Source organism: Deltaproteobacteria bacterium (genome assembly GCA_016210045.1).
GTDB lineage: Bacteria > UBA10199 > UBA10199.
On record JACQUX010000037.1, the window covers coordinates 1 to 47,748 of the forward strand.

Sequence of the window (47,748 nt, forward strand, 5' to 3'; positions counted from 1 at the left end):
CCATTGCAGTTGGGTGAGGGGGAGACCATCAGGACTCTCACTATCTTGTAATCCTCCCCCTCACCCTAGCCCTCTCCCCAAAGGGAGAGGGAAAAAAAGCGCGGCAAGCCGCGAGGAATTTCACCTAGGAAGATTAAAAGACCACTAACGAACATCCGCCGCCGCCGGTACTCACGCCACCACTGGACGAAGACGACGATGTCGATGATGTCGCTTCCGCCGCGCTGCCGGCGCCATCCTCGGTCGGATTGTCCGGCGTGCAACTGACGGCTGTGACGGCCCGCACTGCGGCGAGCGCATTCAATTTGCCATAGCCCCACGTGTTGTTCGGCGTGGTGCCGGTGAAACTGTCCGCGGACGTATTGCTGATCAGCTTACTCTTAATATCGCCCGGCGTCAGGCAGCCGTTGCGTTCCAACATCAGCGCCACCGTTCCCGCGACGTGCGGCGACGCCATCGAACTCCCTTCCAACTTGTGATGCGTACTGTCGCCCATGTTCGACGCGGAATCGGAACTGCTCGAGGCCATCGTCGAAATGATCGGCTCCCCCGGCGCGGACAGTTCCGGTTTGGTCCGCCCGTCCGGCGTTGGACCTAAGCTGGAGAACAGCGAGATGCCGCCCGCCGATCCGCCAGTGACTTGCGTTTGATCGCGACTCGTCCCGTTCATATCGGTCCAGGTCGCGACATGTTTGAACGCGCCCACCGCGATGACTTTATTGGCCGTGGACGGGATCGTCATGGTGCGATCGCTGTCGCCGTTGACGTACGTGTAATTGCCGACCGAATTCGTGGTCCCGCCTAACGTCTTGCGGAACGACACCGCGCTGGTGAGATCGGGATAGAGCCACGCATCGCCGGAACAGGTCCCACTCAGGATCAGGTCGAACGAGTAATTGGAAATGCTGGAGGCACTGGTCCCCGACAGCCGCGTGATCGTCGCCAGCGCGTGCCGCTTACTGTTGTTCGCATTCGCGCTGTCGGTGAAATCGAGACTGATCGAAAATTTTCCGTCGTTCGCCGAGCCGCTGCTGCCGGCGCTGACGGGGTCCATGTTGATCTTCTGCGTCGTCTTGTCGCTGGATCCGTACGCGTCTAACTGCATCGTGCAATCGCTCGTGCTGTTCAGCCAGACATCCACTTGCGCCCCACCGTAGACCGTGAACACCGTGCCACCATCGCGGATCAGGAAGTCGTAGGCCTTCGTCTCGCTCGTGTGGGAGATCGTCGCGTGGATCCCGCCGAAGGTCGACGACTGACTATCGAAGGAAGAGAAATTTTCATTGCCCGCTGCGTTGACGATCGCGCGACCTTGCTTGTCGGATCCGTTCGCGGTCAACAACGCGTCGAGACTCTGTTCGAACAACGACGTTCCGTCGTGCGCGCCCAGCGACGTGCCGAGCGACAAGTTCACTACCGCAGCCTTGTGTTGGCTCTGCGCCTTGCGGAAGATGTAATTCACCGCGTCGATCACAACCGTGGCAAACGTTCCATTGCTGGAGGCATCGGTCGCGTTGTGTTTGACGGCCACGATATTGGCGGCCGGCGCCGCGCCTTTGTACGTGGCGTGATTGCTCGCCATAATCCCGGCCACATGCGACCCATGGCCGTTTGAATCCCCGTCCGGCGAACTGGTGCACGACCCGCCACTGGCCAAATTGCTCCCCGTATACTCCCGACCACTCGAACTGGAAATTTCCGCGACGCCGGTCCCCGTGGCAGTCTGGTCCCAATACGCCAAGATCCGCGTGCTTCCACCCGAGTCTTGGTAATCGGCGTGACTACAATCAATCCCGGAATCGACCACCCCGACGATCACGCCGCTGCCGGTATACGCCTGCGGCAGTCCAGCCGTCGCGGCCTTGCTCGCCGTATTGACTTGATCGGCGAACACCGCCGGCATCGATTGATTCAGCAACGGACGCAATGGTTTCGCGGCTTCGACATATTCGATCCCCTCGGCCATTGCGAGTTCTTCCACGGCGCTGAGCGGCAGTTCCGCAGTGAGAATGGAACCCATCACCGACCGCACGGCTCCACCAAAGTCTTCGATTAAACGGCGCGCCATTTCGGGGTCGTCGGATTTCACGAAGATGTCGGCCAGCGGCGTGCCGTCGACCGCGGCCTTCACGCCCCATGGCCGGCCCAACGCGGCCGCCACCGCCGGTTGCTCCGCAGCCAGCCGCAACGCGGGATCCAACCGCGTCGGCAGTTCCGCCGCCTGCAACGAGGCCCCCAATAACATGCCCAACACCACGCCCACTTGCATGCGCCGCCATCCCTTCATTCTAAGTGCCCCCTTCCCTCGCCCTGTTGGGGAGAGGGTTGGGGTGAGGGGGAGAACCACCGCTGCGGCCTCCCCCTCACCCTATCCCTCCCCCCAAAGGGGGAGGGGACTCGCCCACGAATTCAGTGCCGACTATTTCCCCACATTCACCGGCGCGCCTTTCGGTCTTACCACCGCCGCGCCTTCGATCACTTGCACAAACGGCAGCCGCGCCACGCGCCACAAATCGGTCAACCGCAAATGCCCCGTCAACAGCGTCGCCGACTGCGTGCCGTGCTCCAACACGCTGCGCGACACAAAGCCGGCGTAGCGCAACTGCTGCGCATGCTCTTCCTCAAGCCGTCCGTCGATCTTCACCAGACATTCGACCCACTGCTGCCGCCGCACCCACCCGCGCGCCGCAGTCCATTGTGCATTCAACGTCGGCGCGATCTTGCCCGATACCGCCGTGTCCGCAACAGACGTGCGCTCCGCCGCTCCAGCGGATCCGCCCCACGATACGCACACCATGCCGATCCCCAACAGGAGCCCGTGCATCCACCACCGTGCCGACCGCTGTGCACATCGCATAGCCCGCCCGTTAGCGAATCACCTCACGGAACGCGAGGGAAAAATTCGAGTGTGGGTTCAGGAATCCCGACCAACAACCGTATTCCCACTTTGGAGAGAGCATGCCTTTCAAGCACCTGCTACTATCGGGGCTGTTGTCGATCGCGATGATCGGATGCGGACGCGTCGACGACCCGTCACTCGATCTTGCCGACGCGGACCCGGCCATAGATCCCGTACCGGCAACGTCCGATTTATCGACAGCAGAGGACCCGCCGCCCAGCACGCCGCACCAGACCAAAGTCAACACCGTGACGCTGCAAGCAATCCACGTCGTGATAGAAAACCTGACCACGACGCCGGATCGCGCGGCGCGGCTCGAGGGCGACCAATTCGTCGGCATCCTCCCCTCCACCAGTCGATTTAAGGATACCCGCGACGACACGATGACCATCCCGTGCAGTCATCATGAAGGGACCGTTCAACTCCACACCGCCGGCATCGTCGACGCGGACAGCGCCGACAGCGTCATCGAGGCCGAATACCAGGATTGTCGCACCGACATTCGCACCCGCACGATCGGCGCGCCCCGCTGCAGCTATCGCGCGCGCGTCACTGGAAAGATCACCTGCACCTTCCAAGGCGCCGCCACCGGCACCACGGAAGTCCATATCGCCGCCCAGTGCCAAACCGATACGCCCTGCGGCGGACTCACCGTGGTCGTGGACGACGTATCCCACACCTATGGCACCGACATGACCGCCATCTACACCAAGCGCGAAAACGCCCTCTTCCTTCACAACGCCTTCCCGCGCACCGGCCAAGCCTGCATCGACGACTTATCGCTCCCATTCCCGCAATGGGGCGAAGTCTCCAACCTCAACGCCGCAGTCGTCGGATGTGAGGCGGATACGGAAACGACGGACGGTTAGATCTCGAGAGGAAACTCGATGCCCCGGCGGATGCGGAAATCACGGCTTCGACTTCTGTTCCTCTGCCATCAAGGCGCGCAAGAACGCGACATCGGCTCGATCCGATGCGCGATAGGTATCTTTAGTATCGATCAGCACCGCTTTCGACGGGATGGGGATCTGGACTCCATCGACCTCCACGTGTTCCATGCCGACGCGTTGGACTTGCTGAAAATCGACCGCGCAGGCCTTGCCCAACAGGTCGATCAGGATCTCATCCCCGACTCGCACCACGCCGTAATTAAGGACATCGTCGTCCGCTACCAGTGCAATGGCATTGTCCGGCAAGTATTGTAACGCGCGCTTGATCCGCTGCATGTTTTCGACGGACGGATTAACGAGCAAATCGACATCTTTGGTAAAGCGGCCCAGCCCATATAAGATGACGGCGAAACCGCCAATGAGCACGTACTCCACATGTGCATCATTGAGCGCCCGGCACAGGGCTACGAGGTCTTCGACGTGCGGCGCACGCGCGTACGTACGATCATTCGAGTCATCCATGCGTCGGCTTCCTTATGTGTCTTGAAACGGTACACGCCGCGAGGGACCAGCGCGTGACGCAACAAGCGATCCCCGGTTCGCTGCAAGATCCTCGCATCGCGCACCGGATCCGCCTTCCCCGTCCGCCCCACCACCTTCATCGTCAATGGCTTGCGCATATTGGAGCAGCATAGAGAGGTCCCGCTGGTTCGTCAATCGGGGGGAACGTCGGGGCGCCGTCCTCCTGCTTTCCGAACAATGGAACACTGCGGTGCCTCGCGAGGCTGGAGACCGTGCGAAGACTGCGGATATCCCGCGAGGCAAGGCGCCGATATCATGGGGAGAAAACTTTTTCCACCGTCGCGCGACCATAATACGCCCCTCTGGCCCGCATCTTGCTCATCATAAAGGGCAACGATCCGCCGGGCCCTAAAAATAGGCACCCACGAGAATCGGACTTGACGAAAAAAAAAAAAACCGAGGTATCCACACGACCGGATAACCGACAACTAACCAGGAGGTTCTATGGGAACCACAAGTATCCGCGACGTCATCTGCGGCGGCCTCACCGAGATCGCCAACCTCATCGCCCCCGTCATCGCCGTGCCGAAGCAGGAGCTGGAACAATTCTGCACCGCACTGAAAGCGGCCGCCGCGAACGACCAAGTCGTCATCGAGCAGGGCTGGAGTAAAGGCGCGCTCGGACTCTCCTACACGAGTCGTTTCGGACCATCCCACCTGCTCATCAGCGACGACAAGTCCGGCCCGGTCGGTCAGGGTCATCTTGGGGGCAGAGCCGCCTACGAATTGGGGGCACTGGGTCGCATCCTGGTCGGCGGGCTCTTGGGCCTCCAGGGCCTCTCCGAGGAGGCCGCACAAGCCATCACGAGCAGTCCCACCCTACTCGGGGCGACCCAATACCTCGCCTGTCTCCAAACCCAGGGCCGTGCCGCGTGCGCACCGGCCGCCAATCTGTTGCAAGCCAAGGTAGATGTCGAGGCCCTCCGTAACGACCCCGGCGCAGAAGGCCGGCTCGCGAATGCCGTATTCGCTGAAGCCATCGCAATCTGGGCTAAGGTTGAAAACTTTTTGCGCGCCGGCCGCCAGGCGGATTCCGACGACAGCGATCTGGATAAACTGGACAAGATCCCCCTCAAGTACGCGGCGGCCAGACCCGTCATTCCACCGCGCACCCTCGCGGAGGCCCGAGGAATCAGCCGTGTGGCGCATGAAATGTTAACGGAATTTGAAACGAATGAGGCACTACGATCGTTCGTCTTCGATGAGGGGGCGTGTAAAAGTGAAGGATGTGGCGGAATGAGATCCTGCGTGTTCTCCAGCTATTTATTTAGCTACCATGTTGAATGCCGATCTAAGCAAGAGGATGTTTTCAAAGTTTTGGATAAGGATTGGGGAAAGCCGACAAAAGCCGAGCGCCAATAAGGGATCGCTACTACACACTCCAGGACATTGCCAACCCCGCTCCACACGGCCGTGGAGCGGGGGGCGTAACGATATTTCACACACCTCCCCTGCAACCAACGCAATTCGCGCTTGACAGGGCGATGAAAGCGTTCTCAATGTCGCTGGCGAGGAGGGATTATGGGCACTACCAGTATCTGCAACGTCGTCTGCGGTGGACTCACCGAGATCGCCGACATTCTCAATCCAGTCATTAACGTGCCGCGACATGAACTGCAGCGACTCTGTACGACCCTCGCCAATGCGAGTGCGCTCGACCAAGTGACGATCGAACCCATCAAGGAAGGCGAACGCGGCACCATGACCCTGGCCTTCGAAGGCCGCGCGGAAGCTGGGAGCATCCGGTTTCAAGACACGAAAAGCGGCAGCGCTAGCACGCTGCCCCCGAGCGAACCTGCCACGTTTCTGTTGGGCGGCCTGAGCGCCGTCCTCATCGGGGGGCTGTTGGGAAACTCCGCCCTCTCCCAGGAAGGCGAAGAGCAAATATTGGGCCACTGGGTCTTGGGCGACGCCGCGAATTATATGCACTGCCTCCAAACGCAGGATCACGAGACATGCGCCGAATACACGGACACATTGCGACGCAATATTGCGTTTTTGCAGGCGAGCCGCGACCCTGTTGTAGGGAACACACAAACGAACTTCCCCTTCACGGAAACGACTCGCCTCTGGACGAAGGCCGATAATTTTTTGCGAGCGGGGCGTGAGAAAGATTCTGACAACAACGACCTCGACACCCTGGACCAAGTCCTGGAGAAATACAAGGATCGCCGCCCTACCGGTACACTACCGCTCCCTGTTGCGGAGGTACGAGCGGCAAATTACTGGGCTCATGAGATGATGCGTGAATTCAACACGAGTGGTGCGCTGCGTGCCTTCGCTATCGATTACGGAACATGTACTGAAACGCGGACCTCGTGGAACGCCTGCCCAGCGACCATTGTCGAAACGATTGCACCCGGTACAGTCTGCACCTTCGCGGGATACGCGTTCCGCAAATAGGCTCGCGTCTCATCAACATAAAACCGCCCGTGTCATTTTCGTGACACGGGCGGGCTTCTCACAAACAACGCACTGCAAATTTACAACACCAACTGCACGGCCTTCGCGGCGGTCGGCGTAACGGCCGGGGTTTCCGGCGCCGGGGCCGGGGCCTCCGGGGTCACGGTCGGCGTTGCTGGTGCAACCGGCGCAGCGGGACCGGCCGGGGCCACGGTGGACGGCTCGTCCACGATAACCTCCGCTTCAGTCGATTCCGGAGCTGGCTCCGGCATCGTCACGGTCGCAGATTCTGCACCGTGCGAGACGTAAATGCCTTGATCGGTGGCGGCGGCATAGTGGACAGAGCCGTTGATCGACACCGCACCGAGGCTGTAGACCTTCGGGCGGGTGTCGCCGCTGCGCATCGATGCCGTAATATCGGCCGCAGTGGCGCCGCCGTCACGACTCAGATACGCGCCATCTTCCTGGCCGATCAACAGCGCACCGCTGGTGCTGTCGACGGCCAAGCTGTACACCGGCGTGCCGGTCGACGCGGTCTTCCAGGCCGAGGTCAGATCCATCGAACGCGACAGGATCTTGCCGCTCTTGGTCCCGGCATAGACGAGTTTGGTTTGCGGATCGACGGTCACGGTGTAGACGTCTTCGACTTGGCCGCTGAAATTCACCAAGTCATACGTCCCCATCTCACCGCCGTTGAAGTCTTCCCACGAATTCACTTCGCCACGTTGACGATTCACATACACGCCGCGTCCGGTGGCCGCAAACAGCAAGGCTTGGCCATCGATGTTCACCAGCTCGAGGTCATTCACCACCACACCGAACAACGTCTTGCCTGGCGTCAGCGTCGCGCCGGCGCGCATCACACCCTGCCAGCCGAATTCGACCTTGTCACGGTTTTGGCGATAGCGATCGAAGTCGTCCACATACACGACGCCGTGATCGGTCGCGGCCAGGACTCGCTCCGCGCCTTCACCGGCATAGTCGATCACTAAGTCACACACTTGTTGCACGTTCACGAACGGTCCTTGATCGCCGCTGACGCCGACTTGCTTCGCGCCTTTGCAGCCTTCATGCTCGGCGACCCGGCTGCCCAATGTCCCCTTGGCGTCGACGATCGCAAACGGCGCGCCGACTTCCCACCCCGCGCCACCGTTGGACGAGACCAAGATCGCCCCATCCACTGCGGCGTAGGCCCGCTTGCCGTCATCCTTCTTGCTGTCGAACGCGAACGCATGCACGGTGAACGGTGAACCGAACAGGGTAAATCCCGCCGGGTTCATCTTCACGGACCCGGTCGTCGCAATCTTCGCAAAGCCCTTGCCGAAATCGAAGTCAACGTTGAGCCAGCCGTCATCATCGGTATGCCGACCGATCGACAACGTCGTGTCGGCGGACTTCGCTTCGGCATCGTAACTAAACGCCTTCGAGGTCCCGGCCAATACGGTGTGGCTGGTCGGATCGATCCCGACGCCCACCCATGCCTTGCCTTTGCCGTAGCGCTCGCCCCAAGTCCGGACCTGCACGTTCACCGGATTGCTGATCGGCGCGGTCTGCCCGTCGGCAGTCACCGCCTCGACATAGTATCCACCGGCCATGGTCGGTTGGAAGTTCACGGTCGGTCCCGCGCTGCGGACCTCGGCAAACCCGCTCGGGCCCTTGACGATGATCTCTTTCGCATCGCCAGCCACGGTCAACGCGACTTGCTCGCCCGCAAACACATCAGTGCGATCAGCACTCACTTGGAGCGTCTGGACCACGCGCGCCTCGACCGTCACAGTGACTTGCGCGGATTGTTCCCCGCCAGTGCGTGGATCGGTCGCCTTCAACGAATAGGTCGTCGTGGCCGCAACATCGACTTCGCAACTCCCGATCCCGTCTTGCGTGCTCGCGGCCACATCACACGCTGCCGGCTCGAGCGTCAACGTCGCATCGGTCGGCTTCACGGTCCACGAGAGCTTCACCTTCCCGGCGCCCTGGATCGTGTCGCTGCTCTTGTCGTTCACGCGGAAATCCACAATCAACTCTTCGGCCACGGTAACAGTCGTCTCCTGCGTGGCGATGTTGCCGCGGCTGTCGGTCACATTCAAGATGTACGTATACTGTCCGGCCCCGAGCGTCTGCTCGACGGAACACGCGGCATAAATATCTGCTGCGTCGTAGCCGCTGGTCGTGGTCTCGGCCTCCGCCTCTGCATCTGCCTCGTCCGTGCCCGTTTCATCGCCCTCGGCGCCCGCCTCATCCGTCGGCGTCTCTTCCGGTGTCTCCGTCGGCGCAATCGGCTGTTCCGGTTGGATCACCGGCGGCTTCACCGGCGTCGCCGGCGCGGCGACCGGCATCGTTTCGGTGCTCGGCAGCGGCGCGGACAATGAGAGCTTCATCAACGACATCGCGGTCGGCGTCGTTTCGTCGATCACGACCGGCTCTTCCGTCACCGGCGTGAGCAACTCGTCACTATCGGCCAACGTTTCATCCGTCGGCACGGCCGGCTCCGTCGTCGCCAACTCGATCTTGCGACCCGTTTCCTTCTCGATAATTTCAACGACCGCATCGCGCGGGACGACTTGGAAACAGAGCTGCGTCGCTTCGCCGACTTTCACCAAATTGTTTTCGGCGGTCGATTTGAATTCCAAGATGGTCGCGACCGGGACTCGCTTCGCCACGGTGACTTGGACTTGTTTCGTCGTGGTCCCGTCTTTATTCGTCGCCGCGAGCGTGAATGTCACTAAGCCTTCGGTGTCGATCCGCTCGATCGTCTCGCTGCCGGTCGCCGGCACTTCGTGCGCCGCGATCACGTCGCTGCTGGCCGAGAGCTCGTTTTTGTCCGCTCCGGTCACTTCCCACGAGAGCGTCACGCCCGTGCCCGCCTCGATCGCAATCGCGTCGCCGACTTTGGTCGCATCGGCAACGCTTGCGACTTTGAACGAGACTGCCGGCGGATTCTTGCTCGTCTCCGGCGCTTTGATCTCCGGCGCCGCTCCGTCGGAGCAGGCACTCAAGACCGCCGTCAGCGCAACGCCAAGCGCAGCGGCAATGCGCGACTTCGTGAAGAACCAGGACGTAGACGTTTTCATAAGCACCTCATCTCCTTCTCATTGCATCGATGACCCACTGTCGTGCCTCATTAAAATTCGCCGGCATCTCGCCATGCACCCGGTTTCCGCACCGGATCGCTCCGCTGATCCCGCGTCGTACCGAAGCCGAGCTTCAGCAACCCACCAGCATAGAAGGTGTGCTTCATGCCCGCACCCTCCGTGTCATTCACGTACCGACGCACGCCTTCCCAACCGAGGTCGGCCGAGAATTCCAACGTGACTGCGGTGCTCAGTTCAATTTCTCCACCCACTTGGGCGGTGACACGATGGAGGTCAAAATTCGACGTAAGTGTGGTGGACGATCCCTCATCGAGAGCTTTGCACTGAGCAATTGGGATACCTTGGCAATCGACCGGATTGGTTGCATCCCCGGCCTGTAAGAGCGCGCCGGACCCTTGCAACCGCTTAAACGTGTAGCTCGGTCCGAAAGTGATCGGACCTGTTTTAAAATGGGCCGGGCGCAGTGTCAAAATGAGGACCGACAGCGGCTCATACCGATCTTGAAACACCACTTTAGCCATCGGGACCCAAAGATCGCCGACCTTGCCGGAAATTTTCCCACTAACTTGATGAATATTCCCTTCGGCATCGCCAGATTCATCGTCAGTGGATTCGATAAGATTTGCGTAGTTGACGACCACAGTGAGCGCACCACCGATAAAGCTTAGTTCAATGCCGGCATTGATAGACGCCCCGGTGTAGTCGATCTCGCCATTCACATCCTCTTCCGACAACTGATACGGGGCCCGCGCAAACAGCCCTTTGACCCCACCGGTAACCTTGAACCCAAACTCCTTTCCGGCGGTTTCATAACCCACATGGCCATTCAGAAAGATCCCAGCCCACGGGTATTCCTCGACGTCATCAAGGAAAAGCCCACCACCCGCAGTCAATCCGCCCAGCTGGCCCTTGTTGCCCCACAAACTGGCGCGTACCAACGCGGTCGAGAATTTGAAGTCTTGTCCGGGGTTCTGCGGTCCGACAAAAGTCCCGTAATCGGTCAATCCCATATTCTTACGGGCGTATGCCGTCGCAAGTGCGGCACCCACACCAAACATATCGTTGTACCGATAACTCAACGTGGCCTCGGCCTCGGCGGAAACCCCTCCGCCGTCCTTTATGCCCGTGCTGGTTGCGACACTCGTGGCACCCCCAACACAAATATCCCCATCTGTATCGCCGCACTTCCGCTGGCTGATCGTCACCGTGACGTCATCAACGCGCTCAAATCGCCGATCCCTAATCAGCGGCTCCACCTTATTCGCTGCGGCCCACTGCTTCAGCTTGACCGAGGTGTTGTGGAGGCGACTCAGATAGGCGACGGCTGCGGCTTCGGTCTTCACCGGATCGACATTACGACCCGCCATCACTTCAAACGACGCCCGCTCCCGCGACCGGAGGGAGGCGACCGTGTAGGCGTCGAACGACTTTGCATCGGCCTCTGAAAACACCGTCGGATCCTTCAAGATCTCGTCGGCCTTGGCCTCGATCTTGGCCTGGTCGGTTTCGTTCAATAACCGCTGGCTGGCCATCGAGATCGCGACATCGGCCATCCGTCGGGCGGCGCCGATCGCGAAATCGACGAGGTCGGGGAGATAAATGCCCGTCAGGGCCTTGTTCGTCCGCATCGCGGTGGCGCGGTACTCCAAACGCAATTTTCCTTTGGTGGCCGTTCGGAATTCTTTGAGGAATGCGGCTTTCGCCTTGGCGTCTCCCCGATTCAGCGCGGCCAACTTATCGACCAACCCCTTACGCTGGGACTCATTGAGAGCGGTATTTCTCGTCAGTAGGGTGTCGAGGAGCCGCTTGGCGTCCTCGGCGCCGGTGGCGGTATCGATCGCCTTTTGCAGCACCATCTCGAACAGTTCCCCACCCAACTTGTCGATCCTGTCCGCGAGGGTGCGGAATTCGCCGTACTGTTGGCCGGTAAATCGCACTTCCGGCTTTGTTCCCTTGGCCGCCTGAAACACGACCACGTTTTTTTCATTCAACTTGGCAAAGATCTCGGCATCGCTCAGCCCGAAGTCGTTCTTCAACGCCACGATCAGCGAGCCGCTGAAGGTCTTCGTGTCCGGATGGTAATTAATGATCGCCCGCGCGTATTGCAGATGGTGCAGGATCAATCCCTGTGCCGGTTCCGCTGGGGAAGTATCAGTCGGTGTCGTTCCCGCCGGTGGCGGTGCCTCCGGCGGCGGTGCCGCGGCAAGAATGCGAGTGAGGGGGAGGAGTGAATCGATACGAGGACCCATAGGGAACTCCTTTCTTCTTCTGCGACGAGTGCTAGATCAACTTTCTCTCTACGCCAGCCTCGCTATATAAAGGTAGGCGCTGCTTTGTCGACTGTACCAACCGCAGGGACTCTCCCTGCATGCTTTTGATCGGCATCCACGAATAAAAGTTGCGTACTATTTTTATTGGCGGTCCGACGACCAAACGAAAGTCGAATAATTATCGGCGGTTATCCGACTAAAAAAAATGCTATTTTTTCCGCACTTTGGCTGGTACAGCCCAACTCACTATGAACCTGGAACAAATTTTCTCCGACCACTTGGCGGAACAACACGACTTGTTCGCCAAGCACGTGAACGCGCAATTGGTGCGCGTATTACGCACCATCGGCTTCGACAAACAGTACGTCCGCGCCCAAGGCGCGTATCTGTACGACCAACACGGCGCGCAATATCTCGACTGCCTCGCGGGTTACGGCGTCTTCAACATGGGCCGCAATCATCCGACGATCAAAGCCGCACTGCACGACGCGCTCGATCGCGACTTGCCGAACATGGTGCAAATGGACGCGCCACTGCTCGCGGGCGTATTGGCCAAACGCCTGCTCGAAAAAATCGCCGTGCCGAACATCGACACCGTGTTTCTCACCAACTCCGGCACCGAGGCCGTCGAGGCCGCGCTGAAGTTCGTCCGCTGCGCCTCCGGCCGCGCACGGGTACTTTACTGTACGCAAGCGTTCCACGGTCTCTCGCACGGATCGCTGTCGTGCAACGGCGCCGCGGAGTTCCGCACCGGCTTCGAGCCGCTGCTCCCCGGCTGCGAGGCCGTCCGTTTCGGCGACTTGGCCGCATTGGAGGCCGCGCTCCGCGACGGCGATGTGGCGGCCTGGATCGTCGAACCGATCCAAGGCAAAGGCGTCCACTGCGCGCCGCCCGAGTACTTCAACGAAGCGATTCGTTTGTGCCATCGCTACGGCGCGTTGGTGATCGCCGACGAAGTGCAAACCGGTCTCGGCCGCACCGGCAAATGGTTCGCGTTCCAATACTGGAATGAAGTCCCCGACCTGGTCTGTGTCGCGAAGGCCCTCTCCGGCGGTTTCATCCCGGTCGGCGCGGCGTGCTGTCCGCGGCGCGTCTACGACCGCGTCTTTAGTTCGATGGATCGCTGCGTCGTCCACTCCAACACGTTCGGACGCAACACGCTCGCGATGGTCGCGGGTCTCGCAGCGCTCGAAGTGATCGAAGACGAAGGCCTGATCGCCAACGCCGCGCGGCGCGGCGAACAGATCCTGAACGGGCTACGGGAAATGGCCACGCGTTACGAAATGGTGAAAGAAGTGCGCGGCCAAGGGTTAATGATCGGGATCGAATTCGGCAAACCGAAATCGCTGAAACTCCGCACCGGCTGGGAATTGGTCCAGCGGCTGAACAAAGGCCTGTTCGGCCAACTGATCGTCGTGCCGTTGCTGAGCAAACACCGCATCCTGGCCCAAGTCGCCGGCCACAACACAATCATCAAACTCCTGCCGCCGCTCGTGTTGAGCGACGCCGATGTCGACTGGATCCTCACCGCGTTCGACGACGTGATCGCCGCCTGCCACCAATTCCCCGGCGCCGCCTGGGAAGTCGGCAAGGAATTGGCGAAGAAGGCCATCAATCAATCCCTTCCTTAATCTCCCTCTCCCTTTGGGGAGAGGGCAGGCCGCCCGTCGTGGACGGTCGGGGTGAGGGGGAGAATTGCGTAACCCTCTCCCCCTTGGGGAGAGGGTTAGGTGAGGGGGAGGAGTTCAATGCTCCGACCGCACAAAACCATACGGCGCAAACTTCGCTCCGCATCGACCCGACATGAACAGCAATTATGGAGTCAGTTACGAAGCCGACGCTTCAGCAAAGTGAAATTCCGCCGCCAACATGCAATCGGCCCGTATATTGTTGATTTCTTTTGTCCTGCATTGCAGTTAGTTATTGAACTGGATGGCGGGGGACACACAGAGACAACTCAGCAAGCACGAGACGAAACACGCGATACGTTTCTGACCAGTCACGGCTATCGCGTCGTGCGGATCTGGAATCGCCAGGTCGACGAGAATCTTGAAGGCGTCTTAACTGCTCTGCTGGAACTTGTTCACAACTCCCCCTCACCCTAGCCCTCTCCCCAAAGGGAGAGGGGAAATGCAACCCTCCCTATGCGCCACCGACTCTTCACACTGCTTGCCCGCCTCATCAGCCGCCATCCGTGGGGCGTGCTCGGCGTGGCGTTGGCATTCACGCTCGCAAGTGCATGGCTGGCCGGTACGCGGCTGCATACGAACGCGAATCAAGACGACCTCGTTTCGGAACAGTTGCCGTATCACCATCGCTACATGGAGTACTTGCGCGACTTCGGCGATCACGAATATCTCTTTATCGTGGTGGAGTCCGCAGGCAACCAAGAGCGAGCCCGCGCCTTTCTCGACGCGTTGGCGACTCGGCTCCGCGCGCTGCCGCAACTCGACGCCGTGATGGCGAAGTTCGACGACCCGCTCTTCACCCAAAGCGCGCTGCTCTTCCTCGACACGCCGCAACTGGAACAACTCGTCGGCTTCCTGACCGCGCCCGGCTTCAGTCCAACCGCACTCGCGCGCGTCCGCGGACTGGACGACCTGTTTGAACTGATCAACGGGAAACTCGATGCGCCTCCAACCAGCGCGGACCGCGCGGTGCTGGAACCGATGTTCCGCGGCCTCGCGGACTTGATCCACGGCATGGTCACCGCAGCCGATGGAACGGCCCCGTATCAGTCCCCGTTCGCCAAACTGCTGCATCCGGCGGGCCGCGGGATCGCTCCCGACGATGCCGGCTATTTCAGCGCCGACGGGAAACTCCTGTTTCTCTTCATCTTGCCGCGCAAGGACTATCGCACGCTCGAAGTGATCGCCGAACCGTTGCGCGCTATCCGCGCCGCGCTGGCGGGCACGCGCGCCGAGTTTCCGGACATCAACGCAGGCCTCACCGGCCGTCCGGTCCTCGCGGCCGATGAAATGACAATCACCAATCGCGATATGACCCGCTCCACGATCGTCGCACTGCTCGCGGTGTGGCTGCTGTTTGCGCTGTTTCTCCGCCGCTTCATGACGCCCGGATTCGCCGTACTCGCGCTGGCGTGCGGCATCACTTGGACATATGGCTTCGCCACACTCGCCATCGGCTCGCTCAATCTCCTCTCCATCATCTTCGCCGTCGTCTTAGTCGGCGCCGGGATCGAATTCGGACTCCATATCGTCTCGCGCTACGGCGAAGAACGCGCGCGTGGCGCCACGCCGGAAGCGGCCGTGACCACGATCCTAACCCATACGGGCCGTGGCAACTTGACGGCCTGCCTGACCACTGCCGCCGCGTTTTTCGCTGCGCTCGGCACCCAATTTCTCGCACTGCGCGAACTCGGCGCCATCGCCGGCGTCGGCATCCTGCTGTGCCTCAGCGCCATGTTCACCGTACTGCCGGCCTTATTACTGCTGTGGGATCGATGGCACTCGCGTCCCCAGCCACCAGCCACTAGTCACCAGTCACCAGCCACCAGTCACCAGTCACGCTTCGATCCGCTCGCGCCACTCGCCCGCCTTGCCGCGCACCCACGCTGGACGCTGCTCGCCGGGATCATTCTGTGCGCAGTCGCCACACCGTACTGTTTCCGCATCGACTTTGATCACAATCTCCTCAACCTCCAGGCAGCGGGATTGGAATCGGTCCGCTATGAACGCCTGATCACCGATCAAACCGAGGGCTCGACATGGGAAGCCGTCGTCTTACAGCGCGACCTCGACGCCGTGGCGACCCAAGCGGCCGCGTTCCGTGCACTGCCGAGCGTCGGCCAAGTCGAATCGATCCTCGATATCATCCCGACGGAGCAGGCCGCGAAGCTGGCGCTGTTGCAACGCGTTGCAGCGCCGTCCGCCGATTTCGTATTGCCATCCCCCCGCGCGCGCCTCCAAGTCCCGAGCTTGTTGGCAGCGCTCGCAACGTTCGAAAATGCGCTTGGCCCGCTCGCGGAAGCCGCGCTGCGCCAAGGCGAAGCGGAGGCAGTCGAGGCACTTGACGCGCTCGGCACCGAACTGGAGACGCTGCGCACACGGCTCCGCAGCGGCGGAACGCCCGTCATCACAGCACTGGAAACTTTCGAACGCGCGTTTCTGGCCGATTGGCAAGATGCCGTACGGTTCCTGTTACAGAACTTGCGTCCACAGCCGATCACGGCGGAGGGCCTTCCCACGATGTTGAAGTCGCGCTTCATCGGCGCCTCAGGCGCTTACGCGACCTACATCACACCGCAAGGAGATGTCTGGGATCCGACCGCGATGGCCACGTTCGTTGAAGCATTGCGTCGCGTGGCGCCCGACGTCACCGGCGTGCCGGTCGAGGTCTACGAATCGAGTCGACTGCTCGAACGAAGTTTCCGATACGTCGCACTGCTCGCACTCATCGCGATCCTCGGCATCGTCGGACTCGATTTCCGCCATTGGCGCATGGCCGTCTGCGCCGTGCTGCCGCTGGGCTTAGGGTTATGGTGGCTCGGCGGCCTGATGGGCGCAATCCACCTCCCGTTCAATCTCGCCAACTTCTTCGCCATCCCGATCCTGATCGGCGTCGGCGTCGACAACGGCGTCCAACTGATGCATCGCGTGCGACAAGAAAATGGCTTCACGCCCGCGCTGCTCCGCAGCAGCACGGGCACCGGCATCCTGCTCACGTCGCTCACGACGTTGGTGAGTTTCGGAACACTGTGCTTCGCCGAACATCGCGGCATCCGCAGTCTCGGGCTCCTGATGACACTCGGCACGCTCACCTGCATGGCCGGCGCCACCGTGATGCTGCCCGCGTGGTTGGCATGGCGCGCCAACAGGCCATGCCACCAGCAGGCCATGCTGAAAGTTGATAGACGAAGTGACGTACAATCAGGCAGTTAGCCGCTGGCGCCGCTTTTGAGCGTTGCGGCACAAAAACTATACTCGAAAGTCTTCTTTAAATACTTGACACAAGAGTAGAATATTTGGATTGAGGAGTAAGCGCGCCGGAACGATAGTGGAGGCCTGGCGCGCGGTAGGGATGATTGCGATGCGACCGAAGAGGGAGCGTCGCACACCACAGAGGGGATATGCAGATTACCGCCCAGGAAGAGTACGGATTGCGCTGTATTGTCCAGGTCGCGCGCCGGCAGAGCGATGCCCAGGTCACGATTGGTGCCATCGCCGAGGCCGAGGGGCTGTCAAAGCAATATGTGGCAAAGCTGCTCCACCGGCTCCATCAGGCGGGCCTGATCACGAGTAGTCGGGGACTGCGTGGGGGTTACCGACTCGGACGGCTCCCCCACCAAATCAGCATCGCCGAAGTCATGGACGCCATGGGCGGCATGGTCCAGAGCCGCCGCCGTCGCAAGGCCTTCTGCGAGACGTATGTCGGCAAGCGGCCCCAATGTGTCCACCTGAGCAATTGCAGTGTGCGTCCGATGTGGTTTGTGCTGATGCGCCACATCACAGAAATCTTGCACACGCTGACGCTCCACGACCTACTGAACGAAGAAACGTTAGCGACCCAAAAAATTGAACAATATTTCGGCCACATCGGGGAACCACCCCTCGAACGCGCCGCTGCTGGAGGAATGAACGTATGAGCACACCCTATTTCGTCATTGAAGATTTGCACGTGGCCGTGGACGGGAAGCCGATCCTCAAAGGCGTCGACTTGACCGTGAACCGCGGTGAAGTCCACGCACTGATGGGCCGCAACGGCGCGGGGAAATCCACACTGGTGCATGCCGTGATGGGGCATCCGAAATACACCATCACGCACGGCCGCATCCTCTTTGAAGGCAAGGACTTGGTCGGTCTCGCCCCCGACGAACGGGCGAAATGCGGACTGTTTCTCGCGTTCCAATATCCGACCGCCATCCCCGGCGTTTCGGTGGTCAATTTCTTGCGCGCGGCGATGAAGGCCCAACGCGGCGGCGAGGTCCCGATCAAGGAATTCCGGACTACGTTATTGGCACAAATGCAGCTGTTGAAGATCGACCAGAAATTCGTGTCCCGCTACGTGAACGACGGCTTCTCCGGCGGCGAAAAAAAGGCGTTGGAAATTTTACAACTCCGGATGTTGCAGCCCAAGCTCTCGTTGCTCGACGAAACGGATTCGGGTCTCGATATCGATGCATTGAAAACTATCGCAGAGGGCGTCAATCGCAGCCTGAACAACGAAATGGCCGTCTTGTTAGTGACTCACTACCAACGGTTGCTCGACTATATTCAACCACATTTTGTGCACGTGATGATCGACGGACAGATCGTCCAGTCGGGTGGCGCGGAGCTGGCGCTGCAACTCGAAGCGCAAGGGTACGACACCTTGTACGGCAGCCGGCCAGAGACGGCACAACCGACTCACTGAGCATACGCGGGGTTTATATGGAAAATGCTGGCATTGCCGAAATCGGCAATAATTATGACACCCAGTACGGTTTTCACGATCCGGAAAACTATAAGTTTAAGTCGCGGCCGGGCCTGACGCGCGAATTGGTCGCGGAAATTTCCGCGTTCAAAGACGAACCCACCTGGATGCGGGATTTCCGCCTGAAGGCCTACGACATCTTCATGGCCAAACCGATGCCGACCTGGGGCAATTGCGACCTGATCAACCAAATCCGCTTCGACGACATCCACTATTATGTCCGCCCCACCGATCGGCAGGAACAGAATTGGGACGACGTCCCGGCCGACATCCGCAAGACCTTCGATCGTCTCGGCATTCCGGAAGCGGAGCGCAAATTCTTGGCGGGCGTCACCGCACAGTATGAGTGCTTGACCGGTGACACGTTGGTCATGGCCAATCCATCCGCAGTCCCAATCCAAGAGGTCGAACCGGGCATGCACGTCTATTCGTGGGACGAAACGACACGCCGGATCGTCAAACAGCGGGTGTTAGGCGTGGCGAAAAAAGGGAAGCGGCCCGTATTTGCGCTGAATGTGGGTGGGAGAAAAATCCGCTGCACCGCAAATCACCCCTTGTTCGCACTCAATTATCAGAAGGCACCGGACCGACAGCGAGGACGGTTTTCGACCGGTTGGCGCTACCTCTCGGAGCTCGCGGTTGGCGATTACGTGGCCGTCGTCAAGCAACTGCCCGACACCGGCAAGCCCTACACCCTGCCGAAGGTCTCTCTGGAATGCAGCTTTGTCGGACGCAATCACCTGGGCAGTTTCACCGTGCGAACCGACCGAATGTATCATCGTAACCAGTCGGCGTTGCGGCTCCCTGCGGAAACAACCACGGCGCTGCTTTGGCTGCTCGGTCTCTATATCGGCGATGGATTCCTTCACCGCTCCCGTCGTGGGCAACAAAAAAACATCCTGGCCTTTGCGATACCGCAACAAGAAGTCGAGATGCGGGCCCGCCTGAAGGCATTCCTCGATGAGGTATTCGGCTATGTCATCGATTACGGTCGCGACACGGATCGCGCCCGGATCCACTCGATTCCCATCGTCCGGTTCTTCGCGGCGATCGGCCTTGAAGCCAATGCCCACACGAAACGGCTTCCCCAATGGATCTTCAGTCTCCCGCACGCACAGAAATTAGCGTTCATCGCCGGCTACATCGATTCGGATGGTTACCTCCGTTCCGACGCCACCAATTGCGATGCCGTCATCACGAGTGTCAATGAACCGCTACTCAAACAAGTACAACTGCTCGCCATTACCTGTGGGCTGCACGCGGCAGGGCCGTATCCATTCTCCTCACGGCAGGAATGGAAAGGGAAGATCACGCAGCGTACGGGATATCGTTTGCTCTGCACGGGGGACCTGCAACCGCTGGTCCCGTACTCGGTGAAAGTCGCCAAGGGCTACGTTCCACGCCGCTACAGCCACGATTTCGGATCGGCCCACGGATCGCCCATCGATACCCATACGACCGATGAAATGGGTTTTAGTCGTATTCGCAGCATCGAACCGGATGGCGAGGAAGAAGTCTACGATATCGAAGTCGAGGGCGTGCATAATTTCGTCGCGCAGGGGATCATCGTCCACAATTCTGAAGTGGTCTATCACTCCATTCAAAAGGAACTGGAAGCGCAAGGCGTCATCTTCTTGAGCATGGACGATGGCCTGAAACAGCATCCGGATTTAGTGAAAAAATATTTCGCGACCGTCATTCCGGCGGCGGACAACAAATTCGCCGCGCTCAATTCGGCCGCGTGGAGCGGTGGGAGTTTTATTTACGTCCCAAAAAATACCCATGTCGGTATTCCGCTGCAGGCGTACTTTCGGATCAACACGAAAAACATGGGCCAGTTCGAACGCACGCTGATCATTTGCGACGAAGGCAGTTCGGTACACTACATCGAAGGCTGCACCGCCCCGACGTACAGCAGCGACTCGCTCCACTCGGCAGTCGTCGAATTGATTGCGCTGCCGGGCGCGAAGTTGCGCTACACCACGATCCAAAACTGGTCGAAGAACGTCTACAACTTGGTCACGAAGCGGGCGGTCGCGTATCGCGACGCGACCGTGCAGTGGGTCGATGGGAATCTCGGTTCGAAACTCACGATGAAATTTCCGGCGGTCTACCTGATGGAGCCGGGCGCGCACGGCGAGGTCCTCTCGATCGCATTCGCCGGCGACGGCCAACATCAAGATGCCGGCGCGAAGATGATCCACGTCGCTCCGCACACTAGTTCGATCGTCACGTCGAAATCGATTTCAAAGGGAACCGGACGGACGTCGTATCGTGGTTTAGTGAAAGTGCAGTCGGGCGCCACCGGGGTGAAGTGCAACGTCGTCTGCGACGCGTTGCTGTTGGATGCCGCGGCGCGCTCCGACACCTATCCCACGATGGAAATCGACGAATCGAACGTGCAGATCGGTCACGAGGCCTCGGTCTCGAAAGTGGGCGAAGAACAACTCTACTATTTACAGAGCCGTGGACTTTCGCAAGCGGCCGCCACGTTGATGATCGTCAATGGCTTCATCGAGCCATTCGTCAAAGAGCTGCCGCTGGAATATGCCGTGGAACTCAATCGATTGATCGCATTGGAAATGGAAGGGTCGGTTGGGTAGAGAGGCGCAGGTATGCATACAGCAGTGACACAATTAGCGACCGATGCGATCGGGCGCTGGTCGGCGGCGCGCGGGGAACCGGCGTGGCTGACGGCACAACGGACCCAGTGTTGGGAGCAGTTCCAACAACTCCCGGTCCCACCGAAAACCGACGAGGCGTGGAAGTACACGGATTTGGAACGACTCAGTGGTTGGGATCGCACCACGTGGGCGACCAGCAGCAATCCGACAGCTGCCATTTCCACGGACGCGGCTAATGTGGCGGCCGGCATCATTTACACCGACCTCGCCACGGCACTCGCGCGGCATGCGGATCTGCTCACTCCATATCTTGCCACACACAACGACGGGGCCGCCCCGCGGCGCGCCTTTTCCGGACTCTCGGGACACCCGTATCAAGGACAACGGTACCTCAGCCAACAAGAAGCGCTCTGGGATCGCGGCTATCTGCTCTACATTCCGGACGGCGTCACGGCGGCCGTGCCCTTTCATACAACGACCTGCGTTGACACCGACGGCTCGGCGATTTTTCCGCGCACCATCGTGATCCTCGGCGAAAACGCCGCGGCCATTTGCGTGGATGAATATGCTGCTGCCGACGGCCTCCGCACCACGGTCAACAGTTGTCACGCGCGCAGCGAGCTCTATCTCGGCGCCGGAAGTCGTCTCCACTACGTCACAGTCCAGCACTGGCACGAAAGTATGCGGCATCTAGTGCATCAACACGCCACCGTCGCCCGCGATGCCCATTTTACGTCGACCACGATCACGCTCGGTGGGCAGATGAGCAAAGGGATTATCGAATCTGCACTTACGGCACCCGGCGCAGAGAGTCTCCTCTTCGGAATCGCCTTCGGCAACGGCACGCAACACTTCGATCACCACACGTTGCAAACCCATTTGGCCCCAAACACGCACAGTGACTTACTGTACAAGACAGCGCTCAAAGGGCACGCGCGCTCCATTTATACCGGACTCATCCGCATGACGCCGGCGGCCCAACAGAGTCAGGCGTATCAAGCAAATCGTAACTTGCTGCTCGCGCCAGGAACGCAAGCCTCGGCCATTCCGCAATTAGAAATCGAGGCCAACGACGTAAAGTGTTCGCACGGCGCAACGATCGGCCCGATCGACGAAGACCAATGTTACTATCTGCGCTCGCGCGGATTCACACGCGGCGAAGCGGAATCGATGATCGTTGGCGGATTTTTTGAAGACCTCTTAGTCCGGATCCCGGATGAACACGTGCGCGATGTCGTACGCGCGGCCATCGGAAAGCAACTCGAAGGATAAGCGCTATGGCCTCCTGGATTGAAATCGCTCCCGCAGAGACCCTTGTCGAAGGGAAATCGACGTGCACGACCTGCGGAGACAAACAGATCGTCGTGGCTAAATTGCAGGGCGCGTATTACGCCTTCGATAATCTTTGCAGCCACGCGGAAGGATACTTAGCGGACGGATGGTTCGAAGGGTTCGAAGTCGAGTGTCCGCTCCATGGCGCCCGCTTCGACGTTCGCTCCGGCGCTGCCAAGTGTCTCCCAGCCACGGCACCGATTGCGACCTATCCGGTCAAACTGGAAGCGGGCATCCTCTATGTCGACATTGGAGCGTGACATCGCCGCCATCCGGGCGGACTTTCCCATCTTGCAGACGACCGTGCGCGGTCATCCGCTCGTCTATCTGGACAACGCCGCAACGACACAAAAACCGCAAGCCGTGCTCGATGCACTGACGCAGTATTACCAAACCAGCAATGCGAACATTCATCGCGGCCTCCATTTTCTGGCCGAGACGGCCACCGCAGCCTACGAGGCCGTGCGCACGCAAGTGCAACAATTCATTCATGCGCCGTCACCGCGCGAGATTATTTTTACCCGCAATGCCACCGAAGCGCTCAACCTCGTCGCCCACAGTTACGGACGCACGCATCTCGAAGCCGGCGACGAAATTCTCCTCACCGAAATGGAGCACCACAGCAACCTCATCCCATGGCAATTGTTGGCGCAAGAACGCGGCGCCGTGCTGCGCTTTGTTCCGGTCACACCGAGCGGTGGCTTGCAGATCGAACACTTCGACCGATTGCTGACTCCGCGCACCAAAATCGTCGCCTTCAGCATGCTCTCGAACGTGCTCGGCATTGCGCCACCGGTCGCGGAGTGGTGCCGGCGGGCACATGCGGTCGGCGCCGTCAGTGTCGTCGACGGCGCCCAAGGCGTGGCGCACGGACCGACGGACGTTCAAGCCCTCGATTGCGATTTCCTGGCGTTTTCCGCGCACAAAATGTGCGGTCCCACCGGCGTCGGCGTGTTGTACGGCAAATCCGCGCTGTTGGAAGCGATGCCGCCGTTCCTCGGTGGCGGCGAAATGATCGCTACCGTCGATTGGACACGCGCCACGTGGGCCGACATCCCGCACAAGTTCGAGGCCGGAACACCGAACATCGCCGATGTAATCGCGTTCGGCGCGGCAATCCACTATCTCCAACAATTGGGCATGGAACGGATCGCCGCATATGAAGCGGAACTTACGCATTACGCGTACGAACAACTTGCCGCGCAACCGGACGTCACGCTATACGGGCCGCCGTGGCGCGAGCGACAAGGGAGCGTGTTGACCTTCAATGTGCAGGACATTCACCCGCACGACTTAAGCCAGGCGCTCGATTTTGAAGGGATCGCCACTCGGGCCGGTCACCATTGCACCCAACCGCTGATGCAGCGCCTTGGGCTCATGGCCACGGCGCGCGCCAGTTTTTCGTTCTATAACACCCGCGCCGAAGTCGATCGTCTCGTCGCCGCATTGGACGTAGCGCGCAAATTTTTCCACCGGAGAACCTTTAATAGTTTAATTTGTCGGGGACCTTGAAGAATGCCCCAGATGCTAGGCGCCCGGCCAGCCGCGACCGGAGCGTACATGGTAGTACGTGAGGATCGCGGCTGGTCGGGCAACGACGCAGATGGGGTATGCTGCAAGGTCCCCACAGGACGGAGTTGATGTATGGACGGGCTCAATGAACTCTATCGCGAAGTGATCCTCGACCATTATCAGAACCCGCGCCATCAGGGGACGCTGCCAACACCAACGATCACTGCCGAGGGAAAAAATCCGCTCTGTGGCGATGAGCTCACGCTTCAGCTCGAGGTCGAGGACGGGAAAATCACTGCCGTGGCGTGGAACGGCCATGGTTGCTCGATCAGCATGGCCTCCGCGTCGATGTTGGCGGAGCAACTGCTCGGCAAACCGATGGCGGCTGTCATGACACTGCAACAGGCCGTGATGCAGTTCCTGCGCGGAGCATCGGTCCCGTCGGGAACGGACCTTGGTGATTTGGAAGTGTTGGAAGGGGTGCGCAAGTTTCCGGTGCGGATCAAATGCGCGCTCCTCCCGTGGACCACGCTTCAGGAAGGATGTAAACACTATGACGGACACACCACCCACGCCAGCTACACCGAACGCGACTGACACGGCGACACCAACTCCCGCGGTCGCAGCATCGGCACCAACGGCTGTCGCCACGGGGGCACTGCCCGAACCCGCGCAACTGCTCGACGCCATTCGCCCCGTGATCGACCCGGAGATCGGGATCTCGGTCGTGGACCTCGGCCTGATTTATCAAACCCGCATGGTCGAAAATAATACCGCCCATGTCCTGATGACACTGACCAGCCCGATGTGTCCGCTCGGTCCCGAAATCATGAACGGCATTCACGCGGCCGTGGCAACCGTCCCCGGCGTGCAAGAGGTCAAAGTCGAACTCACGTTTAATCCGCCGTGGGACCCCCGCACCATGGCCAACGACGACACCAAGTTATTACTTGGAATCTTCTAAAGGAGCATTCAATGATCACTGAAGAACAAGTCTTGAACTCGCTGCGCACCATCCAAGATCCGGATCTGCACCAAGACATCGTCACGTTGGGATTCATCCAAAACCTCACGATCGACGGCGGACGCGTGAGCTTCACGATCAATCTCACGACACCGGCCTGCCCGGTACGTGAACAGTTCAAGCGCGCTGCGACCGACGCCGTCAAAACGATCGCGGGCGTCACCGACGTAGCCATTCAGATGACCGCCACGGTGCGTGGCACTGGCCGCGCGCCGGAGCAGACGGCGTTGCCGGGCGTGAAGCACATCATCGCGATCGCCAGCGGCAAAGGCGGCGTCGGGAAATCCACGCTGGCCAGCAATTTGGCGTGTGCACTGCAACAGACTGGCGCCACGGTTGGCTTACTGGACGCGGACATCTACGGCCCGAGCCAACCCAAAATGTTAGGCACGCTCAATCCGCCGCTCAGCACAACTGAAGACAATCAGATCATTCCGTGGAACCAGTACGGGATCAAAATGATGTCGATGGGATTCATCGTCGACGACACTACGCCGGTCATTTGGCGCGGCCCGATGGTCCACAACATCCTGACCCAATTCGTCCGCCAAGTGGCGTGGGGCGCGCTGGATTACTTGCTGATCGACTTGCCGCCGGGAACCGGCGATGCCCAACTCACGATTACTCAGACCGTGCCGCTCACCGGCGCCGTGATTGTCACGACGCCGCAGGAAGTGAGCATCCAGATCGCGTGTAAGGGATTGCGGATGTTCAGCGAGGTCCACGTCCCGGTGCTCGGTATGGTCGAAAACATGAGCTACTTCCTCTGCGGCCACTGCAACGAGCGCAGTCCGATCTTCCGTCACGGTGGAACGCGCAAGGCCTGTGAGCTACACGGCGTGCCGTTCCTCGGCGAAGTCCCGATCGACGCGACCGTCACGCTCGATGGCGACGAAGGCAAGCCAACGGTGCTGGCGCATCCCGACTCCGCCTCCGCCGCCAGTTACCGAGCCATTGCCGGACAATTGGCCGCCCAACTCAGCATCCTCACAGCGCGTAGCGCCACCGGCACCGAACAGCCCGCAACCTCCGGCTGTTGCGGCGGCCATTAACACGCGCTCACAGCTCATACCCACCATATGAGGGAGTCGCCGGCCACTCGATCTTGCCGAGGCTCTGCAAGCCATCGTCGGCCGTGTAGAGTTCCGCATTGCCGGCCCGCAACACCAGCACGCCCAGTTGGGATTCGTCGCCAAGAATGACGCTGCGCTGAATCGATCCGCCCGCATACCAGGCCTGTGACGCCGTTGTCGGATCTTGAATCGTTCCCGTGAGCTCGAAACCGCGCTCCGCCGAGACGCGATAGAGATGCAATCCGCTGTAAGCGAATTCTCCAAATGCACTGCCGGAGCCGCTCTCCCCTTCATATAAATCGATCGGCAGCGCGAGCAAATGGCGTGTCGGATCATACGTAAAGGCCAGATGCTGCGTGAGCGCCGGCGAATCGGTGCCACGGCCGCCGATTACCAACGATTGCAGCTCGCGCGGCGCGGTCGGTTCGGCAACATCGAACAGCGACAACTTGACGCCTTGAAACCAAGCAAACGTCCCTTGATCGTCGGCGTCTTTGCCGAGTCCGATCAGACGCGCGGCATCGAATGCGTGCAGATACGTGGAAAATCCCGGGACCTTCAATTCGCCCACCACGCGCGGCGCGGCCGGATCGTGCAAATCCAACACAAAGAGCGGATCGATCTTCTTGAACGTCACGACATAGCCCATCGGACCGATGAAACGAACGGCGTAAATCTGCTCGCCGTTCGCCAAGCCTTCCACGCGGCCACGCGGCGCCATCGCCTGCGTGTCGAACGTATACACATTGCTCACCGATCCGCTGCCGCTATTGCGACCCACGTGTCCGGCGGTTGTCGCCACGCGCAATGTCCCGTCGTATTCGCTCATCGCAAACTGATTCAACAGATGCCCGTCCACCGTGGCCGTTCCGATGTAATATGGTGTGGCCGCATCGACACCGAAGGCATGGATCGGCGTCGTCTCTTCCGTGTCGGCATCGTCCCACCACCCGCCGTGCTGATACTCGGCGATATACACGGCACGATCGGAGACGTAGACATTGGCCCCATATCCGACGACCGCCGCCGCAACATCCGCATCCACTCCCGACCGCAAATCCGCATTCAGCACGAACAGGACGTTTTGCCCCGTTCCACCGCCACGATAGAATGCGCTCACGGTTTCGATCGACGCGACGGCCGCTCCGCGCCGAGACACCACGTGCGGCAACAGATCGCTTGCCGTCAACGCCGCGAGCGCCGCACGACGCGCTTGCCGTTCGGCGGCGACGCGTTTTTCGCAATCCACCGCATAGGGATTGAAATCTTCATCGCCGCGCGGCAATTGCAATGCCGCATTGAGGGCGAACACGACCCGCTCCCCGATCCGTCGCATCGCCAGTTGCGTCCCTTCATAATATGCCTCGCGCCGAATGAGCGGCGCGGCAGGATTGCGAATATCGATGAACGTCAGCTTGACGATCGGATGATAGGACAGCGCAGATGACGGCTGCACAACCGCATCAGGAAATTTTGGCACCGAAGAAATGACGACCATGGCATCCTGCGTCGCCACCATGCCGCGTGGTTGGCCTTCAAGCGCCAACTCCTGGACCGCGCCAAAGCGGGCAAACGGCCAAACGCGGATTACGCGCAGCGTCGTCCCGGTCAGCAGATACGCATGCTCCCCACGCACTTTAATGGTGTCGGCCTCTTCGACTTGCGCCTCCTGGTTATTCGTATCCGTAAACGTAAAGGCCGAGGCAGCTCCGGCACCGTCACTCTCGCCCGGTGCCGCGCTGACGGATGGCGCGGGGGAGTCCGCCATCATCTCCACGGCCGTGATACATGTGACTTCTTGGTCGATCGCGACTCCGGCCTGTTCGCGCAGATACACCGTCAACGATTCGCCGGCGACCGGTTGCAACACGCCGGCCTTGCCGCGGACCGGCGGCAGCGGACCGCCACTGCTACTACTCCCACCGCCCCCAACCCCATTCTCACTGCATGCCACGGTCGTCATCACGACCAAGCCCAATATCCAGCCTTTACCGCGCCACATACAAAACTCCTTTCACTTCACTGATTGCTGTTCAAACATTGCGACACACTGCTCGGTCACACCGGATTGCAACGTTGTGCACTCGAATTGCAGAATCGTATCGACCAACGTCCCGACACAACTCACCATCAACGATGCACTGCTCCCCGCCAATTCGATCTCCCCGTTCCGCACGCGTCCGCCGAGCGAATTGGAAAAACCAGGGAAGGCAAAGAATCCTTCGAGCACAATCCGATCCGCCGTCGCGCCGGCACTGATCGTAAACGGAGGAGTCCCCACCGGACAGGTCGCCACTTGAACCACGTTCGCGACCGGCGCTTCGCCACCACTGTCCAACATCGGTTCACTCAATTCCGGCACGGCATAGGTCCCGAGGAAATCGCTGACGGTTTCCGTGGAAACCGGCGCCGGACTCTGTGCCGCAGGCAATTGCCCGTCGCCCGGATTCCCGACATCGGTCCCGGAACCACAGGCGCCGAGCCACAACGCACTCCAGAGGATGAGCACGAATCTATTTTTCATGGCGACCCCCTTCTTTCAGATCGGTATGACCAAACAGTTGGATGTTCAGTTGATACACAGCAGTCGGCTGTTCATCGCCCTGCGAGAGGAGATTCAATGCCACTTTGCGAAAGTCACGGATCGCAGTCTTCAACATCTTGAGCTGTTTGGTGTTCAGCGCGATCGTCAGCGCGCCGAATTCGCGCTGCGCCTCGGTCTGGGTTTGCAGGGCGCGCTTGGCCCGTTCCATCATTTGTTGATGATAGTGATAGCTCGCGGCCGATCGCGCGACATCGCCCGTCGTCAAATGCCGCTCCGCCGGCTGCAGATGCCCATCGTCGTTGCAAATCAGCAGGCCGAGTCGCTGCAAACAATCGAGCGCCTCGCGTGCCTGCGATGCGGTGATCTCATACCGTAAACGTTTCGCGATCCATTCCGGATCCTCACGAAATCCCGGCAGCGTCGTCAAGTCCTGGATGACCGGATAATACCAACGCGTCAGGAATTCATACTGCTCTTGGGCCAGCGTGACGGCCTGACAATATTCCGGGAACTCCAACAGCCGTTGATAATAGCCATTCTGCTCTTCGGGGTCCTTCGCTTGATTAAAGTGCACTAAGACCTCGAAGAATAGACGCTCACGACGGCGCAGCTTGAACGCGCCAGCAAACCGATGGATGCTCTCTTGGGAGAGATTGCGTTTCCCTTCGATCACGAGTTGGAGAAAGTTCGGCGACGCAAACCCAGCGCGCCGTGCGAAATAGCGATACGAGCAAACGGGATTGGCCCGCTTGGCCGCCAAATACGCGTCCCGCAAATAGGCCCGATAATCGGTATAGGCATAGAGTGACGACATAGACGACCTGGCTCCTAGTGTAGGTATCGGTCGCCGACCAGACCAAGTTGCGAAAAATCGCCGATATCCGTATTCTTTTAGAATACGAGCTCAATACCGATCAACCGATAACATATTGTTATTATTTATATAGTTGCCACAACACACGCCGACGGAGCAAAAAAATCCGCCTGCGCTGGCCGGCGAATAGAATACGGCTCGGCAAAGAATTCTAGCCAGTTTCAGAGTGATCCGATAAGAGAGGCGCCGCATGGTGTGGTCAGACATCGTCACGATCAGCTCGTTAGTCCTGCTCGAAGGCCTACTCAGTGCCGACAACGCGTTAGTCCTCGCGCTGTTAGTCCGCCATCTCCCGGCCGCACAGCGGCGCCGCGCATTGCGGTATGGGCTGCTTGGCGCATTCGGCTTCCGGTTCCTCTTCCTGCTCGTGGCCTCTTGGCTGATCACCGCGTGGTATTGCAAGGTGATCGGAGCCGCGTATCTCCTCTATATCGGGCTCAAGCACATCGTGGGCGAGAGCCAGACCGAAGAGGCGCGCCATATGCGGCCAATGGGATTTTGGCGGACCGTCGTCGTGGTCGAACTGACCGATGTCGCGTTCTCCATCGACTCGATCTTAGCAGCCGTCGCCCTCTCCAATAAATTGTGGGTCGTCTATTTAGGCGGAATCGCGGGCATCGTGACGATGCGCTTCGTCGCGGGAGGATTCCTGCAACTACTCGATCGCTTCCCGGCCTTCACCACCGGCGCTTACGTCCTGGTCACGTGGATCGGACTCAAATTACTGATCGGCGGCGCAGGCATGGCGGCACCGGTACTCGGTCCGCACGTCGGCTGGGGGGCGGAACAGATCGCCCGTTACAGCGTACATATGCCGGAAATCGTGTTTTGGAGCGGAATGGCGATTATTGTGATCAGCTGCTTACTGTGGAAACGCCCACCGCACACCAAGCATTCCGCTGTGAAAGATACCGACTCGGTCCGCAAGGCCTTCGATTAAACAACCGATCAATATTCGTTGTCGAATTCGTCGTCTTCGACTTTCGGCGTCTTCGGCTGTTTCGACCAGTCGGGGAATTGATCCGTCACGCCGGACGGTTTGGTGGCCTTCGGTGCGGCAGTGGTCGGCTGCTTCGTAGTCGGCGTCGCAGGTCGGGTGGCCGTCGGACGCCGCGCCGGTTGCGGAGCGGCTACTGGCTCGAGGTCCAGGGCGTCATCGAGTGTGTCGCTGAGGCCCGTCTTCGGTAATTGACTATCTTTTGGAGTCGCATTGACGGTCGAGAGGGACAACAACGCGCTGACCGTAACGCCGGTAATGATTGCCAATGCTCGGTTCAGTTGCATGACTCCTCCTTTGTGTTAGCCGACGCAGGTTCATACGCCGACCGCCGCACCATGTCAACCGCCAACTCCCGGGTTTTCCACTTGTTGGCGGATCGCATGGAAGAGCTTCGTCACGGCACTTTTTACCCCGATCTTGAGCAAACGCAGCACCAGCCCCCGGCGGGCCGTGACCTCAAAGTGGTACGTTCCCAATGTCTGTTGTGGGTCCCCCGGATAGGGCTCTAACACCCAATATCCTTTGGAGCCCGGTTCATTCGGGTCGTAGACCTTCTCCCAAGAGACGCGATAACGATGTTGTGCGGCCTGCGAGGCGTCGAAGTGATAGCGACGCGCCACCCATTCGTTACTGATCGGCCACGGGAGATCGAAGGCCTCATAGCTGGTGCGCGTAGCAATCCCGGTCGGCGGCGGCGCCGGCATGGTACCGGGAAAGCGATTCCGCAGCGCCTGAAAAAAAGCGAGATCTTTCGTCGCGTCGCGGGGGATTGCTTTTGCGGCCGCCTCGCTGAAGAAGTACGACTCCGTCACCATCGGCATCCACTGCGACCAACGATTGAGATTGGCCACGGCGCGCCACACGACTTCCGGTGGCGCTGCGACCTTGCCCCGGACATGAATCGTCCCCATCGCGGCTTCCGCGGGAAAGGAGATCTGCATCTCCAGACCGCCCTGATCGAGCGCCGGCTGCGTCGCGAAACTCGGCGACGCCGCGAGTACCACTCCACAACAAACGAATACCGCACAGCGTCGTAGCATTTGTATCAACATGCGACTCTATTGCCGTCACCCCATCCCGGTGTCAACCCGGGATACGATCACGTTGGTCGCAACGGACGAAGGCCGTGGGACGCCACGGGTAGCGGAGAAAGATCGACCCGAAGCTGATCGCGCTGGCACCGCGGGCACGCAGTTGGGCGATATCGGCGTATTCCCAGACGCTGGGACCAATGACCGGCGTGTGCGACGCGGCGGCCAATTTTTCAACCATCGGCCAGGTGTGCAGCTGCGCGGCTTGGCCGGAGACCCCGCCACCACCGAGCGTCGCTAATGGACTCGGGCGGTCCGGAAAGCTCACACTCCATGGCACGGAATTGATCGCCATCGCATCGATCAGCCCTTCCGAGGCTCGGGCAATGGCACAATAATCATGCGTCACCGAAAGTTTCGCAATCAGCGGCCACGGCGTGGCACTCCGCGCCGCCGTGAGCATTTCCACGGCCTGCGGGACAGCCGCCGATCCATGCGTTGAGGTGTTAGGGCAAGATAGATTGACCTCAATTGCGACCAAGCCAAACGGTTGCAGCATCGCCACCATGTCTGCACATTCGCCAGGCGACTCGGGATAAATCGAACCGATCAGGCGATACGGAAATTTCGCAACTCGCGGCCCGATCGTGCGACACCACCATTCGATTCCGGGATTCGTCAGCCCAATCGCGTTGACAGTCCCGTGCGGCAACAATCGGACGCAACGCCACGGCTGCCACCAGCGCAGATTGCCGACTCGCGGGCGGCGGGTGAGCGACTTGGTGACGATAGTGAAGCAGCGTGGGTCGAGCAACCCCAACCAGCGGAGCGGCCATTCCCACGGCCACCCGCGACCGTCAAACGCGAGCGCCCCGCTGGCGGCGACATATTCTAAGACATGGCCGTTCCGTAATGGGATCATCGGGGGAGTGGAATCAGCAGCGATTCCCCATTTTTCACGCCACGCCACGGCCCGTGCACGGCCGGGAGGACTTCCGAGCAGAGGATATGCTGCTCGCCGTCGGTCCAGTAGTGGAGCGTGTAATACGCATGTTGGACTTCCGCGGGATCGTAGTCCGGTGGGATCGGCTTTAAGACCTTGCCACTGACACGCCGATACCCCAGCACGAATTGGCCGTCGCTCATCAGACAGGTCAACGACGTATGCGGACACTGTGCGGCCACGCCGTCCAGCCACTCGGGTAAAGCACTAAGTGGTTGCCGCGCCGCCACCCAACGGCGCAGCAGATCTTCGCTATCCGTCGTGCCACAAATCGCACCATCCGTCGCGCCTAAGCGTTCCAACTCCGTGACCGTGCCGTTATGGGCGAAGAGCCACGGCCCGTGCAGGAATGGATGCACGTTTTCCAGACAGATTTTTCCGTGCGTCGCCTTGCGAAAATGGGTCACCACCAAACGCTGCACCGGATCCATCGCTTGCCGCACCGCCGCTTGAAATAAATCTAATTCATCCGCCGCATCGCCCGCCGAACGGGCCAGATGGACCGGCGCTGCATCGCCGTCGTAACACGCCACGCCCCACCCTTCAGAATGTCCGGGAGATTCCCAGGGACGGACAACACCGTTGCGCGAGAGATGATGGAAAGCAAACAGGGCTTCGCGACGGAGTGCAGGCGTTCCAACGATCGCGATCATCCGACACATGATGCGTATTTGTCATGTCGCCAACGGACGCCGCAAGCGGAATCTCACGCGCCGCCATGCTCGCTGGCGATATGACCGTCCGGGCGCTGGTGATCGTCCTCGATGCGCACGACGTCGTCCAAATGCGGGGTAGACACTTCGAGCAACCGAAGGTCCGTCACGGCCTCCAGCCGGTGCCGTTGAGGCGGCACCACGCTATAGTAATCTTGGGGACCGATCTCCAACGTCTGCAACGTCTGGGATTGCAGGTCTTCGAGAATCAAACGTCCTCGCCCGGACAGGACATAACTTGTTTCCACTTTTTCCCGATGATACTGCAGACTCAACCGTTTCCCGGCCTGCACTTCGAGAATCTTCATTGCGTAATGCGGCGACTCATGGACTAGCCACAACTCCCGCCCCCACGGCTTGCAAACGACTTTAGCGTCCCGTTCATGTAACGGCATGTGTCCTCCCAGATGCAGTGATGAACTCCACCGCGCTGCGCGCCAGCTCCGTTTCGCGATCGCGGAAACTATGGTTCGCGCCGCTGATAACCGAAACCGCGATGCGCGGCAATGCTTGCGCGAAGAAAATGCGGATCGCGGCCGCGGGCACCGGCAAGTATTCGTCGTCCGCGCCGAGCACGAGCACGGCGCGCGTGCGAGGACGTGCTAAACGCCGCCACCGCGAATCCCCAACCAAATGTGAAAACGGAAACTGATCCATCCGATTGCGCGGACCGAACAGACTCAGATAACTCGCGGCACTGATCGGCAAATATCCCAAATTTTGCACCGGCATCAGTGCATGTGGAGTACGCCGTGCCACGCGTGCCGCGAGCCGCTGCATCGCCTGAAAGCGTCGGGGACCGAGCAAGCGGCGTTGAACACCGACATCGTCGCCGGGCGCGATATACACCACACCCGCGACGCGCACGCCCCGTTGCAATGCATACGCGATCTTGTTGGCGCCGGTGCTGTGCCCCAGCAGATACACCGTCCGCACGCCGCGGGCGCGCAGACAGCGAATCGCGCCGCGGATATCATGCACGGACTCGGTGAAAATCTCATACACAGATCCGTTGTGCGGCGTCCGGCGGCCGCGCTGCGAACGCGTGCTGACCAGATCGTGTCCGCGCGTATTGATGGAAAAAAATCCGATCCGCCGTCGCACACACGCCGCCGCCAGCGCCGAAACCAACCACGACCGATATGCGTTCCCACCCAACCCATGAAGAAAAATCGCCGCCGTCCGTACCCGCCCGCCGGCAAGGAATCCGTGCAATTCCACCCCATCCGTGGCTGTAAATGGGACTATTTTGAAATGTGGCTGCATGATTCTTACCCGAAGAACGAAGAACGTGAACGAAGAACGAAATGTGGCGCTACGGAAAGCCACTCAGCAACTGAACCGCCGTAATTCGTTCACGTTCTTCGTTCGTCGTTTAAAAAGAGCTGGCGCCAAATTATTGCGCGCCCATCCTTCAGGACGTCGAACCTGTTTATTCATTGCCAAAATAAGGCATGGGTGCATTAAATGCCAATGATTTTGCTTCGATGCTCAAGCAAGAGAACGTCCCGCCATTTACCATTCATGCGACCGATTTTTTCTCGCATACCAACCTCCCGAAAACCACAATTCTTATGTAATGTTACACTTGCTATGTTTTCTGGAAAAATTCCCGCCTGAAGAGTCCAAATATTCTCTTTTTCGGATCCTTCAATCAGATTATTTAATAAGTGGCACCCTATTCCCCTACCTTGATATGAGGACGCAACATAGACGCTAACCTCGCAAACACCAGCATAAACGCACCGCTCTGAAATAGGACTCAAAGCGGCCCACCCGATCACCTTATTTTCATGTTCAACCACAAAACGACACGTATTTAAATGACAGCCATGCCATTTTTCCCATGAGGGAACTTGCTGTTCAAAAGTCGCATTTCCTGTTTGAATACCTTCCCAATATATTTGAGATACCGATAGCCAGTGTGCTTGCAATAGGGGATTAATCTTAATATTCACCTTGCCCTCATTTTTGATTTAAGTCCTCAACCGACTTTACCAGGTTGGTCAGCATTTTGGCGATAACATCGAGCTGGTCGTAGAAATCAGCGTATTGTCGTTCATCAATTAAAGATTTCCTGTGCAAAACTTGGATGATGGGAACACACTCAAAAGTGGATCCTCGCGCAATCCAAAAAAATTGGCGTTTATCGCCCTTGTGCCAGCGGCCATTACCTTCAGCAATGTTCAATGGAATGGAGAGTGCGGCGCGGGAGAGTTGGTCAATCAAACTATAAGAAGTTTTTCCTTTCAGTTTTTCACATAAGGATTCAACTGCCTCAACCCAATCAAGTGCCTTCTGATAGACCTCAAGTTTCTCAAATTGAAATGCCATTTTTGGTTTTACCCTCTATTTTCTATCAACTATTTTCCATTTTCTCGACTTTTCGCCCCCCAATACAGCACAGAACTTCTGAAAATAGAAGAATGGAAAGTAGAAAATGGAGGACGACTTTTCTGCGAAAAGTCGTTGCGCGCCCGATACGATTCGAACGTACGACCGCAGCGCAAGGCAAACGACGTCCGGTGGACGTCGGCAAACTTGCGCTGCTGATGAAATCGCGGCGCGGCGCTAGTCTAGCAGCTCAGCGCGCCCGGCGCGATTCGAACGCACGACCCTCAGCTTCGGAGGCTGATGCTCTATCCAGCTGAGCTACGGGCGCGCTGGGCTGCTAGGCGATTTCGTTTTCAATGGTCCCGCGCCGCTACCGAGCTCGCTGCTTCGGAGGCTGGTGCTCTATCCAGCTGAGCTACGGGCGCGAAAAGCTGAGCTGCTTCTAGTCGGCTGGGCGGAGATGTCAACTGGACTCCATAATGCGGTAACGAATACCCAGCGACCGGCAGATGGGGCATGATGGCTGTCGAAAATCACGATCTATCCGACAAAAAACCTGCCTGGATGATTTTCACCGCTTATCGGCACTGCTATTCTGAAGACCTCGATTGTCAGCAACTGAACGTCCGCAAGGGGGAGGCTGCTATGCTAGGGCAAGAACGTCTGCCGGTGTCCGTATGGTTGGTTGCGATCACGACTATGGGCCTGATGCTGAGTCTGGGGTGCGGCGGAGGCGGGGGCGGCGACGACGATGGGAACACGGGCGACACCAGCGGAAGCAGTAGCAGCGGCGGCAGCGGCACGAGTAATGGAACGACCGTCACCCTCTCCGGCGCCGTCAACGTCACGACCGCCGACGCGGCCCGCGCAGGACTTTCGCTTCCGCCCACTGCCAGCGTGAACCTCGGAGGAAAACATGCCACGAAAGGGTTGAAATCCGTCGGGGATGCGGCGCTGGCAAATGGTACCGTTGCCCTTTACAAGATTGAGGCCGATGGGACCGAAACCGCCGTCGATATCGGAACCGTAACGACCGATGCCTCCGGCAATTATTCCATTCCCAACATCCCGATCGCCTCCACCGGTTCCGGTAGCGTCGACGACTTCTACTATGAAGTCCGCGTCAGCGCGGGGTCACTCACCATCGTGGCGCCGACAGCGCCGACCAAGGACACGACCGTCAACGTATCACCGGAAACGCATCTGGCGGCTGCCATGCTCACCGATGTGGAGTCCGTTGCCGGCAGTGTGTTGCCGCGCGAAGAGATCATCGAAAACGTGCGGAATGTCACGGTGGATGAAATCGCGAACGAACTGGCAGAAAGCTTTGATCTCCCTTCGTTAGTTGACAACGAGGCGAACGTGACGATTGCCGCCACGGCGATCGGTTCCGATAACCGCGACGCCGAAAAGGCCCTGCGCACCTTCGAAGCGGAAAAAGAGGCCCTCGTTCTGCAATCCGGGGACGCGACGACGGCCGATGCCGCCGCCTATCTCGAACGGGTCAGCCGCGAGGGATGTGACTTCAACGAAAATTTCAATCTCCCATCCTCCGCACGTGGCCTCCTCGCCGCAGCCTTTGTGGAAGGCACCACCGTAACGACGACGCAGGTCGTCGCGGCCTATAACAACAACAACGGTAGTGACCCCGACGTCACGGCGGCCAATGCCGTGTCCGATTTTGATTCCTTACTCACGACCATCGATACGGCGATGACGGGCTCGACCGATCTCGACACTGATGACCAACTGGGGCTCTACGTCAAACGCGACCTTTCGGCCGCCGCATTTGATGAAACAACGGCCCTTCAAATCGATCAAGCCACGGCCTTGACCCAAGGTCTCTTTCCCCAAGATTGCCAACCGGGTGGCTTTGACATGATCGGCTTCGCCTCCGATCTGACAGGGTCGAGTCAGTTTTCCGCGCCAACAATCGTCGATCGCCAAATCTTCCACGACATGGGCTTCAATTGCGGCGGCGGCAGCATCGGCCACTTGCGCGCCACGGTCCAGGTGTATGCGGCCGGGGGCGCGACCGTTAACGGGGTCTCGATCACTAAGAATGGCACAATCAAAGCACTGACGATGGCGAACCAGAATGGCGCCTTCAGCCGTTGGCAAAGCAGCTCGAGTGAGAACGATCCCGACTTCTACTGCATGGACCTTCCGAGTGACATTACGTACACCATCACAGTGGACCTCGACGGCGCAGACGACCTCACGGAGACAGTGACGGCGCAACATCGCGAAGTGCCGGAGGCCGGCTTGAGTTTCGTAAATGACGATGGGACGCTGACACCGCTCGCCAACGACCAATCCATCTTTCCGACAGCGGCAAAACGGCCGATTTTCAAATGGGTCCCTGCGCCGGGGACGCCCGAGGCGTCGGTCATTGCCGACGCCCCGGCAGGGAGTCAATTCAAGTTCACGTTTGAGCTTTCGCACGTTCTCAGCAATGCGTGGCTCGACGCGAACGTCCCGGAAAACCAGGACGCGGATCCGAACAACGACGTCAACGAAGGTCCGCTCACTCATGCATCGTGTCCGATGGGCGGCAGCGGACAGAAGCTGATGGATCGGAACTATTTCATTGCGGATAGCGACTGTGACATTGATGGGTGTTTAGCTGCGCTGCAGGCGTCGCCAACGCTTGCGCTCGCCACGGCCAACGGTGAGGTCTCCATCAACACCAGCACGATCACCCGCGACGCGATTCACTGTCGAACCAATATCCAAACCTTCCTGGTCGACACCCATGATCGGATGCTTGGCCAAGCTGCGGGGAATTTCCGCTCCTATTGTTACGACGCCAACGGCGACGGCGATTGCGGCGATTAGCCGTTGCCGACACAGAGACGGAAGCGGCACACGACGGGTCCTTTACACGGCGCACCGCATAGAGTAGGTCATCCCACTGATGCGTGAGCGGTCGTCTGGCACGCCGTCAGGAAGGATATACTATGGGACGGTTTAATTGGACGGAGATCTTGCTGTTGTTGGCCGTGGCGTTGCTGCTCTTTGGGGCGAAACGGCTCCCGGAGATCGCAAAGTCGTTCGGCAGGAGCATTCAGGAATTCAAGAAGGGCTTCAGCGCCGCGCCGGACGAGAAAGACGACAAGAAACCGGATGCCCCGAATGGCAAACATCCCGACCCCCACTGACCCGGCGGTACCGCTCTCCGCGCACCTGAACATCCTCCGTCGCTTGCTGCTCCGCTGCCTGATCGTCGTGACGCTTGCCACTACGGCCGCGTTCGGACTCGCCCCGTACTTATTCCACTGGCTGCTGCGACCGGCCGCCGGATTACACGCGACCACGGCGGGCGCGCCTTCGGTCACGCTGCAGACGCTGGCCCCCGGCGAAACGTTTCGGATGAGCGTGCAGATCGCACTGATGGCCGGATTGATCGTCGTGTTGCCATATCTCTTCGCCGAGGCATGGCACTTCCTCCGTCCCGGCCTGCGGGCGCGAGAACGGCGATGGTTCGGCATCATTGTGGGGAGCGGGACGCTGCTGTTTTTCCTCGGCGCCGGATTTGCGTACGCCGTCGTCACCCCGCTCGTGCTCCGCTTTTTCTGGCAGTATAGTGTCCATCTCGGCATCACGCCGTCGTGGACCGTGGCCCACTATATCGAATTCGTCTTGAGCAACATGGGGGCCTTCGGCCTCGCATTCGAACTCCCGCTAGTCGTCGCCATGCTCGCCGCGTTCGGGATCGTCAGCGCGGCGACGCTTGTACGGACCCGACGCTACGCGATTTTCCTGATCTGCGTACTGTCCGCGTTTCTCACCCCACCGGACGCCGTCAGCATGGCGTTGATGGCCATCCCGCTGCTGTTACTTTACGAGGGATCGATCCTGCTGGCACGGTGCGTGGCGGCCAAGCCGGATGCAGCGGAAGACTTGCCAACCCCCGGGCAGCAGAAGTAGTGCGGCGTAGGTATGAGTAGGAAACGGAAAAGGAGTAAGCGCGCCGGAGCGCCAGTGGAGGCGTGGAGTGCGGTAGCGACGACCGCAATGCGACCGAGCAGGGAGCGTTGCGCACCAAAGGAGAGATGTATGCACTACGATGTCTATGGGATTGGCAACGCACTGGTCGACATTCAGGCGAACGTCAGTGACGACTTATTGCAACAAATTACACGGGACGTCCCGTCCACGACACACGATCGGCTCGCGAAAGGGACGATGCATTTAGTCGACACGACGACGCAAGGGCACATCCTGCGCCTCTTGGAAGAGATCGGCACGCATACCGTGTCCGGTGGCAGCGCGGCGAATACGATGATCGGCGTCGCCCATTTGGGCGGTCGCGCGGCCTATGCCGGCAAGGTCGGGGACGACGTCTATGGCGCGTTCTATGCCGAAGACCTCCACAAAGCGAGCGTCGCGTACCGCGTCCCGTTCGGACATGCTGAGACAGGAACCTGCATCGTCCTCGTCACGCCGGATGCGCAACGGACCTTTTTTACGCATCTCGGCATCAGCACTGCGCTGACGCCGAACGACATCGACGAAGCGGCCATCAAGGCCTCACAGTGGGTCTATATCGAAGGGTATCTGTGGGATGCCCCGGGTCCGAAGGCCGCGTCACTCAAGGCTATGGAGCTAGCCTGTCATTACGGCGTAAAAGTCGCGTATTCATTTTCCGATCCATTTTGTGTGCGGCGCGCGCGCAGCGACTTTCGCGACTTCACGGAGCGATTCGTCGACTTGGTCTTTTGTAATGAAGAAGAGGCGCTCGCCTTTACCGATGCCGGCAATGTCGAAGACGCGATCGGCACGATCACGGCGCTCGACACCGCGGTCGCGATCACGAGGGGCGAACGCGGTTCGCTGTTCGCAATGAACGGCACCCGCCACATCGTCCCGCCCGTGCATGTGGACGCAATCGACTCGACCGGCGCCGGCGACCTGTACGCGGCGGGCGTACTCCACGGCTTGTGTAGCGGCAAGACCCCGGCAGAGGCTGGGGAGCTTGGTTCCGCATTGGCCGCGCGGATCCTCACCGTGCGCGGGGCACGGCTACCGTAAAGCCGTTACTGCAAGGCAACCTGAGCTCCCGCCCCATCGGCCATCGCGACGGGGAGTCCGTAGTGATATGCCACACCTCCCAGACAATGCGCCAAATCGGATTCCACTAACATTGCATCCGCTGTCCCAAGGCGCGCGCCGTCCAACCGAAAAAGAACGCGGGTGGACGCGGTGTAGGCGATGGTTGTCCCGCGGAGACGCGGCTCGATTTCGTGGATGAGTTGGATATCGCTTATCGGTCCATCCGGATGCTCAATATTCAAAGCCGGTCCTAGCACAATCAAGCGATCCCCTTCGCCGGACGCACCACAGAGCGTGAGCACACGGTGCCCCGCGATAGTCTGCGCTGCATCCAATTGGCCCGCGCTCAGCATCAACGGCGCGCGCCCGCCGATTGTATAACCTTCCCGCCGAAAGATCGTGCGGAATTCGGTCCATTGCCTCTGTAACTCGGTAAACTCCGGCCCCGTCACCGTCACGGTCGGGACCGACGCCGCCCACGCCGGAGTCAACTGCACTGGTTTCTCCGCCGGTCCCGGCTGTTCGCATTCCCAGGCCAATCGACCCGGCAGCACGCTGAAACCCGCAATCAGAAGACCAGCGCCCACGACAGTTACAGCCGATCCCAATCCAAGTGCCAGCCCCCCCGCAGCCAGCATTGCACCAACGCCGGCAATCGGAATGCTGTGTTTCGTCAAGCCCTCCAACCCGGCCACAATCCCGCGCCCGACCGGGCGAAATAGCCGAAGGAATTCACTCGATCCACGCGCCGCGCGCCCCGCGCCACCCGACGGCACTTGACCAGCCGCTCCGATTCCAGCGCGCCGGCCAACCCCGCCCGCCGGCGCTGCTGCGGCCGCATGGCCACCTCCAGCCGACGCGGCCACTCTCTTTACACTGCGCATAGGCATCTCCTTTACCTCTCGTTATCCGTCGCTCTTAGTGTGCCACCGCGTGCGGCGCAAGCGCGAATCGCAGCCGCCCGTTGCGCCATAGCGCGCCCCATGCTAGCGGGCCGCATGGCCATTTTGCCGATCACCATCTACCCAGCGCCGATCCTCCAGCAATGCGCTGAACCAATCGGGACCGTCACAGCAGCCATTCAACAACTATTAGATGATATGGCCGAGACCATGTACGCCGCGCCTGGCGTCGGCCTGGCAGGGCCGCAAGTGAATCAGCCTTGGCGCGTCATCGTGGTCGATGTCGGCGAACCCGTGACTTTGACGCCGGACGATCCGGACCACCCCATCGAACGCTCACCCCGACTCTACCAACTCATCAACCCAAGCATCACCCACCGCAGCGGCACCATTCAATGGGAAGAAGGCTGCCTCAGTCTGCCGGACTTTCGGATCGAGATGCAGCGCGCTGCCCAGATCGTCGTTGAAGCGCTGGATCGCAACGGATCCCCGATCATGATCGACGCACAAGGACTCCTCGCCGTCGCGTTGCAACACGAAATCGACCATCTCGACGGCAAATTACTCATCGACCACGTCAGCCGCCTCAAACGGCGCATGTACGCCGAGAAACTCGAAAAACAACGGCGGGAGGACTAACGTGCGCATCCTCTTCTTCGGCAGCGCCGCGTTCGCAATCCCTACGCTCCGCCAGCTGCACGATTCGGCGCACGAAATCGTGGCCGTTGTGACTCAGCCCGATCAACCCGCCGGACGCGGCCGCGCGCTGACGCCGTGCCCCGTGGCCGCCGAGGCACAGACGTTGCGACTGCCATTGTTGCAGCCCGCGACGCTTCACGATCCCGCACTACTCACGACATTCCAGTCGCTGCAGCCGGAACTGATCGTCGTCGTCGCATACGGCAAATTTCTCCCCACGTCTGTTTGCACGTTGCCTTCTCATCGCGCGATCAACTTGCATCCGTCACTGTTGCCGAAATATCGCGGCGCCGCACCGATCCAGTGGGCACTGCTAAACGGCGATCATTCCACCGGGATCACCACGTTGTACGTCAGCAACACCATGGACGCCGGCGACGTGTTGCTGCAACAGACCGCGCCGATCCACACCACCGACACCGCCGCGACACTGCACGACCGCCTCGCCACACTCGGCGCCGCGTTGATCCTCACCACCGTGGACGGACTCGCCAACGCCACGCTTCGCGCGCAACCGCAAGACGAGCAAAGCGTCGTGCTCGCGCCGAAGCTGACGAAAGCAGACAGCCGTATCGATTGGCGACTTCCAGCAGCAGCGATCATTAATCGGATTCGCGGCCTCACGCCGTGGCCTGGGACTCACACCACACTGCGCGGCCGCGCGCTCAAGATCCACTGGGCGGAAATCCCTGTCGATCGCTCTGTTCCGGCCGACGCGCAACCCGGCACGGTCGTCGCCGTCACGCGGAGCCTCCAAGTCGCCACCGGCGACGGACGCCTATGTCTCACCGATCTCCAACTCGAAGGCGGCAAACGACTGCGCAGCGAAGAGTTGCTGCGCGGCTATCCCGTGGCCGTCGGGGAGCGACTGCAATGATCCAAATCGCCCCGTCCATTCTGGCCTGCGACTTCGCCCGACTTGGAGAAGAAGTCCGCGCTGTCGAAGCCGCCGGCGCCGACGTGATTCACGTCGACGTGATGGACGGCCATTTCGTTCCGAACATTTCCATCGGCTTGCCCGTAGTCCAATCGCTCCGCCCCATCACGCAGCTGCCGCTCGATTGCCATCTCATGATCAGCGACCCAGGCCGGTACCTCGCCGCATTTGCGCAAGCCGGCGCGAACTGGATCTCCGTGCATGCCGAGGCCTGCGACCTTGGCACCACCCTTTCCGCCATTCGCCAACTCGGCTGCCGCGCCGGGGCCGTGATCAACCCGGAGACGCCGATCGACGCGCTGTTACCGCATCTCGCGACGGCAGATTATCTGTTGGTGATGTCCGTGAATCCAGGATTTGCGGGCCAAGTATTCCTGCCTCACTGCCTCGACAAAGTCCGCCAATTGCGCGCGCACCTCCAGCAACAATCGCGCGCCATCCCGATCCAGATCGACGGCGGCATTACACTCGCCAACGTATCCGACGCGGTCACGGCCGGCGCCGAAATTATTGTCGCAGGGAACACGATCTTCAAGAGTGCGGATTATCGAACCACGATCCAACAATTACGCATCGTTTAGTCGGGCGCTTTGACCCACCAATCCGTCCCGCCACCCGGCCGGTCTTTCAGTTCCACGCCCAACGCCGCCAATTGTTGACGGATCGCATCAGCCCGCGCAAAATCTTTCGTGCCGCGCGCCGTCGTACGTTCGGCAATTAACCGCTCAACTTCCGTCAAATCGACTTGCCGCGCCGCCACGGCCCGTTGTTGTAATCGTGCTTCATACACTTCCGGCGCACTCCCAAACACTCCAGTGAACGCGTGCAACACCGCACGCACTGCACTCCATTGCCCCTGCACCCACGGATGGATCCCGCCCGTGGCCGTGGCCTGATCGAGATAGCGATTCAACTCGCGGACCGCGTCGAAGACCACACCGAACAATCGCGGCGTATTCAGATCGTCATCGAGGGATCGCTCCACACGACTCGGCAACGCCTGCAACACGGCTACAATCGTTTGCTCGGCATCGTTGGCTGGAACCGGCGAGGTTTCCACTACGCCCGCCCCACCCCCAAGTCGCGCCGTCGCGGCATAAAATCGTTCCAACGCTTGCGCGGCGTCGGCAATGGCCTGCACCGTGAAGTCGAGCGACGATCGGTATTGCGCGGAGAGCAGGAAATAACGCAACGTCTCGACATCGTACTGCTGCAACGCTTCGCTCGTTTTAAAAATATTTCCGAGTGACTTGCTCATTTTCTGTCGATCGATATCGACCATCCCATTGTGCAACCAATAGCGCGCCACCGCACATCCGCGCGCCCCTTCCGATTGCGCGATCTCGTTTTCGTGGTGTGGAAAAATCAGATCCTGTCCCCCACCGTGGATATCGAACGGTTGCCCCAAGAACTCCACCGACATGGCCGAGCACTCGATATGCCACCCCGGTCGCCCCGGTCCCCACGGACTCGGCCACGCCGGCTCTCCGGGTTTCGCGCCCTTCCACAACGCAAAATCGAGCGGATCGCGCTTCGCTTCGTTGGGATCGACCCGCGCCCCGACCTCGAGTTCCTCGATCCGCTTGCCCGACAACTGCCCATATCCAGGAAAGCAACGCACCGCATAGAAGACGTCTCCACCAACGACATACGCTAAGCCTTTGGCGATCAAGGCTTCGATGGTCACGATCATTTGCGGAATATAGGCGCTGGCAAACGGCTCGTGGTCCGGCGCCGCATTCCCCAACGCCTGCATATCGCGCCGATACTCGGCAATATATCGCTCCGCAATCACGTGCCACGGCACGCCCTCGGCATTGGCGCGATTGATGATCTTGTCATCGACGTCGGTAAAATTGCGGACGAATGTCACCGCGTGGCCGTGTTGCCGCAGATAGCGCACTAGGACATCGAAGACTGTAGCGGACCGCGCATGGCCGATATGTGTCGAGTCCCAGACCGTCACCCCGCAGACATACAATCCGACTTTATTGGGATGGAGCGGCTGAAACGGCGCCTTTTTACGAGTCAGCGTATTATAGAGTGTCAGTGTCATAAATCATTGGGTGACTGGTGACTCGTGGCTGGTGACTGGGCAATGGAACGCACATGGTCCGTTCCCCAGTCACCAGTCACGAGTCACTAGTCACCCTTAACAACGCCACCGCCATCGCAGCGATTCCCTCGCGACGACCGACAGCGCCCAATCCTTCGTGTGTCGTGGCCTTAATGCCAATTGCCGTCCCAACCACGCCCAACGCGTCTGCCATCTTGGCCCGTATCGCGTCGACATGCGGCCCAATTTTCGGCGCTTCGGCCAAGACGGTCACATCGACATTGCCGATCTGAAATCCTTGCTGTGCCACCAGGTCCCGCACTTGGCGCAGCAGTAACAGACTGGAGGCTCCTTCCCACTGAGGATCCGTGTTGGGGAAATAATGACCAATGTCGCGCAATCCGGCTGCGCCGAGCAACGCATCCATCACCGCGTGCAACAAGACGTCGGCGTCGGAGTGGCCTTCCAATCCACGATCGTGGGGGATTTCGACCCCGCCGAGCCACAACGCGCGCCCGACGGCAAACCGATGAACATCATAGCCTAAACCTACGCGCATCCGGATTCCTCCTGCGAGAGCACCGCTTCCGCCATCAGCAGATCGGCCGGCGTCGTGATCTTCAGATTCGAGACATCTCCGCGCACCACCGCAACGGGCTCACCAATCGCTTCGACCATAGCGGCCTCATCGGTCACGGTCAACGCCGCGCGCTGCGCATGTTCCACGGCGCGACGCAACACACCGAGTGAAAACGCTTGCGGCGTTTGCGCCAACCACACAGTCTCACGCGGAACCGTTCGCTCAATAAGGCCCTCGGCGTTGACAGCCTTCACCGTGTCCTGCGCCGGCATGCCGACGATACAACCACCCCGCACGGCCGCTATACGCACGCATTCGTCGATCAGCGCAGGTCGAATCAGCGGCCGAGCCACATCGTGCACCGCGATGATCGTTCGCTCATCGAGAGGCGCTAAGACCGCGAGGCCGGCCGCCATAGAATCCTGACGCCGTGCCCCCCCACCCACCACATGCCGCAATTTCTGGTGTGTCTGCTGATACCGCTCACGCGTCCCGGCGACCAGTTCGGGAGCCACCACCAACACGATCTGGTCGATGCTGTTGGCCTGTTCAAAACGTCGAAGGGCGTGCTCCAAAATGGCACGCCCTCCGAGTAAGATATATTGTTTTGGTACGGCACTGCCGAATCGCGTTCCACTCCCTGCCGCTAGTAACACCGCCGTCGCTCGCATAGCTGCGCTTTAAGCGGTCTCGAAGATCTCGTCAATCTCCTCGGCAACGCCTTTTTCGTCTTTCTTGCGCGCAATCGCGAGTTCTTTGATCAACAACGTGCGCGCGGTATCGAGCATCCGCCGCTCACCGAATGACAGTTCTTTCTCGTAGCGCAACAAGGAGAGATCCCGCAACACTTCGGCGATTTCATACACCGAGCCGGTCTTAATCTTGTCCATATACTCGCGATATCGCCGATTCCATGTCTGGTTGTCGATCGCGATATCCCGCTCCCGCAGGATTTCATAGACGGCATCCACTTGATCGGGCCCAATCACTTCACGCAGCCCGACGGACTTGACGTTCGTGGTCGGCACCATAATGGTCATGCCGGTATCCATCACCTTCAGGATATAGAACTTCTGCTTGTGCCCGGAGATTTCACGCGCCTCAATGGATTGCACTCGGGTAACTCCGTGTGCGGGATATACGGCAATGTCGCCAACATCGAACTCCGGCTGGTGCATCCGTCCGACCATGACCCCTCCTTCGCTCTCCCCGTTGCCCAAAAATTCACCACTCGCGCTCAAACCGCCACACCGCTATTCAATCAGCAATTTTGGATACTTATAAGCTGCTGTCCCCAGGATTGGCGCTAGCTTGTAGCACAATTTCCCGAGGCGGTCAAAAAAAAGTGCACACTGGGACGATAGTGATTCATCCATCACCTTCCAGCTCGATGCATATCGATTGAGGAACGAAATGATTTTTCCGGTCGTGCCCTGCAGCGAAGCCAATGAATACGCTTGCACGATAACTGTGGGCAGGGACGGAATTAGCGAGCTCGGTGCCGTCGGTCGGCTACGCCGACCGACGGGTCGATCAACCGCACAGCCGGTTTGCCTGCGTCCACAGGACGCAGTTTGCCCGGCTGCGCCCGACCGACGCGAGGATTTTCTCATCCATGAGGACTGAAAATCCTCGTGTCGGCGAACCAGTTCATCTCTGCCCACAAAAAAGGGATATCCCCGCGGGGGATATCCCTTTTTTGTGGGCAGGGACGTAATTGAACCGCCGACACGAGGATTTTCAGTCCTCTGCTCTACCGACTGAGCTTCCTGCCCGCACAACGGCGCACTCATTCGCGTTTGTCGGGAGAAAATGCTAGCCCTTCGAGGGGAGCTTGGATAGAGCGCAGTTTCCGGTCGATCGGGGGTCATGAGCCCTCCGCCTAC

Annotated in this window: 45 protein-coding genes and 2 tRNA genes; 23 read left to right on the forward strand and 24 right to left on the reverse strand. The window is 59.7% G+C overall.

Translation table 11 applies throughout. The annotated features are described in order from the left end of the window. Positions 1-133: 133 nt before the first annotated feature. Positions 134-2,287 carry a S8 family serine peptidase gene (locus tag HY696_10280; GenBank protein MBI4238781.1) on the reverse strand — a complete coding sequence of 718 codons (2,154 nt, stop codon included), beginning with the start codon at positions 2,285-2,287 and terminating at the stop codon, positions 134-136. A 132-nt stretch (positions 2,288-2,419) separates the two neighbouring features. Then, complete coding sequence (locus HY696_10285; GenBank protein MBI4238782.1) at positions 2,420-2,857, reverse strand: hypothetical protein; 438 nt, start codon at positions 2,855-2,857, stop codon at positions 2,420-2,422. A 101-nt stretch (positions 2,858-2,958) separates the two neighbouring features. Here HY696_10285 and HY696_10290 point away from each other — a divergent pair, with 101 nt between their 5' ends. Continuing rightward, positions 2,959-3,768: a hypothetical protein gene (locus HY696_10290; protein MBI4238783.1), complete on the forward strand. Its 810-nt coding sequence runs from the start codon at positions 2,959-2,961 to the stop codon at positions 3,766-3,768. Between the two features lie 39 nt (positions 3,769-3,807). Here the strand turns inward: HY696_10290 and HY696_10295 are convergent, their stop codons facing one another. Continuing rightward, positions 3,808-4,224 carry a hypothetical protein gene (locus HY696_10295; protein ID MBI4238784.1) on the reverse strand — a complete coding sequence of 139 codons (417 nt, stop codon included), beginning with the start codon at positions 4,222-4,224 and terminating at the stop codon, positions 3,808-3,810. 29 nt (positions 4,225-4,253) lie between these two features. Beyond that, positions 4,254-4,469, reverse strand: coding sequence for a hypothetical protein (locus tag HY696_10300; protein ID MBI4238785.1), 216 nt, complete (start codon positions 4,467-4,469; stop codon positions 4,254-4,256). 346 nt (positions 4,470-4,815) lie between these two features. On the opposite strand from HY696_10300, the gene HY696_10305 reads away from it, so the two are divergent. Then, the gene (locus HY696_10305) at positions 4,816-5,733 is read left to right on the forward strand and encodes a hypothetical protein (GenBank protein MBI4238786.1); all 918 of its coding nucleotides are present in this window, start codon (positions 4,816-4,818) and stop codon (positions 5,731-5,733) included. Between the two features lie 159 nt (positions 5,734-5,892). Further along, complete coding sequence (locus tag HY696_10310) at positions 5,893-6,774, forward strand: hypothetical protein (protein ID MBI4238787.1); 882 nt, start codon at positions 5,893-5,895, stop codon at positions 6,772-6,774. 80 nt (positions 6,775-6,854) lie between these two features. On the opposite strand, the gene HY696_10315 is transcribed toward HY696_10310, so the two are convergent. Continuing rightward, complete coding sequence (locus HY696_10315) at positions 6,855-9,845, reverse strand: hypothetical protein (GenBank protein ID MBI4238788.1); 2,991 nt, start codon at positions 9,843-9,845, stop codon at positions 6,855-6,857. A 50-nt stretch (positions 9,846-9,895) separates the two neighbouring features. Continuing rightward, positions 9,896-12,115 carry a hypothetical protein gene (locus HY696_10320; protein ID MBI4238789.1) on the reverse strand — a complete coding sequence of 740 codons (2,220 nt, stop codon included), beginning with the start codon at positions 12,113-12,115 and terminating at the stop codon, positions 9,896-9,898. A 269-nt stretch (positions 12,116-12,384) separates the two neighbouring features. Between HY696_10320 and HY696_10325 the strand changes: the two genes are divergently transcribed. From HY696_10325 to HY696_10380, 12 genes are all read left to right on the forward strand, one after another. Next, positions 12,385-13,767: an aspartate aminotransferase family protein gene (locus tag HY696_10325; protein ID MBI4238790.1), complete on the forward strand. Its 1,383-nt coding sequence runs from the start codon at positions 12,385-12,387 to the stop codon at positions 13,765-13,767. A gap of 117 nt (positions 13,768-13,884) precedes the next feature. Continuing rightward, entirely contained in the window at positions 13,885-14,241 is a 357-nt protein-coding gene (locus HY696_10330; GenBank protein ID MBI4238791.1) for an endonuclease domain-containing protein, read from the forward strand. Between the two features lie 39 nt (positions 14,242-14,280). Continuing rightward, positions 14,281-17,037 (forward strand): MMPL family transporter, encoded by a 2,757-nt coding sequence (locus tag HY696_10335; protein MBI4238792.1) that lies wholly within the window; start codon positions 14,281-14,283, stop codon positions 17,035-17,037. 188 nt (positions 17,038-17,225) lie between these two features. Beyond that, complete coding sequence (locus HY696_10340) at positions 17,226-17,741, forward strand: Rrf2 family transcriptional regulator (protein MBI4238793.1); 516 nt, start codon at positions 17,226-17,228, stop codon at positions 17,739-17,741. Then, positions 17,738-18,508, forward strand: a complete 771-nt coding sequence (sufC, locus tag HY696_10345) for a Fe-S cluster assembly ATPase SufC (protein MBI4238794.1) — start codon at positions 17,738-17,740, stop codon at positions 18,506-18,508. The genes HY696_10340 and sufC overlap by 4 nt, the downstream gene beginning before the upstream one ends. A gap of 17 nt (positions 18,509-18,525) precedes the next feature. Further along, on the forward strand, positions 18,526-21,171 hold the full coding sequence (gene sufB, locus HY696_10350; protein MBI4238795.1) for a Fe-S cluster assembly protein SufB: 2,646 nt from the start codon (positions 18,526-18,528) through the stop codon (positions 21,169-21,171). Positions 21,172-21,183: 12 nt separating this feature from the next. Then, on the forward strand, positions 21,184-22,464 hold the full coding sequence (gene sufD, locus HY696_10355) for a Fe-S cluster assembly protein SufD (GenBank protein ID MBI4238796.1): 1,281 nt from the start codon (positions 21,184-21,186) through the stop codon (positions 22,462-22,464). 5 nt (positions 22,465-22,469) lie between these two features. Beyond that, on the forward strand, positions 22,470-22,784 hold the full coding sequence (locus tag HY696_10360) for a non-heme iron oxygenase ferredoxin subunit (protein MBI4238797.1): 315 nt from the start codon (positions 22,470-22,472) through the stop codon (positions 22,782-22,784). Next, positions 22,765-24,036 carry a cysteine desulfurase gene (locus tag HY696_10365; protein ID MBI4238798.1) on the forward strand — a complete coding sequence of 424 codons (1,272 nt, stop codon included), beginning with the start codon at positions 22,765-22,767 and terminating at the stop codon, positions 24,034-24,036. The genes HY696_10360 and HY696_10365 overlap by 20 nt, the downstream gene beginning before the upstream one ends. A gap of 132 nt (positions 24,037-24,168) precedes the next feature. Continuing rightward, the gene (locus HY696_10370) at positions 24,169-24,633 is read left to right on the forward strand and encodes an SUF system NifU family Fe-S cluster assembly protein (protein ID MBI4238799.1); all 465 of its coding nucleotides are present in this window, start codon (positions 24,169-24,171) and stop codon (positions 24,631-24,633) included. Further along, positions 24,590-25,000 (forward strand): metal-sulfur cluster assembly factor, encoded by a 411-nt coding sequence (locus HY696_10375; protein ID MBI4238800.1) that lies wholly within the window; start codon positions 24,590-24,592, stop codon positions 24,998-25,000. The genes HY696_10370 and HY696_10375 overlap by 44 nt, the downstream gene beginning before the upstream one ends. Positions 25,001-25,011: 11 nt before the next feature. Continuing rightward, positions 25,012-26,112 (forward strand): Mrp/NBP35 family ATP-binding protein, encoded by a 1,101-nt coding sequence (locus HY696_10380; GenBank protein MBI4238801.1) that lies wholly within the window; start codon positions 25,012-25,014, stop codon positions 26,110-26,112. 7 nt (positions 26,113-26,119) lie between these two features. On the opposite strand, the gene HY696_10385 is transcribed toward HY696_10380, so the two are convergent. From HY696_10385 to HY696_10395, 3 genes are read right to left on the reverse strand one after another with little or no spacing between them, the layout of a single operon-like run. Further along, positions 26,120-28,135, reverse strand: a complete 2,016-nt coding sequence (locus HY696_10385) for a beta-propeller domain-containing protein (GenBank protein ID MBI4238802.1) — start codon at positions 28,133-28,135, stop codon at positions 26,120-26,122. 12 nt (positions 28,136-28,147) lie between these two features. Further along, on the reverse strand, positions 28,148-28,657 hold the full coding sequence (locus HY696_10390) for a hypothetical protein (GenBank protein ID MBI4238803.1): 510 nt from the start codon (positions 28,655-28,657) through the stop codon (positions 28,148-28,150). Beyond that, entirely contained in the window at positions 28,647-29,492 is an 846-nt protein-coding gene (locus tag HY696_10395; GenBank protein ID MBI4238804.1) for a TIGR02147 family protein, read from the reverse strand. Before HY696_10395 ends, HY696_10390 begins: the two co-directional genes overlap by 11 nt. Before the next feature lie 250 nt (positions 29,493-29,742). Here HY696_10395 and HY696_10400 point away from each other — a divergent pair, with 250 nt between their 5' ends. Beyond that, entirely contained in the window at positions 29,743-30,492 is a 750-nt protein-coding gene (locus tag HY696_10400; GenBank protein MBI4238805.1) for a TerC family protein, read from the forward strand. 8 nt (positions 30,493-30,500) lie between these two features. On the opposite strand, the gene HY696_10405 is transcribed toward HY696_10400, so the two are convergent. From HY696_10405 to HY696_10445, 9 genes are all read right to left on the reverse strand, one after another. Continuing rightward, the gene (locus tag HY696_10405; protein ID MBI4238806.1) at positions 30,501-30,836 is read right to left on the reverse strand and encodes a hypothetical protein; all 336 of its coding nucleotides are present in this window, start codon (positions 30,834-30,836) and stop codon (positions 30,501-30,503) included. Positions 30,837-30,890: 54 nt separating this feature from the next. Next, entirely contained in the window at positions 30,891-31,604 is a 714-nt protein-coding gene (locus HY696_10410) for a hypothetical protein (protein ID MBI4238807.1), read from the reverse strand. Between the two features lie 31 nt (positions 31,605-31,635). Next, positions 31,636-32,505, reverse strand: a complete 870-nt coding sequence (locus tag HY696_10415) for a hypothetical protein (protein MBI4238808.1) — start codon at positions 32,503-32,505, stop codon at positions 31,636-31,638. Next, positions 32,502-33,248 carry a class II glutamine amidotransferase gene (locus tag HY696_10420; GenBank protein MBI4238809.1) on the reverse strand — a complete coding sequence of 249 codons (747 nt, stop codon included), beginning with the start codon at positions 33,246-33,248 and terminating at the stop codon, positions 32,502-32,504. Before HY696_10420 ends, HY696_10415 begins: the two co-directional genes overlap by 4 nt. Positions 33,249-33,292: 44 nt before the next feature. Then, positions 33,293-33,694: an ectoine synthase gene (locus HY696_10425; GenBank protein MBI4238810.1), complete on the reverse strand. Its 402-nt coding sequence runs from the start codon at positions 33,692-33,694 to the stop codon at positions 33,293-33,295. After that, positions 33,681-34,565 carry a DUF1749 domain-containing protein gene (locus HY696_10430; protein MBI4238811.1) on the reverse strand — a complete coding sequence of 295 codons (885 nt, stop codon included), beginning with the start codon at positions 34,563-34,565 and terminating at the stop codon, positions 33,681-33,683. Before HY696_10430 ends, HY696_10425 begins: the two co-directional genes overlap by 14 nt. Positions 34,566-34,762: 197 nt before the next feature. Beyond that, positions 34,763-35,257: an N-acetyltransferase gene (locus HY696_10435; protein MBI4238812.1), complete on the reverse strand. Its 495-nt coding sequence runs from the start codon at positions 35,255-35,257 to the stop codon at positions 34,763-34,765. A gap of 7 nt (positions 35,258-35,264) precedes the next feature. Continuing rightward, a complete protein-coding gene (locus HY696_10440) occupies positions 35,265-35,633 on the reverse strand; it encodes a four helix bundle protein (GenBank protein ID MBI4238813.1) in 369 nt (122 codons plus the stop codon). Positions 35,634-35,887: 254 nt separating this feature from the next. After that, positions 35,888-35,961 (reverse strand) — tRNA-Arg (locus HY696_10445). A gap of 236 nt (positions 35,962-36,197) precedes the next feature. Between HY696_10445 and HY696_10450 the strand changes: the two genes are divergently transcribed. From HY696_10450 to HY696_10465, 4 genes are all read left to right on the forward strand, one after another. Then, complete coding sequence (locus HY696_10450) at positions 36,198-38,471, forward strand: hypothetical protein (GenBank protein ID MBI4238814.1); 2,274 nt, start codon at positions 36,198-36,200, stop codon at positions 38,469-38,471. 122 nt (positions 38,472-38,593) lie between these two features. After that, a complete protein-coding gene (locus HY696_10455; GenBank protein MBI4238815.1) occupies positions 38,594-38,794 on the forward strand; it encodes a twin-arginine translocase TatA/TatE family subunit in 201 nt (66 codons plus the stop codon). Then, the gene (gene tatC / locus HY696_10460) at positions 38,769-39,563 is read left to right on the forward strand and encodes a twin-arginine translocase subunit TatC (protein MBI4238816.1); all 795 of its coding nucleotides are present in this window, start codon (positions 38,769-38,771) and stop codon (positions 39,561-39,563) included. Before HY696_10455 ends, tatC begins: the two co-directional genes overlap by 26 nt. 129 nt (positions 39,564-39,692) lie before the next feature. Beyond that, positions 39,693-40,667: an adenosine kinase gene (locus HY696_10465; protein MBI4238817.1), complete on the forward strand. Its 975-nt coding sequence runs from the start codon at positions 39,693-39,695 to the stop codon at positions 40,665-40,667. A gap of 5 nt (positions 40,668-40,672) precedes the next feature. Here HY696_10465 and HY696_10470 read toward each other — a convergent pair whose 3' ends face one another. After that, positions 40,673-41,572 (reverse strand): hypothetical protein, encoded by a 900-nt coding sequence (locus HY696_10470; GenBank protein ID MBI4238818.1) that lies wholly within the window; start codon positions 41,570-41,572, stop codon positions 40,673-40,675. Positions 41,573-41,686: 114 nt separating this feature from the next. Between HY696_10470 and def the strand changes: the two genes are divergently transcribed. Genes def through rpe form a run of 3 tightly spaced genes read left to right on the forward strand, consistent with a single transcriptional unit; the run spans position 41,687 to position 43,807 of the window. After that, positions 41,687-42,229, forward strand: coding sequence for a peptide deformylase (gene def / locus HY696_10475; protein ID MBI4238819.1), 543 nt, complete (start codon positions 41,687-41,689; stop codon positions 42,227-42,229). Position 42,230: 1 nt separating this feature from the next. After that, positions 42,231-43,166: a methionyl-tRNA formyltransferase gene (locus HY696_10480; protein ID MBI4238820.1), complete on the forward strand. Its 936-nt coding sequence runs from the start codon at positions 42,231-42,233 to the stop codon at positions 43,164-43,166. Continuing rightward, the gene (gene rpe, locus HY696_10485) at positions 43,163-43,807 is read left to right on the forward strand and encodes a ribulose-phosphate 3-epimerase (protein MBI4238821.1); all 645 of its coding nucleotides are present in this window, start codon (positions 43,163-43,165) and stop codon (positions 43,805-43,807) included. The genes HY696_10480 and rpe overlap by 4 nt, the downstream gene beginning before the upstream one ends. Here the strand turns inward: rpe and HY696_10490 are convergent. The 5 genes from HY696_10490 to HY696_10510 all read right to left on the reverse strand — a co-directional run bounded on the left by HY696_10490 (position 43,804) and on the right by HY696_10510 (position 47,637). Then, entirely contained in the window at positions 43,804-45,282 is a 1,479-nt protein-coding gene (locus HY696_10490) for a cysteine--tRNA ligase (protein ID MBI4238822.1), read from the reverse strand. The two genes, rpe and HY696_10490, sit on opposite strands and share 4 nt — an antisense overlap. 76 nt (positions 45,283-45,358) lie before the next feature. After that, the gene (locus HY696_10495; protein MBI4238823.1) at positions 45,359-45,841 is read right to left on the reverse strand and encodes a 2-C-methyl-D-erythritol 2,4-cyclodiphosphate synthase; all 483 of its coding nucleotides are present in this window, start codon (positions 45,839-45,841) and stop codon (positions 45,359-45,361) included. Next, positions 45,832-46,533, reverse strand: a complete 702-nt coding sequence (gene ispD / locus HY696_10500) for a 2-C-methyl-D-erythritol 4-phosphate cytidylyltransferase (GenBank protein ID MBI4238824.1) — start codon at positions 46,531-46,533, stop codon at positions 45,832-45,834. The genes HY696_10495 and ispD overlap by 10 nt, the downstream gene beginning before the upstream one ends. 9 nt (positions 46,534-46,542) lie before the next feature. Continuing rightward, entirely contained in the window at positions 46,543-47,040 is a 498-nt protein-coding gene (locus HY696_10505; GenBank protein ID MBI4238825.1) for a CarD family transcriptional regulator, read from the reverse strand. A 524-nt stretch (positions 47,041-47,564) separates the two neighbouring features. Beyond that, a tRNA-Phe gene (locus HY696_10510) sits at positions 47,565-47,637 on the reverse strand. Positions 47,638-47,748: the final 111 nt, after the last annotated feature.

Coding starts and splice junctions, on each gene's coding strand:
- rpe (MBI4238821.1), top strand. CDS start 43,163: ATGATCCAAATCGCCCCGTCCATTCTGGCCTGCGACTTCGCCCGACTT.
- HY696_10315 (MBI4238788.1), bottom strand. CDS start 9,845: ATGAAAACGTCTACGTCCTGGTTCTTCACGAAGTCGCGCATTGCCGCT.
- HY696_10285 (MBI4238782.1), bottom strand. CDS start 2,857: ATGCGATGTGCACAGCGGTCGGCACGGTGGTGGATGCACGGGCTCCTG.
- HY696_10395 (MBI4238804.1), bottom strand. CDS start 29,492: ATGTCGTCACTCTATGCCTATACCGATTATCGGGCCTATTTGCGGGAC.
- def (MBI4238819.1), top strand. CDS start 41,687: ATGGCCATTTTGCCGATCACCATCTACCCAGCGCCGATCCTCCAGCAA.
- HY696_10390 (MBI4238803.1), bottom strand. CDS start 28,657: ATGAAAAATAGATTCGTGCTCATCCTCTGGAGTGCGTTGTGGCTCGGC.
- HY696_10300 (MBI4238785.1), bottom strand. CDS start 4,469: ATGCGCAAGCCATTGACGATGAAGGTGGTGGGGCGGACGGGGAAGGCG.
- HY696_10380 (MBI4238801.1), top strand. CDS start 25,012: ATGATCACTGAAGAACAAGTCTTGAACTCGCTGCGCACCATCCAAGAT.
- HY696_10505 (MBI4238825.1), bottom strand. CDS start 47,040: ATGCACCAGCCGGAGTTCGATGTTGGCGACATTGCCGTATATCCCGCA.
- HY696_10365 (MBI4238798.1), top strand. CDS start 22,765: ATGTCGACATTGGAGCGTGACATCGCCGCCATCCGGGCGGACTTTCCC.
- ispD (MBI4238824.1), bottom strand. CDS start 46,533: ATGCGAGCGACGGCGGTGTTACTAGCGGCAGGGAGTGGAACGCGATTC.
- HY696_10410 (MBI4238807.1), bottom strand. CDS start 31,604: ATGTTGATACAAATGCTACGACGCTGTGCGGTATTCGTTTGTTGTGGA.
- HY696_10360 (MBI4238797.1), top strand. CDS start 22,470: ATGGCCTCCTGGATTGAAATCGCTCCCGCAGAGACCCTTGTCGAAGGG.
- tatC (MBI4238816.1), top strand. CDS start 38,769: ATGGCAAACATCCCGACCCCCACTGACCCGGCGGTACCGCTCTCCGCG.
- HY696_10440 (MBI4238813.1), bottom strand. CDS start 35,633: ATGGCATTTCAATTTGAGAAACTTGAGGTCTATCAGAAGGCACTTGAT.
- HY696_10310 (MBI4238787.1), top strand. CDS start 5,893: ATGGGCACTACCAGTATCTGCAACGTCGTCTGCGGTGGACTCACCGAG.
- HY696_10290 (MBI4238783.1), top strand. CDS start 2,959: ATGCCTTTCAAGCACCTGCTACTATCGGGGCTGTTGTCGATCGCGATG.
- HY696_10470 (MBI4238818.1), bottom strand. CDS start 41,572: ATGCGCAGTGTAAAGAGAGTGGCCGCGTCGGCTGGAGGTGGCCATGCG.
- HY696_10450 (MBI4238814.1), top strand. CDS start 36,198: ATGATTTTCACCGCTTATCGGCACTGCTATTCTGAAGACCTCGATTGT.
- HY696_10280 (MBI4238781.1), bottom strand. CDS start 2,287: ATGAAGGGATGGCGGCGCATGCAAGTGGGCGTGGTGTTGGGCATGTTA.
- HY696_10455 (MBI4238815.1), top strand. CDS start 38,594: ATGGGACGGTTTAATTGGACGGAGATCTTGCTGTTGTTGGCCGTGGCG.
- sufB (MBI4238795.1), top strand. CDS start 18,526: ATGGAAAATGCTGGCATTGCCGAAATCGGCAATAATTATGACACCCAG.
- HY696_10385 (MBI4238802.1), bottom strand. CDS start 28,135: ATGTGGCGCGGTAAAGGCTGGATATTGGGCTTGGTCGTGATGACGACC.
- HY696_10370 (MBI4238799.1), top strand. CDS start 24,169: ATGGACGGGCTCAATGAACTCTATCGCGAAGTGATCCTCGACCATTAT.
- HY696_10330 (MBI4238791.1), top strand. CDS start 13,885: ATGCTCCGACCGCACAAAACCATACGGCGCAAACTTCGCTCCGCATCG.
- sufC (MBI4238794.1), top strand. CDS start 17,738: ATGAGCACACCCTATTTCGTCATTGAAGATTTGCACGTGGCCGTGGAC.
- HY696_10405 (MBI4238806.1), bottom strand. CDS start 30,836: ATGCAACTGAACCGAGCATTGGCAATCATTACCGGCGTTACGGTCAGC.
- HY696_10305 (MBI4238786.1), top strand. CDS start 4,816: ATGGGAACCACAAGTATCCGCGACGTCATCTGCGGCGGCCTCACCGAG.
- HY696_10340 (MBI4238793.1), top strand. CDS start 17,226: ATGCAGATTACCGCCCAGGAAGAGTACGGATTGCGCTGTATTGTCCAG.
- HY696_10400 (MBI4238805.1), top strand. CDS start 29,743: ATGGTGTGGTCAGACATCGTCACGATCAGCTCGTTAGTCCTGCTCGAA.
- HY696_10420 (MBI4238809.1), bottom strand. CDS start 33,248: ATGTGTCGGATGATCGCGATCGTTGGAACGCCTGCACTCCGTCGCGAA.
- HY696_10320 (MBI4238789.1), bottom strand. CDS start 12,115: ATGGGTCCTCGTATCGATTCACTCCTCCCCCTCACTCGCATTCTTGCC.
- HY696_10415 (MBI4238808.1), bottom strand. CDS start 32,505: ATGATCCCATTACGGAACGGCCATGTCTTAGAATATGTCGCCGCCAGC.
- HY696_10490 (MBI4238822.1), bottom strand. CDS start 45,282: ATGACACTGACACTCTATAATACGCTGACTCGTAAAAAGGCGCCGTTT.
- HY696_10430 (MBI4238811.1), bottom strand. CDS start 34,565: ATGCAGCCACATTTCAAAATAGTCCCATTTACAGCCACGGATGGGGTG.
- HY696_10375 (MBI4238800.1), top strand. CDS start 24,590: ATGACGGACACACCACCCACGCCAGCTACACCGAACGCGACTGACACG.
- HY696_10495 (MBI4238823.1), bottom strand. CDS start 45,841: ATGCGCGTAGGTTTAGGCTATGATGTTCATCGGTTTGCCGTCGGGCGC.
- HY696_10425 (MBI4238810.1), bottom strand. CDS start 33,694: ATGCCGTTACATGAACGGGACGCTAAAGTCGTTTGCAAGCCGTGGGGG.
- HY696_10335 (MBI4238792.1), top strand. CDS start 14,281: ATGCGCCACCGACTCTTCACACTGCTTGCCCGCCTCATCAGCCGCCAT.
- HY696_10325 (MBI4238790.1), top strand. CDS start 12,385: ATGAACCTGGAACAAATTTTCTCCGACCACTTGGCGGAACAACACGAC.
- sufD (MBI4238796.1), top strand. CDS start 21,184: ATGCATACAGCAGTGACACAATTAGCGACCGATGCGATCGGGCGCTGG.
- HY696_10465 (MBI4238817.1), top strand. CDS start 39,693: ATGCACTACGATGTCTATGGGATTGGCAACGCACTGGTCGACATTCAG.